This is a genomic window from Janthinobacterium sp. CG_23.3 (assembly GCF_046115965.1).
GTDB lineage: Bacteria > Pseudomonadota > Gammaproteobacteria > Burkholderiales > Burkholderiaceae_D > Janthinobacterium.
In genome coordinates, this window is sequence record NZ_JBJXIB010000027.1 from 1 (window position 1) to 48664 (window position 48664).

The 48664-nt window shown below is 64.5% G+C and carries 51 protein-coding genes; 20 read left to right on the forward strand and 31 right to left on the reverse strand.

Annotation, left to right across the window (positions count from 1 at the left end; genetic code table 11):
- Nucleotides 1-356: 356 nt before the first annotated feature.
- Entirely contained in the window at nt 357-3026 is a 2670-nt protein-coding gene (locus ACFDR9_RS09125) for a TonB-dependent receptor (protein ID WP_157406831.1), read from the reverse strand.
- A gap of 366 nt (nt 3027-3392) precedes the next feature.
- Between ACFDR9_RS09125 and ACFDR9_RS09130 the strand changes: the two genes are divergently transcribed.
- The gene (locus ACFDR9_RS09130; RefSeq protein ID WP_017878756.1) at nt 3393-4130 is read left to right on the forward strand and encodes a GntR family transcriptional regulator; all 738 of its coding nucleotides are present in this window, start codon (nt 3393-3395) and stop codon (nt 4128-4130) included.
- Between the two features lie 55 nt (nt 4131-4185).
- Here the strand turns inward: ACFDR9_RS09130 and ACFDR9_RS09135 are convergent, their stop codons facing one another.
- From ACFDR9_RS09135 to rpsP, 8 genes are all read right to left on the reverse strand, one after another.
- Nucleotides 4186-4635, reverse strand: a complete 450-nt coding sequence (locus ACFDR9_RS09135) for a CBS domain-containing protein (protein ID WP_026133362.1) — start codon at nt 4633-4635, stop codon at nt 4186-4188.
- 118 nt (nt 4636-4753) lie between these two features.
- On the reverse strand, nt 4754-5092 hold the full coding sequence (locus ACFDR9_RS09140) for a DUF3579 domain-containing protein (protein ID WP_017878754.1): 339 nt from the start codon (nt 5090-5092) through the stop codon (nt 4754-4756).
- Nucleotides 5093-5314: 222 nt separating this feature from the next.
- Nucleotides 5315-6274: a CobD/CbiB family protein gene (locus ACFDR9_RS09145; protein ID WP_026133361.1), complete on the reverse strand. Its 960-nt coding sequence runs from the start codon at nt 6272-6274 to the stop codon at nt 5315-5317.
- Between the two features lie 91 nt (nt 6275-6365).
- Nucleotides 6366-7025 carry a CoA pyrophosphatase gene (locus ACFDR9_RS09150; protein ID WP_017878752.1) on the reverse strand — a complete coding sequence of 220 codons (660 nt, stop codon included), beginning with the start codon at nt 7023-7025 and terminating at the stop codon, nt 6366-6368.
- Between the two features lie 79 nt (nt 7026-7104).
- Nucleotides 7105-7488 carry a 50S ribosomal protein L19 gene (gene rplS, locus ACFDR9_RS09155; protein WP_026133360.1) on the reverse strand — a complete coding sequence of 128 codons (384 nt, stop codon included), beginning with the start codon at nt 7486-7488 and terminating at the stop codon, nt 7105-7107.
- A gap of 121 nt (nt 7489-7609) precedes the next feature.
- Nucleotides 7610-8356 carry a tRNA (guanosine(37)-N1)-methyltransferase TrmD gene (gene trmD / locus ACFDR9_RS09160; RefSeq protein ID WP_017878750.1) on the reverse strand — a complete coding sequence of 249 codons (747 nt, stop codon included), beginning with the start codon at nt 8354-8356 and terminating at the stop codon, nt 7610-7612.
- 26 nt (nt 8357-8382) lie between these two features.
- Nucleotides 8383-8943 (reverse strand): ribosome maturation factor RimM, encoded by a 561-nt coding sequence (gene rimM, locus ACFDR9_RS09165; protein WP_035787909.1) that lies wholly within the window; start codon nt 8941-8943, stop codon nt 8383-8385.
- A gap of 14 nt (nt 8944-8957) precedes the next feature.
- Nucleotides 8958-9215, reverse strand: a complete 258-nt coding sequence (gene rpsP, locus ACFDR9_RS09170) for a 30S ribosomal protein S16 (protein WP_081611951.1) — start codon at nt 9213-9215, stop codon at nt 8958-8960.
- 233 nt (nt 9216-9448) lie between these two features.
- Between rpsP and ACFDR9_RS09175 the strand changes: the two genes are divergently transcribed.
- Nucleotides 9449-9865, forward strand: coding sequence for an NINE protein (locus tag ACFDR9_RS09175; protein WP_017878748.1), 417 nt, complete (start codon nt 9449-9451; stop codon nt 9863-9865).
- Nucleotides 9866-10165: 300 nt separating this feature from the next.
- Here the strand turns inward: ACFDR9_RS09175 and ACFDR9_RS09180 are convergent, their stop codons facing one another.
- The 6 genes from ACFDR9_RS09180 to ugpQ all read right to left on the reverse strand — a co-directional run bounded on the left by ACFDR9_RS09180 (nt 10166) and on the right by ugpQ (nt 18090).
- Entirely contained in the window at nt 10166-11956 is a 1791-nt protein-coding gene (locus ACFDR9_RS09180) for an acyl-CoA dehydrogenase (protein ID WP_026133359.1), read from the reverse strand.
- A 97-nt stretch (nt 11957-12053) separates the two neighbouring features.
- Nucleotides 12054-12986, reverse strand: a complete 933-nt coding sequence (locus ACFDR9_RS09185; RefSeq protein ID WP_026133358.1) for an electron transfer flavoprotein subunit alpha/FixB family protein — start codon at nt 12984-12986, stop codon at nt 12054-12056.
- A 233-nt stretch (nt 12987-13219) separates the two neighbouring features.
- Nucleotides 13220-13969: an electron transfer flavoprotein subunit beta/FixA family protein gene (locus tag ACFDR9_RS09190; protein ID WP_017878745.1), complete on the reverse strand. Its 750-nt coding sequence runs from the start codon at nt 13967-13969 to the stop codon at nt 13220-13222.
- A 223-nt stretch (nt 13970-14192) separates the two neighbouring features.
- Complete coding sequence (locus ACFDR9_RS09195) at nt 14193-14420, reverse strand: sulfurtransferase TusA family protein (protein ID WP_017878744.1); 228 nt, start codon at nt 14418-14420, stop codon at nt 14193-14195.
- A gap of 191 nt (nt 14421-14611) precedes the next feature.
- Nucleotides 14612-17221 (reverse strand): alanine--tRNA ligase, encoded by a 2610-nt coding sequence (gene alaS / locus ACFDR9_RS09200; RefSeq protein WP_017878743.1) that lies wholly within the window; start codon nt 17219-17221, stop codon nt 14612-14614.
- 116 nt (nt 17222-17337) lie between these two features.
- Complete coding sequence (ugpQ, locus tag ACFDR9_RS09205) at nt 17338-18090, reverse strand: glycerophosphodiester phosphodiesterase (protein WP_017878742.1); 753 nt, start codon at nt 18088-18090, stop codon at nt 17338-17340.
- A gap of 85 nt (nt 18091-18175) precedes the next feature.
- Here ugpQ and ACFDR9_RS09210 point away from each other — a divergent pair, with 85 nt between their 5' ends.
- Complete coding sequence (locus tag ACFDR9_RS09210) at nt 18176-19429, forward strand: CaiB/BaiF CoA-transferase family protein (protein WP_017878741.1); 1254 nt, start codon at nt 18176-18178, stop codon at nt 19427-19429.
- Nucleotides 19430-19635: 206 nt separating this feature from the next.
- Here the strand turns inward: ACFDR9_RS09210 and ACFDR9_RS09215 are convergent, their stop codons facing one another.
- Complete coding sequence (locus tag ACFDR9_RS09215) at nt 19636-19962, reverse strand: hypothetical protein (protein ID WP_017878740.1); 327 nt, start codon at nt 19960-19962, stop codon at nt 19636-19638.
- Nucleotides 19963-20234: 272 nt separating this feature from the next.
- Between ACFDR9_RS09215 and ACFDR9_RS09220 the strand changes: the two genes are divergently transcribed.
- Nucleotides 20235-20867 carry a hypothetical protein gene (locus tag ACFDR9_RS09220; RefSeq protein ID WP_409030813.1) on the forward strand — a complete coding sequence of 211 codons (633 nt, stop codon included), beginning with the start codon at nt 20235-20237 and terminating at the stop codon, nt 20865-20867.
- 13 nt (nt 20868-20880) lie between these two features.
- Here the strand turns inward: ACFDR9_RS09220 and ACFDR9_RS09225 are convergent, their stop codons facing one another.
- On the reverse strand, nt 20881-22164 hold the full coding sequence (locus tag ACFDR9_RS09225) for an MFS transporter (protein ID WP_017878738.1): 1284 nt from the start codon (nt 22162-22164) through the stop codon (nt 20881-20883).
- Nucleotides 22165-22232: 68 nt separating this feature from the next.
- On the opposite strand from ACFDR9_RS09225, the gene ACFDR9_RS09230 reads away from it, so the two are divergent.
- A complete protein-coding gene (locus tag ACFDR9_RS09230; protein WP_017878737.1) occupies nt 22233-23129 on the forward strand; it encodes a LysR family transcriptional regulator in 897 nt (298 codons plus the stop codon).
- A gap of 140 nt (nt 23130-23269) precedes the next feature.
- Here the strand turns inward: ACFDR9_RS09230 and ACFDR9_RS09235 are convergent, their stop codons facing one another.
- The 4 genes from ACFDR9_RS09235 to ACFDR9_RS09250 form a co-directional block, all read right to left on the reverse strand.
- Nucleotides 23270-24142, reverse strand: a complete 873-nt coding sequence (locus ACFDR9_RS09235) for a hypothetical protein (protein ID WP_017878736.1) — start codon at nt 24140-24142, stop codon at nt 23270-23272.
- A 28-nt stretch (nt 24143-24170) separates the two neighbouring features.
- On the reverse strand, nt 24171-24953 hold the full coding sequence (locus ACFDR9_RS09240) for a hypothetical protein (RefSeq protein ID WP_017878735.1): 783 nt from the start codon (nt 24951-24953) through the stop codon (nt 24171-24173).
- On the reverse strand, nt 24943-25455 hold the full coding sequence (locus ACFDR9_RS09245; RefSeq protein ID WP_026133356.1) for a hypothetical protein: 513 nt from the start codon (nt 25453-25455) through the stop codon (nt 24943-24945). Before ACFDR9_RS09245 ends, ACFDR9_RS09240 begins: the two co-directional genes overlap by 11 nt.
- A 67-nt stretch (nt 25456-25522) precedes the next feature.
- A complete protein-coding gene (locus ACFDR9_RS09250) occupies nt 25523-25813 on the reverse strand; it encodes a DnaJ domain-containing protein (RefSeq protein WP_026133355.1) in 291 nt (96 codons plus the stop codon).
- A gap of 175 nt (nt 25814-25988) precedes the next feature.
- On the opposite strand from ACFDR9_RS09250, the gene ACFDR9_RS09255 reads away from it, so the two are divergent.
- The 4 genes from ACFDR9_RS09255 to ACFDR9_RS09270 all read left to right on the forward strand — a co-directional run bounded on the left by ACFDR9_RS09255 (nt 25989) and on the right by ACFDR9_RS09270 (nt 31939).
- Complete coding sequence (locus ACFDR9_RS09255; RefSeq protein ID WP_017878732.1) at nt 25989-27761, forward strand: glutamine--tRNA ligase/YqeY domain fusion protein; 1773 nt, start codon at nt 25989-25991, stop codon at nt 27759-27761.
- 233 nt (nt 27762-27994) lie between these two features.
- Nucleotides 27995-29818: a CHASE domain-containing protein gene (locus ACFDR9_RS09260; RefSeq protein WP_409030814.1), complete on the forward strand. Its 1824-nt coding sequence runs from the start codon at nt 27995-27997 to the stop codon at nt 29816-29818.
- Nucleotides 29819-29949: 131 nt separating this feature from the next.
- The gene (locus tag ACFDR9_RS09265; protein ID WP_409030815.1) at nt 29950-30777 is read left to right on the forward strand and encodes a hypothetical protein; all 828 of its coding nucleotides are present in this window, start codon (nt 29950-29952) and stop codon (nt 30775-30777) included.
- A gap of 352 nt (nt 30778-31129) precedes the next feature.
- Nucleotides 31130-31939 carry a hypothetical protein gene (locus tag ACFDR9_RS09270; protein WP_409030816.1) on the forward strand — a complete coding sequence of 270 codons (810 nt, stop codon included), beginning with the start codon at nt 31130-31132 and terminating at the stop codon, nt 31937-31939.
- Nucleotides 31940-32244: 305 nt separating this feature from the next.
- Here the strand turns inward: ACFDR9_RS09270 and ACFDR9_RS09275 are convergent, their stop codons facing one another.
- The 5 genes from ACFDR9_RS09275 to ACFDR9_RS09295 all read right to left on the reverse strand — a co-directional run bounded on the left by ACFDR9_RS09275 (nt 32245) and on the right by ACFDR9_RS09295 (nt 34747).
- Nucleotides 32245-32424: a hypothetical protein gene (locus ACFDR9_RS09275; RefSeq protein ID WP_157406827.1), complete on the reverse strand. Its 180-nt coding sequence runs from the start codon at nt 32422-32424 to the stop codon at nt 32245-32247.
- A 120-nt stretch (nt 32425-32544) separates the two neighbouring features.
- Nucleotides 32545-32784 (reverse strand): hypothetical protein, encoded by a 240-nt coding sequence (locus ACFDR9_RS09280; RefSeq protein ID WP_026133354.1) that lies wholly within the window; start codon nt 32782-32784, stop codon nt 32545-32547.
- 245 nt (nt 32785-33029) lie between these two features.
- Complete coding sequence (locus ACFDR9_RS09285) at nt 33030-33269, reverse strand: hypothetical protein (RefSeq protein WP_409030817.1); 240 nt, start codon at nt 33267-33269, stop codon at nt 33030-33032.
- Between the two features lie 293 nt (nt 33270-33562).
- Nucleotides 33563-33832, reverse strand: coding sequence for a hypothetical protein (locus ACFDR9_RS09290; protein ID WP_017878725.1), 270 nt, complete (start codon nt 33830-33832; stop codon nt 33563-33565).
- A gap of 18 nt (nt 33833-33850) precedes the next feature.
- On the reverse strand, nt 33851-34747 hold the full coding sequence (locus ACFDR9_RS09295) for an NAD-dependent epimerase/dehydratase family protein (protein ID WP_409030818.1): 897 nt from the start codon (nt 34745-34747) through the stop codon (nt 33851-33853).
- A gap of 12 nt (nt 34748-34759) precedes the next feature.
- Between ACFDR9_RS09295 and ACFDR9_RS09300 the strand changes: the two genes are divergently transcribed.
- Nucleotides 34760-35785, forward strand: coding sequence for a CDP-6-deoxy-delta-3,4-glucoseen reductase (locus ACFDR9_RS09300; protein ID WP_017878723.1), 1026 nt, complete (start codon nt 34760-34762; stop codon nt 35783-35785).
- 68 nt (nt 35786-35853) lie between these two features.
- Here ACFDR9_RS09300 and ACFDR9_RS09305 read toward each other — a convergent pair whose 3' ends face one another.
- A complete protein-coding gene (locus ACFDR9_RS09305) occupies nt 35854-36456 on the reverse strand; it encodes a lysophospholipid acyltransferase family protein (RefSeq protein ID WP_327076022.1) in 603 nt (200 codons plus the stop codon).
- 174 nt (nt 36457-36630) lie between these two features.
- On the opposite strand from ACFDR9_RS09305, the gene ACFDR9_RS09310 reads away from it, so the two are divergent.
- From ACFDR9_RS09310 to ACFDR9_RS09320, 3 genes are all read left to right on the forward strand, one after another.
- Nucleotides 36631-37896, forward strand: coding sequence for an MFS transporter (locus tag ACFDR9_RS09310; protein ID WP_327076021.1), 1266 nt, complete (start codon nt 36631-36633; stop codon nt 37894-37896).
- A gap of 66 nt (nt 37897-37962) precedes the next feature.
- Nucleotides 37963-38625, forward strand: coding sequence for a DUF1345 domain-containing protein (locus ACFDR9_RS09315; RefSeq protein WP_017878720.1), 663 nt, complete (start codon nt 37963-37965; stop codon nt 38623-38625).
- 228 nt (nt 38626-38853) lie between these two features.
- On the forward strand, nt 38854-39231 hold the full coding sequence (locus ACFDR9_RS09320; RefSeq protein ID WP_017878719.1) for an HPF/RaiA family ribosome-associated protein: 378 nt from the start codon (nt 38854-38856) through the stop codon (nt 39229-39231).
- A 122-nt stretch (nt 39232-39353) separates the two neighbouring features.
- Here the strand turns inward: ACFDR9_RS09320 and ACFDR9_RS09325 are convergent, their stop codons facing one another.
- Nucleotides 39354-40133 carry a helical backbone metal receptor gene (locus ACFDR9_RS09325; protein WP_327076020.1) on the reverse strand — a complete coding sequence of 260 codons (780 nt, stop codon included), beginning with the start codon at nt 40131-40133 and terminating at the stop codon, nt 39354-39356.
- A gap of 166 nt (nt 40134-40299) precedes the next feature.
- On the opposite strand from ACFDR9_RS09325, the gene ACFDR9_RS09330 reads away from it, so the two are divergent.
- Nucleotides 40300-41265 (forward strand): GGDEF domain-containing protein, encoded by a 966-nt coding sequence (locus tag ACFDR9_RS09330; RefSeq protein WP_017878717.1) that lies wholly within the window; start codon nt 40300-40302, stop codon nt 41263-41265.
- A 3-nt stretch (nt 41266-41268) separates the two neighbouring features.
- Here ACFDR9_RS09330 and ACFDR9_RS09335 read toward each other — a convergent pair whose 3' ends face one another.
- Nucleotides 41269-41844 (reverse strand): DUF5610 domain-containing protein, encoded by a 576-nt coding sequence (locus ACFDR9_RS09335; protein ID WP_017878716.1) that lies wholly within the window; start codon nt 41842-41844, stop codon nt 41269-41271.
- 173 nt (nt 41845-42017) lie between these two features.
- On the opposite strand from ACFDR9_RS09335, the gene sbcB reads away from it, so the two are divergent.
- A complete protein-coding gene (gene sbcB / locus ACFDR9_RS09340; protein WP_017878715.1) occupies nt 42018-43466 on the forward strand; it encodes an exodeoxyribonuclease I in 1449 nt (482 codons plus the stop codon).
- A gap of 37 nt (nt 43467-43503) precedes the next feature.
- Here the strand turns inward: sbcB and pyrF are convergent, their stop codons facing one another.
- Nucleotides 43504-44325: an orotidine-5'-phosphate decarboxylase gene (gene pyrF / locus ACFDR9_RS09345; RefSeq protein WP_327076019.1), complete on the reverse strand. Its 822-nt coding sequence runs from the start codon at nt 44323-44325 to the stop codon at nt 43504-43506.
- 202 nt (nt 44326-44527) lie between these two features.
- Here pyrF and ACFDR9_RS09350 point away from each other — a divergent pair, with 202 nt between their 5' ends.
- The 5 genes from ACFDR9_RS09350 (at nt 44528) to ACFDR9_RS09370 (ending at nt 48256) form a co-directional block, all read left to right on the forward strand.
- Nucleotides 44528-45112: a LemA family protein gene (locus ACFDR9_RS09350; RefSeq protein WP_327076039.1), complete on the forward strand. Its 585-nt coding sequence runs from the start codon at nt 44528-44530 to the stop codon at nt 45110-45112.
- A 2-nt stretch (nt 45113-45114) separates the two neighbouring features.
- The gene (locus ACFDR9_RS09355) at nt 45115-45918 is read left to right on the forward strand and encodes a TPM domain-containing protein (protein WP_327076018.1); all 804 of its coding nucleotides are present in this window, start codon (nt 45115-45117) and stop codon (nt 45916-45918) included.
- Complete coding sequence (locus tag ACFDR9_RS09360) at nt 45918-46439, forward strand: TPM domain-containing protein (RefSeq protein WP_327076017.1); 522 nt, start codon at nt 45918-45920, stop codon at nt 46437-46439. Before ACFDR9_RS09355 ends, ACFDR9_RS09360 begins: the two co-directional genes overlap by 1 nt.
- Nucleotides 46440-46477: 38 nt before the next feature.
- Nucleotides 46478-47242 carry an SDR family oxidoreductase gene (locus ACFDR9_RS09365; RefSeq protein ID WP_327076016.1) on the forward strand — a complete coding sequence of 255 codons (765 nt, stop codon included), beginning with the start codon at nt 46478-46480 and terminating at the stop codon, nt 47240-47242.
- A 480-nt stretch (nt 47243-47722) separates the two neighbouring features.
- Entirely contained in the window at nt 47723-48256 is a 534-nt protein-coding gene (locus ACFDR9_RS09370) for a VanZ family protein (RefSeq protein WP_327076015.1), read from the forward strand.
- Nucleotides 48257-48301: 45 nt separating this feature from the next.
- On the opposite strand, the gene ACFDR9_RS09375 is transcribed toward ACFDR9_RS09370, so the two are convergent.
- Nucleotides 48302-48502, reverse strand: a complete 201-nt coding sequence (locus ACFDR9_RS09375; protein ID WP_327076014.1) for a hypothetical protein — start codon at nt 48500-48502, stop codon at nt 48302-48304.
- Nucleotides 48503-48664: the final 162 nt, after the last annotated feature.

A 48664-nucleotide genomic window follows, 5' to 3' on the forward strand; every position in this document is an offset into this window, starting at 1 on the left:
AATCTCACTGGCCGCGCCCTACCTCACTGGCATGTCAAGCTTTTTATTGTATTTCGCTCTACTTTTAAAGAAAAATTCTTAACTTGGGTGGATTGCCTTGATGATGCCCCTTCGATACGGCGGGGCTTTGCTTGTGTGGATGAACCTTAAAACATATACCAATATAAAACCAATTACGTTAAATATACATCAAATAAATACCAAATAACTACCACTTGCTATTTTTTTATCGCGTTTCCACCGTCATGCCGGGCGCGACGGACGTAAAAAAAGGCAAGTCCCGTGAAGAGACTCGCCTTGGCAAACCGAAATCTAGACCGACGCCCGCACCCCCGCGCGCGCGTCGGCCCGTACGATTACATCTTGCCGCGCAGACCGAGGTAGAACGTCCGGCCGTTCGAGTAAAACGCCCGCGGCTGGTCTTTATTCTCCGCGTACATTTTGATGGTGGTATTGGTCAGGTTCAATGCGTCGAAGGTCAGCGTGAAATTCTCGTTGATCTTGTAGTTCAACGAACCGGCCAGGCTGCTGCTGTCGTCGACGTGCTGGCTGGCGCCGCGGTCGACGCCGGCCTTGTAGGCCGAGCGGTAGTTGTAGGCCAGGCGCGCGCTGAAACGGTTGTCTTCATAGAAACCGGTGACGTTGTACGTGTTTTTCGACGCGTTCAACATTTCGCCGCCGCCGGCCAGTTCGCCGTCGGCGAAGGTGTAGTTGGCCAGTACGCCGAAGTTGCCCAGCACCGGCTGCTGGTAGCTCAGCTCGACACCCTTGTTCTTGCCGGTGGTGTTGAACGGCGACGTGATCTGGTACACCGTGCTGGCGTTTCGCTTGATGTTGAAATAACTCGCGCTGCTGGTGCCTTGGGCAACGATGGACGAGAAGTCCATGTAGAACACGCCCACCGAGACCGCCGATTTCGGCGCGAAGTACCACTCGGCGCTCACTTCGGCGTTGACCGACTTGACCGGGTTGAGCTGGGCGTTGCCGCCGGTACCGCTGAGGGCGTCGTCGTTCAGCGACACCGAACCGCCCAGCGCGCTGTAGTCGGGACGCGACATGGTCTTGGCCAGCGCGCCGCGCACCACCAGGTCCTTGCTGACGTCGAACTTGACGTTGGCGCTAGGCAGGTAGTCGGTGTAGCTGCGCTCCAACTCGAGCTGGGTGTAGGAACCGAACAGGGAACCGGTGATCGGGCCGCCGGCCTTGTTGAGCAGGGTCGTCTGTTCGGTGCGCACGGCGCGCACGCCGACGTTGCCGCTCCAGACGTCGCCGGCCAGGCTGGCCATGCCGTACAGCGCCGAGGTCTTTTCCCGCAGCTTGAATTCATGGCCCCAGTTGTGGCGCTGGACGGGGTCCAGGTTGCGGTAACCCGCCAAGCCCCACGCCGCCATCGCCGCGCCGTCGTACTTGAAGTAGTTCGACGACAGGCCGCCGCCCAGGTCCGAGGCGAAGTCGCCGGGATACATCTGGCCGTTCCAGGCAGGGCCCGGTACCGCCGTGCCGCCCGCGCCCGGGCCCGCCTCCACCGGGTGCTCGGCGGTGCGCTTGTGGTCGGTGAAGCGGGTACCGAACTTGACGGCGTCCCAGATGCCGTTGCTGATGCGCAGCTCGCCGTCGACCTGGGCGTAGCGTTCCTTGTCCACCGATTGCGCTTCGCCGCCGCCCATCCAGGCGGTGGTGCCCGGTTTGACGGTGCTGCCGCCCGGATAGGATACGCTGGCCGGGCTCATGCCGTTGAGCTGGTAGGCCATGCCGCCGCTGTCGATATTGTTTTGGAAGTACACGTCTTTGCGGTCGTAGCCGACGCCGTGGGTCGAGCCCAGTTTGCCGCTGAACGTCAGGTCGTTGGTGGCGCGGTATTTGGCGTTGAAATCGACATAATAAGCCTCGCCGCCGGCCTCGGGGCGGTAGATATTGTCGACTTCGCCCGAGTTATTGGCGAAGCTGGCGCCGACCAGCGTGCCGTTGCGCACCGTGTAGCCGGGCAGCGGCAGCTGCTTGTCGCGATGGATCGAGTTGGCCGGCGCCGCCAGCCAGTTGGTGTTTTGATGCGGCGCCTTCAGCTCCGAGTAGAAGCCGTTGAGGTCCAACGTCAGGTTCTTGGTCGGCTTGAATTCAACGTCGAAGGCGCCGCCCTTGCGGGTTTTCTCTTGCTCGAACAAGCTCGCGCCGATGAAAGTGGGCACCTGCACGCCGACCAGCGACGGGTCGCGCTGCGCGGCGGGCGAGTCGGCCAGGATCGGCGTGTAGCCGAGCACTTCCTGGCCGTCGCGGCGCACCGAGGTTTTCTGCGAGAAGGCCTGCAGCATCACGCCCAGCGTGTTGCCGTCGTTCTTCCAGTTGACCAGGCCGGAGAGTTGCGGCTCGGTTTTTTTCGACAGGTCGTTGTAGACCCCCTGCACCGAACCCTCGACCGTGACCTGCTTCTTGAACTCGAGCGGACGGCGGGTGATGACGTCGATGGCGCCGGAAACGCCACCCTCGACCAGGTCGGCGGTCGCGCTCTTCTTGACGACGACGGAGCTGACCAGCTCCGACGGCAACAGCGAGAAGCTGCTGCTGCGCCCGACGTTGCCGCCGAACTGGTTCAACACGAACCAGTCGCCGGTGCTGATGGCGTGGCCGTTGAACAGGGTTTGCTGCAGGCTCGGGCTGGTGCCGCGCAGGCTGACGCGGTCGTTTTCGCCGAAGCCGCCTTCGCCGCCGGCGGAGGACTGCGTATTCACACCTGGCAGGCGCTGGATCGCGTCGGCGACGTTACGGTCGGGCATTTTGCCGATGTCTTCGGCGGTCACCACCTCGACCACCGAGTCGGCGTTGCGTTTTTGCTTCAACGACTGCTCCAGCGACGCGCGCACGCCCGAGACGGTGACCACGGCAACCGGCGCCGCCGTCGCTTCCTGGGCTTGCGCTTGCGCGGCGAAACCGGCGCCGGCGATCAGGATCGCGACGCCAGCGGCGATCGGTGTCAGATTGCGTGACGCGGCGTTGCGCACAGCGTTACCAGGTGTCAAATTGCGTTTCATGTACTCCCCCTTGATGTCGGCTTCGGACGAAACCGTTTCATTTTTAACGTAGATCTTCTTTCCATTCCGCCGCGCGAACGGCATCGTGCAGATCCTTCGGTACAACCACCTACAAAACCAATTCAACGCCAATATACTCCTGTCCAATACCAGAATACTACCAGTTAGAATATTTTTTTTCTATCCTTGTGAGATACATACAGACCACTTTTGCGGCCCGCGCCGCGGCTTTACGCCAGCGCTGTTGGCGGCGAGAGATAAAATCCGGGAAATTGGTCTTGGGACGGCCTTTTTTGGTATTATCGGACGAGGTATTCCACAATAAGCAGGCGCGCACGCACGCGCCGCAACGGAGATTAGGACGGTATGACCACCCTGGCTGACATCATGCATAGCCTGGGGCAGAACAGCAGCCTGCCCCTGTACCAGCAATTGCAGCGCGCCTTGCGCGAGGCGATCGACCAACGCATCCTCGGCCCGGACGAAGCCCTGCCGGCCGAGCGGCAACTGGCGGCCGACCTGTCGGTGTCGCGCATTACGGTGCGCAAGGCGATCGACGGGCTGGTCGGCGAAGGCCTGCTGGTGCGCCGGCCCGGCTCGGGCAACTTCATCAATACCAGGATAGAAAAGAATTTCGCCAAGCTGACCTCGTTTTCCGAGGACATGCGGGCGCGCGGGCGCAGTCCGCGCAGCGTCTGGCTCAAGCGCTCGGCCGGCACGGTGACGCCGGAGGAGGCGCTGCGGCTGCGCCTCAGTCCGGGCGCGCCGGTGTACCGCTTCCACCGCATCCGCTACGCCGACGAGGTGCCGATGTGCCTGGAGTACGCGACCATCGTCGCGGCCTGCCTGCCGTCGCTGGAGGCGGTGGAGATTTCAATGTACGACGCGCTGGAGCGGGCCGGCAACCGGCCGGTGCGGGCGCTGCAGCGCCTGAGCGCGCTGCTGCTCAACGCCGAGCAAGCCACGCTGCTGCAGGCCAAGCCGGGCGACGCCGGCCTGTCGGTCGAGCGCCTGGGCTTTTTGCGCGATGGCCGCGCGGTGGAGTTTTGCCGCTCCTATTTCAGGGGCGACATGTACGACTTCGTGGCGGAGCTGACCACGTAGCGGGGCGCGGTGCTTGTTTTGCCGTCCGCGGCGCCTCGAGTGCGCCGCGCCGGGATTATTGCCGGGCCTGCTTCTCGTGGGCCAGTTGGCCCGAGCTGATGCGCGACAACTCGCCCATCTCCTCGGCCAGGAACTCGAGCAGGTCGTCGACACTGACAATGCCGCTCAAGCCGCCCATGCTGTTGACCACCGGCAGCCGGCGGATGTTCTTGAAACGCATGCGCTCGATGGTTTCATAAACGTCCTCGTCCTCGGTGGCGGTCATCAACTCCTCGGTCATAATGTCGCCGACCAGCAGGCTGGCCGGGTCCAGCCCGAGCGCGATGACGGAGATGACGATGTCGCGGTCGGTGATGATACCCACCGGAACCTGTTCGCCGTTGGGTTGCTCCACCACCACCAAGTCGCCGACATGGTGGGTGCGCATCAACAGCGCCGCTTCCTGCACCGTCATGTCGCGTTTGCAGTGCACGGTTTGCACAGTACAGATATCCCCGATACGCATAGCCATCCCCCTGTCGATGCGCGCGGCGCGCGCGTTGCAGCACCACGCTACGCCGGCACCGGCGCGCGGGCTTGATCTGCCTCAAAAGTGAGGGCGGCCGCGTCCGCGCCGCGCCGGCTTACGGGCGCTGGTCGTCGGGATACGGCAGGAAACAGGCGTCGACCACTTGCAGGTCGTTATCCTTGGCGAATTCGACGACGAAATGGAAAGCCATCGGCTCAAGCTGCTTGAGCTTGGCGTTGACCACCACCGCCTTCATGCCGTTGACGATGGTCGGGCGCACGTAGGGCGAGAATTGCAGGTGCGAGTGGCGCCCGCCTTCGGGATTGAAACAGGACATCACGCCGCACAGGCGTTCGGCCCAGTCGCTGGGACGGAACTGTTTGCCATCGCTGGTGGCGCCAAGGATAAAGAACTCGTTGGACAGTTCTTTGTTGGTTTGAGCGGAGTCGGCCATAGACGGTGGGCGGTGGGGCATGGATGCGTGAATGACCCCGGCAAGAGCGCCGGGCCGGTGGATCTGAACTGCCGTGTAGCGGTGCTGCCGTGCCTCTGAACTAGCAATACTTGGGTATTATATCTTATAGAAGACCTGCGCATCGAGCGCCGTTGCAGGCGGGCCGGCCGAAGTCGGCGCCGACCCCGGCCCTGCCCGCATTGTAGTCCTGTTTCCCGTCATTTAGCCGAGCCAGACCGCGCCGGACAACAACAACAGCAACAACATCCACAACAGCAAGGCGCGCCAGACCAGGCCCACCGTGCTTTGCAGCGCGCGCAGGCTCGGCTCGTCGCCGGGCACGCTCTCGCCTTCGCTGTCGCTGCTGTCGACGGTGGCGGCGTCGGCCGGCAGCACCTTGGCCGCGGTCTCCAGCGGCGTGCCCAGCCGCACGCCCATGGCGCCGCCGCCGGCCGACAGGATGATGCCGATGGCCTCGTCCTGCCAGCGGTGGGCGAAATTGCGCCAGGCGTAGATGGCGTCCTCGAAATTGCCGACCACGGCGAAGGCGATCGCCGTCAGGCGCGCCGGAATCCAGTCGATCCAGTAAAAGGCGCGCGCGGCGAACCGGCCGAAGGCCTCGTTGCGCATGTGCTCGGGTTCGTTCCAGGCGCGCGCCAGGTACTCGGCGACGCGGTACATCACGGCGCAGGCCGGCCCGAGCGGCATCAGGAACCAGAAGAACACGCCGAAGACGTTGCGGTGCGTGGTGATCAGCGACATCTCGACGGCGATGCGGGCGATCTCGTTGGCTTCCATGCCGACCGTGTCCTGCTTGGTCCATTCGGCCAGCAGCGCGCGCGCGGCGGCCTCGTCGCCGGCGCTCAGCGCCAGTTGAATCGACGTGAAGTAATGGCTGTAGTGGCGGAAACCCAGCGTCAGGTAGACGATCAGGATGTTCCAGACGAAGGCGACCAGCGGCAGGTTGTAATGGATCAGCACCCAGTAGATCAGCGCGGTGGGCACCATCAGCGCCGCCATCATCAGGAACCAGCCGATGCGGCCGTGGCCCGGGTCGCCGGCGTTGAACCAGGTTTCCATGCACATCGCGAGGCTTTTGATTTCGGCGTAGATGGGATTGTCCGCGCGCAAGGGCTTGAGTTGTTCGATCAACAGCGCGCAAAGAATGGAAAGAAATGTCATCAAACGTCCTTTTAATCAGCAATGCCGTAATGCCCGCTACGATAACGTAATGTCATGCCGGAATCAAACTTATTACTGGGGGGGGGCCGGCTCAGGCGCGCAGGAAGTGGAACAGGTTGCGCAGCATGCCGGCGGTGGCGCCCCAGATATAGAAGCGATCATACGGCATCGCGTAGAAAGAGCGTCGCCCGGCCGGCAACAGGGCCGACAGGCGCTGGTGGTTCTGGCCGTCCATCAGGAAGGCCAGCGGCACCTCGAAGATTTCATCGACCTCGCACGGGTCGGCGCGCAAGGCGAACGGCGGCGTGACCAGGCCGACCACCGGCGTGACGCAATAGCCGGTGCCGGTGTGGTAATCGGGCAAGGTGCCGAGCACGTCGACGTGGCGCCGCCGCAGGCCGACCTCTTCCTCGGTTTCGCGCAGCGCCGTGTCGACCGGCGAGCTGTCGCTTGGCTCGACGCGCCCGCCGGGAAAGCTGACCTGGCCGGCGTGGTTGTTCAGGTGCGCGGTGCGGCGCGTCAGCAGCAGCGTCAGACCGGCCTCGCGCAGCACCAGCGGCACCAACACCGCCGCCGCTTTGGCCGGCGCGGCCATCGGCCAGGGCTGCTCGGCCGCCTCCGGCGTCCAGTGCGGCGGCTCGGCGAAGCGCTGGCGCAACCAGTGCGCCGTCAGGCGCTCGGCGGCGACGGCGGCCTCGCCGGCGATCGAATCGATCGGCAGGGTTTGCGGGTCGAACAGGACGGTAGACAAGGCGTGTTTCCTTCCGGCGGCGGACAAACAAAAAAGGGGCACCTGCAGGCGCCCCTTCTTCCAGACACAGGCGCTAGAATTAAGCGCTTGCTTTCGCCACGACTTTACGTTGTGGCAATTTCTCTTTAATACGCGCCGATTTGCCCGAACGCTCACGCAGATAGTACAGCTTGGCGCGGCGAACGTCACCGCGGCGTTTCACTTCGATCGAAGCGATCAGCGGGGAGTACAACTGGAACGTACGCTCGACGCCTTCGCCGGACGAGATCTTGCGAACGATGAAGTTCGAGTTCAGGCCACGGTTACGACGGGAGATGACGACGCCTTCGTATGCCTGGGCGCGCTTGCGGGTGCCTTCGACGACGTTGACGTTGACGATAACGGTATCGCCAGGGGCGAACACAGGAATCGTTTTACCCAGACGGGCAATTTCTTCCTGCTCTAATTGCTGAATCAAGTCCATTTTTCTTACTCCAGAAACCATCTTGCCGGCGCGAAGATTTGCATCTGCCCGGTAGAGGATGGGGTTAAACATGCGGGCAAGACGCCCGCGCGGTACTGCTTGCTACCACCTGCGAAACGCATTACAGGCTTGATAAAAACTGTTCGTCGGCGCGCGTTAGCAAACCGGCGGCGCGCGACTTGGCCAGCAAGTCGGGGCGCTTGCGCGCGGTCGCCTCCAGCATGCGCTGGCGGCGCCATTTGACGATCTCGGCGTGGTTGCCGCCCATCAGCACCGGCGGCACGGCCACGCCTTCGTAACTTTCCGGACGCGTGTAGTGCGGCGAATCGAGCAAGCCGTTGACGAAGCTGTCCTCGACCGCCGAGGCGTCCGTGTTCAGCACGCCCGGCAACTGCCGTATCACCGCGTCCATCAGCGCCATCGCCGGCAGCTCGCCGCCGGACAGGACAAAGTCGCCGAGGCTGATTTCCTCGTCGACGCAGCGCTCGATCAGGCGCTGGTCGACCGCTTCGTAGCGGCCGCACAGGATCACCAGACCGGCTTCGGTTTTCAATTCCATCACGCGCTCGTGCGTCAGGGCGCGGCCTTGCGGCGACATGAACACCACCCGCGGCGCGGCCAGGCCGAGCGCGACTTGGCGCTGCTTGGCGGCGCCCAGGGTCGCCTCCAGCGGCTTGGCCAGCATTACCATGCCGGGGCCGCCGCCGTAGGGGCGGTCGTCGACGGTACGATGGTTGTCGGTGGTGAAATCACGCGGATTCCACAGCGACAGGCCGCATTTCTGCTGCTCGAACGCGCGCCGGGTCACCCCCGACTGCGTCAAGGCGGCAAACATTTCCGGAAACAGGGTGACGACATCAAATTGCATCGCAAGCCCCCTTCCCATGCCGCCGCTTAATAATCCAGACCCCAGTCGACCGTGATGGTCTTGCCGGCCTTGTCAACTTGAATGACAAACTGGCTGACAAACGGGATCAGGCGCTCGGGCGCCTTGTCGGCGGCGTCGGCGGCGGGGTCGACGACAGGGGCGACGCGCAATATCGATTGCGGACCGTTGCTCATCATGTCGGCGACCTGGCCGAGACACTCGCCTTGCAAATTCTGTACTGTCAGTCCGATCAGATCGGACCAATAAAATTCGTCAGCCGACAGCGTCGGGAAATGGCTGCGCGGAACCTGGACAGCGGCGCCTTTCAGCGCTTCTGCGGCATCCCGCCCTACCACACCCAGCAACTGGGCCACGACGTCGCCGCCGTGAAGTTTCACCTGCTTGACGTCAACGCCATGCAAGTTCGGCTTATCGAACCACCAGGTTTTGACACTCAACAAGGCATCCGCGTCGACCGAGAAAGGGGTGACCCTGACCCAGCCAGCGACGCCGTAGGCACCTGAAACATAACCTACCTGTACCAGATCGTCGGGGGCTTCCACCCCGGATGCAGTATTAACCGTCAAACCAGTGATCTAACTTAAGCTGCTACTGCTACTTTGTTGCCGGCCGCGATCAGGCGAGCGACGGTTGGCGACAATTGCGCGCCAACGCCTTGCCAGTACGACAGGCGATCTTCAGTGATACGGAATGGCACTTCGCCACCCGACGCCATCGGGTTGTAAAAACCGATGCGCTCAATGAAGCGACCATCGCGGCGATTGCGCGAATCCGTAGCGACGATGTTGAAGAACGGGCGCTTCTTGGCGCCTCCACGAGCTAAACGAATAACGACCATAATAATTCCAAATAAGTGTGCTGAGGCGGAAAAAGCCGCAAATTATAGCGCGCTTTACCGCCAGGCAGCAAGCGTTATGATGACGGGCGTGTAATTTGAGCTAATCGAACATTATGAACCATGCAGGGCCGGGCGCGCAATAGCGATCGGGGCCTTGATAGCGAATAAGGCTGGCGGCGGCGGCGGGTTTTGACCGATACTTGCGGTCTTTCCCCCTTCCCGCTCCGCACACCATGGCCGTTTCGCACAAAAACAAGACCTTCGCCAGCCTGCTGGCCTTCCTGCTGGGCGCGCTCGGCGCGCACCGCCTGTACCTGCGCGGCGCGCGCGACCGCTGGCTGTGGCTGCACCTGGCGGCGCTGCCGGCCAGCCTGCTGGTCTATACGCTGGCGCCGGCCGCCGACTGGTTCTACCAGGCCCTGCCGCTGATCGTCTCGACACTGGTCGCCTTCCTCGAATCGCTGGTGCTGGGCCTGACCCCGGACGAGAAGTGGGACGCGGCCCGCAACGCCGGCTCCGGCAAGCGGTCGGCGTCGAACTGGCCGCTGGCGCTGCTGCTGGTGGCCACGCTGATGGTCGGCGCCGGCTCGCTGATCTTCGCCATCGCCCGCCTGTTCGACCTGCTCTACACCGGCGGCGCCTACGGCTGAGCGCGACTAGCTGTTTTCCTCGACTTGAAGACGCGATAACACCCACCCCCACCCTCGCCGCCCATGGCATCGCCACGCGCGCGCGACGAGGGCAAGGGGCTGATGCGCGAGGATCGCGCCGGGGACGCTTGTTTGCGCTGGCGTAAGTGTGTCGTCGATCGGATTAGCGGGACGCGTCATCCGACAATGTTGGCCGAAGCGAGACGCGCTGCTCCGTGCCAACATTGTCGGGTTACGCCCTTTGGGCCAACCCGACCTGCAAAGCCGGGCTTGCTTAACGGTATCCGGGCGCCGCGAAGCTTAGAACTGGTCTTCGGTCAAGGCCAGCACGCCGGCGCTGCCGTCGATGATCGCCGTGCGCAGGCCCGACGCCTGCGACAGGATGTGGTCGGCGAAGAAGCGCGCGGTGCCGATCTTGGCGCGGTAGAACGAGGCGTCGCCGCCGCCCGCGTCCAGCTTCTGCTGGGCGATGATGGCGGCGCGCGCCATCTGCCAACCGCCCAGCACGATGCCGGCCAGTTTCAGGTACGGCACGCTGCCCGCGAAGACGGCTTTGATGTCGGTTTTCATGTTGGCGGCGACGTAGTCGACCACGGCGTCGAGCGCCGCGCTGCCTTCGCTCAACTGGCGGTGCATCGCCCGGAAGTCGGCGCCGGCCAGGCCGGCCAGTTGCGCCTCGGTCGCGCGGACCTGGGCGATGATGCTTTTCGCCACGGCGCCGCCGTCGCGCACGGTCTTGCGACCGACCAGGTCGTTGGCCTGGATCGCCGTGGTGCCTTCGTAGATCGTCAGGATCTTGGCGTCGCGGTAGTGCTGCGCGGCGCCGGTTTCCTCGATGAAGCCCATACCGCCGTGCACTTGCACGCCGTCGCGGGTGACGTCTTGCGACATTTCGGTCGACCAGCCCTTGATGACCGGCACCAGGTATTCATACACGGCCAGGCTGTCGGCGCGCACCGCCGCGTCCGGATGGTGGTGGGCCACGTCGCTGACGCCGGCGCCGACGTAGGCCAGCGCCCGCGCCGCCTCGATCTGCGCGCGCATCGACATCAGCATGCGCCGCACGTCCGGGTGGTGGATGATGGAAACCGGGCCGGCCGAACCGGCCAGGTCGCGCGACTGGACGCGGTCCTTGGCGAACGCCACCGCCTGCTGGTACGAGCGCTCGGCCAAGCCGATGCCCTGCAGGCCGACGCCGAAGCGGGCCGCGTTCATCATGATGAACATGTATTCCAGGCCGCGATTTTCCTCGCCGACCAGGGTGCCGATGGCGCCGCCGTGGTCGCCGAATTGCAGCACCGCGGTCGGGCTGGCCTTGATGCCCAGCTTGTGCTCGATCGAGACGCAATGGGCGTCGTTGCGCGCGCCCAGCGTACCGTCGGCGTTGACCAGGAATTTCGGCACGATGAACAGCGAGATGCCCTTGACGCCGGCCGGGGCGTCCGGCGTGCGCGCCAGCACCAGGTGGACGATGTTCTCGGCCATGTCGTGTTCGCCGTAGGTGATGAAGATTTTGGTGCCGAACACCTTGTAGGTGCCGTCGCCCTGCGGCACGGCGCGGCTGCGCACGGCGGCCAGGTCGGAGCCGGCCTGCGGCTCGGTCAGGTTCATGGTGCCGGTCCATTTGCCCGACACCAGCGGTTCCAGGTAGGTGGCCTTCTGCGCGTCGCTGCCGGCCGTCAGCAGCGCCTCGATGGCGCCGTCCGACAGCAGCGCGACCAGCGCGAACGAGACGCTGGCCGAGTTCAACATTTCAATGCACGGCGTCGCCAGCAACTTCGGCAAGCCCTGGCCGCCGAATTCGGTTGGATGTTGCACGCCCTGCCAGCCGGCCTCGGCGAACGCCTTGAAGGCGTCCTTGAAGCCCTTCGAGGTGGTGACGTTGCCGTCGTGCCAGAAGCTCGGCTCCTTGTCGCTGGGGCCGTTCAGCGGGGCCACTACGGCGCCGCAGAATTTCGCGTTCTCTTCCAGCACCGCCTCGGCGGTGTCCGGGGTCGCGTCTTCGCAGCCAGGCAGCGTGTGCACGTCGGCCAAGCCGGCCAGTTCGTTCATGACGAACAACATATCTTTCAACGGCGCTGTGTAACTCATCTCATCTCTCCAAGAAAACAAGCCACGGTGGCCCCGCACTTCGTGCGTCGGACCAGCGTGGCTTGGTAAGTATTAACTCAAGCTCTTATCAGCCGGATCAGCCCAGTTCTTTGACCAGTTCGGGAACGATATCGAACAGGTCGCCGACGATGCCGTAGTCGGCCACGGCGAAAATCGGCGCTTCCGGATCCTTATTGATCGCGACGATGGTTTTCGAATCCTTCATGCCGGCCAGATGCTGGATCGCGCCGGAAATACCGACGGCGATGTACAGCGTCGGCGCGACGATCTTGCCGGTCTGGCCCACCTGCCAGTCGTTCGGCACGAAGCCGGCGTCGACGGCGGCGCGCGAGGCGCCCATGGCCGCGCCCAGCTTGTCGGCCAGCGGCTCCAAGACCTTGAAGTTGTCGGCCGAACCGATACCGCGCCCGCCCGAAACGATGATCTTGGCGGCGGTCAACTCGGGACGGTCCGACTTGGCCACTTCGCGCCCGACGAAGACCGACTTGCCCGAGTCCGCGACGGCGGCCACGGTGTCGGTGGCGGCCGCACCGCCGGTGGCGGCGGCGGCGTCGAAGCCGGTACTGCGCACGGTGATGACTTTGACCTTGTCGCCCGACTGCACGGTGGCGATCGCGTTACCGGCGTAGATCGGGCGCTCGAAGGTGTCGGGCGAATCGACCTTGGTGATTTCCGAAATCTGCGCCACGTCCAGCTTGGCGGCCACGCGCGGCAGGATGTTCTTGCCGTAGGCGGTGGCCGGGGCCAGGATGTGGCTGTAGGCGGCGGCAACGGCGAGCACCTGCTCGGCGACGTTCTCGGCCAGGCCGTCGGCAAACGCGGGCGCGTCGGCAAGCAGCACCTTGGTCACGCCGGCGATTTGCGCGGCGGCCGCGGCGGCGGCGCCGGCATTGCTGCCGGCCACCAGAACGTGGACGTCGCCGCCGCATTGCAGCGCGGCGGTCACGGTGTGGAGGGTGCTTCCTTTTAACGAAGCGTTGTCGTGTTCAGCAATAACTAATGCGACCATGATAATTCCTAGTATGTCGGCGGCGCGGCGTTGCGCGCGCTGCCCGATTCATGTTGTGGGGACGGCGGGGCCGCAGGAACGTGTAAGAAATAAATTCCCTATTTGGACGCGTCTGGCGGGATGCGATGCAAGGCGGACGACCCGACGCAATGCGAGCATTGCTAGGGTCGGCCAACGCCGCAGCGCGCCCGCCAGACGCGCAACAAATCGGGAAGTTATTTCGCGCATGTTCCCTAGATGACTTTGGCTTCGTTGCGCAGCTTGGCGACCAGCGTCGCGACGTCCGGCACCTTGATGCCGGCCGAGCGCTTGGCCGGCTCGACGACTTTCAGGGTTTTCAGACGCGGCGTGCAGTCGACGCCCAGTTCCTCCGGCTTGACGGTGTCGAGCGGCTTCTTCTTCGCCTTCATGATGTTCGGCAGCGTCACGTAGCGCGGCTCGTTCAGGCGCAGGTCGGTGGTAATGATGGCCGGCAGAGTCAAAGTCAGCGTTTCCAGGCCGCCGTCGACTTCGCGGGTGACCGTCACTTTGCCGTCGTCGAGCAGCACTTTCGAGGCGAACGTCGCTTGCGGCCAGCCCAGCAGGGCCGCCAGCATCTGGCCGGTCTGGTTGCTGTCGTCGTCGATCGCCTGTTTGCCCAGGATGATCAGTTGCGGCTGTTCCTTGTCGGCCAGCGCCTTGACCAGCTTGGCGACGGCCAGCGGCTCCAGTTCGGCGGCCGTTTCCACCAGGATGCCGCGGTCGGCGCCGATGGCCATCGCGGTGCGCAGGGTTTCCTGGCACTGCGTCACGCCGCACGAGACGGCGATCACTTCGGTGACCTTGCCGGCTTCTTTGAGGCGCATCGCTTCTTCCAGCGCGATCTCATCGAACGGGTTCATCGACATTTTGACGTTGGCGGTATCGACGCCAGTGCCGTCACTTTTGACGCGGACTTTGACGTTGTAGTCGACCACGCGTTTGACGGGTACCAAGACTTTCATAGCTGTGCCTTTGGGAAATGATAAAAATGACGGACTAAGTAAATATGGGCTAGATTATAAGAGGAAACCCGGCGATAAACAGAATTAAAGCACGATCGTGCGATTTTTTGTTAGAAGAAGTCGTCTAATCCAACAGACGGCGTGCTTCGGAATGGCGATGAGAACGCTGCAAAGCAGCATAAACGCGTCGCGGCGGGCCGTTTCGGGGCCGCCGCGGCCTGGACTATTTGCGTTGCATCAAAAATACAAACTCGCGCCCGGTCTGCACGTGGGACAGCAGCGCGTTGCCGGTCTGCTTGGCGAACGCCTGGAAGTCGCGCACCGAACCGGGGTCGGTGGCCATAATGCGCAGTACTTCGCCGCTTTGCAGCTCGGCCAGGGCCTTCTTGGCCTTCAGAATCGGCAACGGGCAATTCAAGCCCCGCGCGTCGAGTTCTTTTTGGAATTCCATGATCTCGTTATCAAGTAGTGTGTCGCTCATCATATCCCGCTTGGTTCGTTGCACTGATTTTTGACATACTACTCCAATTACGGGCAAATGACGCGCTGCACCAAAATAGTTCGGCAAATGTTGTGAGGTCACAACGACAACTGAGGTAGTAAAACGACAACGCGGCCGTGGCCGCGCCGCCGTTTTCACTCTCAAGCGCGCTCGGCAACCCAGGCCGGGACGCCCGCCAAGGCGGCCGCCAGGTTGGTAGGATCGGTACCGCCGGCCTGCGCCATATCGGGGCGTCCGCCGCCTTTTCCGCCCACTTGTTGTGCAACGAAGTTGACCAGCTCGCCGGCCTTGACCTTGCCGGTGGCGTCGGCGGTGACGCCGGCGATCAGGCTGACCTTGCCGTCGGCGACGCTGGCGAGCACGATGGCGGCCGTCTTCAGCTTGTCCTTGAGCTTGTCCATGGTTTCACGCAGGCGCGCCACGTCGGCGCCGTCCAGCACCGCCGCCAGCACCTTGACGCCGTTGACGTCGACCGCCCGGGCGACCAGTTCGTCGCCCTGCCCGGAGGCCAGCTTCGACTTCAGCGCCGCCAATTCCTTCTCCAGCGACTTGACGTGGTCCTGTACCTGCACGATGCGGGCGGTCAGCTCGTCCGGGTTGGCCTTCAAGGCCGCCGACGCTTCCAGCAGACGCCGGTTCAAGCTTTGCACCAGCGCCAGCGCGCCTTCGCCGGTGACGGCCTCGACGCGGCGGATGCCGGCCGCGACGCCGCCCTCGCCGATGATCTTGAACAGGCCGATGTCGCCGGTGCGCTGCACGTGCACGCCGCCGCACAGCTCTTTCGAGCTGCCGATGTCGAGCACGCGCACCTCGTCGCCGTACTTCTCGCCGAACAAGGCCATGGCGCCGTGCTTGACGGCGTCGTCGAAGGACATGTTATGCGACTGGGTGGCGTGGTTTTGCAGGATCTCGCGGTTGACGAGCGCCTCCACGGCGACGATCTGCTCGGCCGTCAGCGGCGCGTTGTGCGAAAAGTCGAAACGGGTGCGGTCGGGATCGACCACCGAGCCTTTTTGCGCCACGTGGGCGCCCAGCACCTCGCGCAGCGCCTTGTGCATCAAATGCGTTGCCGAGTGGTTGCGGATGGTGCGCGCGCGGGTCGCCTCGTCGACGATCGCCTCGACCGTGTCGCCCACCGTCAGCGCGCCCTCCGCCAGCTCGCCGTGGTGGCCGAACACGTCGGCCTGGATCTTCAGCGTGTCTTCGACGTTGAACTGGCCGGAGGTGAACTGGATGACGCCCCGGTCGCCGACCTGGCCGCCCGATTCCGCGTAGAACGGCGTGGTGTCGAGCACCACGATGCCGGACTGGCCGCCCTTCAGTTCCTGCACCGACACGCCGTCGGCGTACAGCGCGACGACCTTGCTGGCGTGGACCAGCTTGTCGTAACCGACGAACTTGTTTTTCGCGCCGGCGTAGTCGACGTTTTGCAGCTTGGCGAAGCCGCCCTTCTTGCGCGCGTTTTCGCGCTGGCGCTCCATCGCCTCCTTGAAGCCGGCCTCGTCGAGCACGACGTCGCGCTCGCGGCAAATGTCGGCCGTCAAATCCAGCGGGAAGCCATAGGTGTCGTAGAGCAGGAAGGCGGTGGCGCCGTCGAGGTTCTTGCCGTCCTTGGCCAGTTGCGTTTCCAGGATCTTCATGCCGTTTTCCAGCGTCTCGCCGAAACGCTCTTCCTCCGTCTTGAGCATGTGCGCGACGCGCTCTTTCATGTCGGCCAGCTCGGGATAGGCGGCGCCCATCTGGATCGACAGGTCGTCGACCAGCCTGTAGAAGAACGGCTTGGTCTGGCCCAACTTGTGGCCGTGGCGCAGCGCGCGGCGGATGATGCGGCGCAGCACATAGCCGTGGCTTTCAGGGCCGGGAATGATGCCGTCGACGATCATGAACGCGGCCGAGCGGATGTGGTCGGCGATCACGCGCAGCGACTTGCTTTCCAGGTCGGTGGCGCCGGTTTCGCGCGCGGCGGCCTTGATCAAGGCCTGGAACAGGTCGATCTCGTAGTTCGAATGGACGTGCTGCAGCACGGCGGCCAGGCGCTCCATGCCCATGCCGGTATCGACGCAAGGCTTGGGCAGCTTGTGCATGACGCCGGCGTCGTCGCGGTTGAACTGCATGAACACCAGGTTCCAGATTTCGATGAAACGGTCGCCGTCCTCGTCGGGCGAACCCGGCGGGCCGCCCGGAATGTCGGCGCCGTGGTCGTAGAAGATCTCGGTGCACGGACCGCACGGGCCGGTGTCGGCCATCTGCCAGAAATTGTCCGAGGCGTAGCGCGCGCCCTTGTTGTCGCCGATGCGGATGATGCGCTCGACCGGCACGCCCATTTCCTTGGACCAGATGTCGTAGGCCTCGTCGTCCTCGTGGTAGACGGTGACGGTGAGCTTGTCGGCCGGCAGGCCGTAGACCTTGGTCAGCAATTCCCAGGCGTACTGGATGGCGTCGCGCTTGAAGTAGTCGCCGAAGCTGAAGTTGCCCAGCATTTCAAAGAAGGTGTGGTGGCGCGCGGTGTAGCCGACGTTTTCCAGGTCGTTGTGCTTGCCGCCGGCGCGCACGCAGCGTTGTACCGAGGTGGCGCGGGTGTACGGGCGCGTGTCGGTGCCGGTGAACACGTCCTTGAATTGCACCATGCCGCTATTGGTCAACAACAAGGTGGGATCGTTACCCGGAACGAGCGAACTGGAGCGGACAATTGTATGGCCCTTCGATTCGAAGAACTTGAGGAATTTGTCGCGGATGTCAGATGAATTCATGTTTTTTGGCAGGGGTGGCGGCAGCTTGAAAGAAAATATTATACGTGATAACCCCGCCCGGAAATACCGGGCGGCGGCGGCGGCGGGCGCCGTGGCGCCGCGGCCGGCCATGCCGTTTATGCGAAGTCCGGGCCGATCAGGTCGATGCGGTCGGTGCAGAAGCCGTCCACGCCCCAGCCGAGCAATTCGCGCGCGCGCCCGGGCTCGTTGACTGTGTAGCAGAACAGGCCCAGGCCGGCGTCCTTGACGGCCCGCGCCAGCGCCGCCGTCAGGTGGCGCTGGTTGGTGTGCACGGCAACAACGTCGAGCGCGCGCGCCCGGGCCAGCCAGTCGTGCGGCAGGCAATCGATCAGCAGCGCGCGCGGCAGGTAGGGCGCGGCCTCGCGCGCCGCCGCCAGCGCCTCGGCGCTGAACGAGGACAGCAGCGGCAGCTGGGCCGGGTCGCCGGCGGCGATCTCGGCGCCGAAGCAGGCCCGGGTAACGCCCGCCACCACCCTGCCCGTCTCGCGCTCGAAGCCCGGCACCGGCTTGATTTCAATGTTCATCCAGATGCGCTGCGCCTTGCAGTAGTCGACGAACAGGCCGAAGTTCGGCACCTTTTCGTCGGCGAACAGGGGGCTAAACCAGCTGCCGGCGTCCAGCGCCGCCAGCTCGGCCGCGCCGAGGTCGGCGACGCTGCCGGCGCCGGCCACGGTGCGCCCCAGCACGTCGTCGTGCAACACCACGCCGACGCCGTCGCGCGACAGCATGACGTCGAACTCGACGGCGTGGAAGCCGTAGGCCAGGGCGCAGCGCAGCGCGGCGAAGGTATTTTCCGGCGCCAGCGTGCCGCCGCCTCGGTGCGCAACAATTTTAGGGTAGGGCCACATGGACGATCCGCTCGGTGATTTCATCGACAAGCCTGGCGATGTGTTCTAGACTTTGTTTCCAACGTTACCATTGTTAAAGGACAAGATGTCGGATTCGACTGAAAAAACCTCGACCGCGCCAAAAGCGCTGGGCCATTTGCGCGTGCTCGACCTGAGCCGCGTGCTGGCCGGACCCTGGTGCTCGCAAAACCTGGCGGACTTGGGCGCCGACGTCATCAAGATCGAGCGGCCCGGCGCCGGCGACGACACGCGCGCCTGGGGCCCGCCCTATGCCAAGGACGCCGACGGCCGCGACACCAGCGAGGCGGCGTATTACCTGGCGGCGAACCGCGGCAAGCGCTCGGTGACGGTGGACATCGCCAGCGCCGACGGCCAGGCGCTGGTGCGCGAACTGGCGCGCCACTCCGACGTGGTGTTGGAGAACTTCAAGGTCGGCCATCTGAAACGCTACGGCCTCGACTATGAAACGCTGAAAGGGATCAAGCCGGACCTGGTGTATTGCTCGGTCACCGGTTTCGGCCAGGACGGGCCGTACGCGCACCGCCCCGGCTACGACTTCCTGATCCAAGGCATGGGCGGGCTGATGTCGGTCACCGGCGAACGCGACGACCTGCCCGGCGGCGGCCCGCAAAAGGCCGGCGTCGCGCTGACCGATTTGATGACCGGCATGTACGCGACCATCGCGGTGCTGGCCGCGCTGAGCCACCGCGACCGCACTGGCGAGGGCCAGTATATCGACATGGCGCTGCTCGACGTGCAGGTGGCGATGCTGGCGAATATGGGCAGCAATTACCTGAACAGCGGCAAGGCCCCCAAGCGCTGGGGCAACGCCCACCCGAACATCGTGCCCTACCAAACTTTCGCCTGCGCCGACGGCCACATCATCGTCGCCGCCGGCAACGACGGCCAGTACCAGAAGTTCGTCGAGGTCGGCGGGCGCGCGGACTTGGCGGCCGACGTCCGCTTCGCCAGCAATCCGGGCCGGGTCGAGCACCGCGACGCGCTGGTGCCGCTGCTGGCGGAGATGGTCAAGACGCGCACCCGGGCCGAGTGGATAGACCAGCTGGAAGCGGTCGGCGTGCCGTGCGGCCCGATCAACGACATCGCCGACGTGTTCGACAACCCGCAGGTGCGGGCGCGCGGTCTGGCCTTCGAGATGCCGCACCCCAGCGCCGGCACCGTCAAGCTGGTGCGCAGCCCGATGCGCCTGTCGGCCACGCCGCCCTGCACCGAGCTGGCGCCGCCGCTGCTGGGCCAGCACACCGACGAGGTGCTGCGCGAAATGCTCGGCCACAGCGCCGAACGCATCGCCGCGCTGCGCGACAAGGGCGTGCTCTAGTCCGTCGTGCCGCCGCGGAAGCCAATCGTCGCCCGTAAGTCGGGTTAGCCCGCAAGGGCGTAACCCGACTGGCGTACGCGTCAGCCCGGCGTTAACAACATTCAAACCACCGACAAAGGGCTGGGGTCAGACGGGGATGCCGTGTCACCTAGCCACCCACCCCGCTCCTTGAGGCCGTTGGCGGGCGTTTTACGTGCGCGGCGCTTTTAATGCAATTGGTGCTTCAGGTTGGACAGCTCGTCGTGCACCCGCAGCACGGCGTTTTTCATCTGCGGCGTCAGGTTGGCGCCGCTGCCGCACACCTGCTTGGCGCGGTCGCCCAGTTGTTCCAAGTCTTCGACCACTTTGCGGATGCGCATTTCGTCGCGCGATTCGATGGCTTCCTTGGCCAGGTCCGATTGCCGGTCCAGGCGCTCGATGCAATCCCTCAATTCGCTGGGCAGGTCGCGTTCGACGGAGCAAGCCTGGGAAGCCTGTCCGATGGCTTGCTGAATCGTAGTAAAGCGTTGTTGGATTTCGTTCGCTTGTAGCATGATTAGCCTCCAAAAAAAATCCCGGTGCGGAAAGTGCGCCGGTCTTGGTTGGATCGGCGGATGCGGCCAAAGTTGCAATCCCGGCCAGCCCGTCAGCCAGACTTTTTGCGCCGGCGCAAATAATCTATACGTCCAGAAACGAAGGTGCGCCCGCCTTGTAAGAATCTGTTACCGATTGCACAATTGTTAAATTAGTCATATACATTGCGCCATCGCTGACGCGCTTCGCCACTCGACATTCCACGATGACAAACACATTGAACACGCAGCGCATGGGGGCCGTCCTACTGACGGGGGCGGTGCATTTGGCCTTGCTGTACGCGTTTTTGCAAAGCCACCATCCGCTCCCGGCGGAGTCGGCACAGCCCGAGCGGGCGCCGATCCAGTGGTTCATCCTGCCTTTGCCGGCAACGCGCCCGAGCGGCACCAGCGCCGCGCCGCTGCCGCCGGTACCGCGGCGCCTGCCCGCCGCCGCGCGAACGCCGGCGCCACGCCGGGGCGCGCCGCGGGCGCCGACGGAAGCGGCGACTATCACGCCGGACCCGGTTACCGTCGCGCCGCCGGCGGCCGCGGCCGACCCCGCCGCGGCGCCGCTCAGCGTCGACGAGATCATGCGCATAGCCAAACGCGACATCGGCAAAATCGACAAACAATTGCGCAAGGAGCACCCGCAGCGCGGCGAACAGGCGCCGCTGGACACGCCGCAGGCCAGGCTGGAAAAAGGGTTCGCGGCGGCCCACGCGGCGGTACGGCCCAAGTTTTACGAAGCGGCAAGAACGGAGGAATTGACGATGCCGGGGAGCAGCGGCTCGCGCATCTATAAAGTCACTACCGCCGTCCTGAGCTACTGCATTCAAATCAAGCCCGACGGCGAGCGCATCTATCTGCTGACCTGCCCGAACTAGGCCGGCGGCCGGGTCAGGACGCGGCCAGGCGCGGCCCCAGCGGCGCCAGGTGACGCAAGCGCAGCGCGACTAGCAGGGCCAGCCCGAGGCCGACGCTGAGCAGCGTCACCACGCCGGACCAGCCGGCGCCGGCCCACACCAGGCCCGACAGCGAACCCACCAGGCTGGAACCGAGGTAGTAGAAGAACAGGTACAGCGCCGACGCCAGCGCCTGCGGCGCGCGCGCCCGCCGTCCCACCCAGCTGCTGGCGATCGAATGCGCGGCGAAAAAGCCAAAGGTGAACAGCGCCAGGCCGGCCAGGATCGGCGCCAGCGCGTTCGACAACGTCAGCAGCAAGCCGGCCAGCATCGTCGACAGCATGATCCACAACACGCCGCGGCGCCCGAGCCGGTCGGCCAGGCGGCCGGCCCAGACCGAACTGAAGATGCCGATCAGGTACAGGAAGGCGATCGCCCCGACGGTGCTCTGGCCCAGCGCGAACGGCGCCGCCAGCAGCCGGTAGGCGATGTAGTTGTACATGCTGACGAAACAACCCATCAGCAGGAACGCCAGCAGGAACAGCCACGGCAGGCCGGGGTCGGACAGGTGCCGGCGCAGGCCCGCCGGCAGCGCCGCCCAGCCGTCGCGGTTGGCGACGAAATTGCGCGAGCGCGGCAGGCTGCGCCAGAACTCGGCCGCCGCCAGCAAGCCCATCACGCCCATCGCCGCCAGCGCCGCCCGCCACGAGTAAAAGTCGCTGAGCACCGCCACCACCACCCTGCCGGCCATGCCGCCGAAGGCGCTGCCGGCGATGTACAAGCCCATCGACAAGCCCAGCGACGGCGCTTCGATCTCTTCGGCCAGGTAGGCCATGGCGATGGCCGGCATGCCGCCCAGGGCGACGCCGAGCGCGGCGCGCATCAGCAGCAACTGCGGATAACTGCGGGCGAAGGCGCACAGCAAAGTCATCAGTGCCGCCACGGCCAGCGCCGCCACCATCAGCGGCTTGCGCCCGAGCCGGTCGGACATGGCGCTCGTCAGCAACAGCGAGACGGCCAGCGCGGCCGTCGATATCGACAGCGACCAGCTGCTTTGCGCCGGCGTCAGCGCGAACTCGTGCGACAGCAGCGGCATCAGCGGCTGCACGCAGTACAACAGGGCGAAGGTGGAAAAACCGCCGAAAAACAGCGCGCGGTTGCTGCGTTTGAACGCCGGCGTGCCGGCGGCGATGGCCGGCTGCGCGGAGGGCGCGGCAACGAGATGGAGGGCGGGAGCGGGCATGGTGGCGGACTGGGAGGGCGGCGAGAAGTCCATCATAGGATTGCGTATTAATATCGTCCAATATATATTCGAGTCATTAATCATACTTTAAACAGATAACAAAAATGGAACTACGCCACCTGCGCTACTTCGTCGCCGTCGCCGAGGAGTTGCATTTCACGCGCGCCGCCGAACGCCTGCACATCGGCCAGCCGCCGCTGAGCCAACAAATCCAGGCGCTGGAGGCGGAGCTGGGCGCGCAGTTGTTCGAGCGCAGCAAGCGCTGGGTGCGCCTGACCGAGGCCGGCCGCCTGTTCCTCGTCGACGCCAGGCGCATCCTGGCGCTGGCCGACGAGGCCGCCGTGACGGCGCGCCGGGCCCAGCGCGGCGAGGCCGGCGAGCTGCGCATCGGCTTTACCTTCTCGACGCCGTTCACGCCGCTGTTTGCCAGCGTCATCAACGGCTACCGCCAGCGCTTCCCGCTGGTGCGCCTGACGCTGCATGAAATGGCGACGCTGCCGCAGATCGAGGCGATCGGCCAGCGCACGCTGGACCTGGGCTTCGTGCGCCCGCCGGAGGCGGCGATTCCCGACGGCGTGACGCTGAGCGTGTTGCGCCAGGACCCGCTGCTGCTGGTGCTGCCGAGCGGGCATGCGCTGGCCGGCCAGGCCGAGATCGCCATCAAGGATTTGGCCGGGCAGGCGTTCGTGATGTATCCGAAGGACGCCGGCACCGGCATTTATCCGCAAATCTTCCGTTTGTGCCGGGCCGCCGGTTTCGTGCCGCACATCGCCCAGGAGGCCGGCGAGGCGTCCACCATCATCGGCCTGGTGGCGGCCGGTTGCGGCATCTCGGTGCTGCCGGCCTCGTTCGACCGGATCAGGATGGACGGCGTGTGTTACCGGCCGATTGCCGACCCGGCCGCGACCACCAGCCTGCTGCTGGCGCGGCGCCGGGGGCCGAGCACGCCGCTGATCGACGCGTTTGTGGCGTTGGCGGGCGAGGCGGCCGGCGCGGCGTAGTGTAGGGGGGATCGAGGAAGGCCGCTGGAGCGGGAAAAAGCAACGCCAACGTGCCGGGGCCGGCCCCGGGTCAGACCCTCACGGTCTGGCCCGGGATGTGCGCCTCCGGTTTAATCGTACGACGGCGGCGCCCAGGGCGCCTAGTCGTAGTCGGCGTCGAGTTCCGAGCCGGCGTAGTTTTCCAGCTGTTCAAACAGCTTTTTCATGCTGGTGCGCGTCAGGATTTGCTGGATCACGGTGCAGTGCGTGCGATAGGCCTCGATGCGCTCGAGCAGCACCTCGTGGTGCTGCACCGGCACCTTGGCCAGCAGCTCCGTCCAGCCCGCCTCGAAGTCGGGCTTGTTCTTGCGCACCGCCCGCACCAGCCGTTCGAATTGCTTCTGGCCGGTGCGCGCGACGATGCCGCCGCCGCCCTCGATGGCGAAGATGACCGCCAGCGCAATCACGCCCTCCGCGTTGAGGTCGCTGTCGTTGACCGGGCCGCGGCTGTTGTGGCGGCGCAGCCAGTTGGCCAGGCGCACGATCGCCTGCACTTCCTTGCGCTGCTTGAGCTGGAGCGCGTATTTCTCCGGGCCGTTCCAGTTCTTGTTCGGGTCGGCGCCGCACAGGTCGACGAACAGGTCGCGCAGGCGCCGCTGCACATACACCGGGTCGACGTCGTACTCGCCGACCAGCGCGTCCTCGGGCAGTTGCGACAGCTCGCGCACCAGGCGGAAGCCGACCTGGAAGGCGTGCTCGGCGCCGTGCTCGACCAGGAAGTCGAGCGCCGCCTCGTCGCCCTCGTGCATCAGCGCGTGCTCCAGCCCCAGCGAGACGCCGCCCACCGTCAGGTACAGCGCCTTCTGGATGCCCTCGGCGGTGCGCTCGTTGGTGAACTTCTCGGCCACCATGGCGGTGATGCCGGTGAGTTCGTCGGCCAGGTTGGCGGCGGCGTCGATGCGCGCATCGGTCGCCAGCAATTTAATGGCGCGCACCAGGCGCGGCAGGTTTTCTACTACGATTGCAGGCAGCATTATGTAGGTTCCACTGACGATTGCGGCATCAAGAAAAGATGCCGGTGCCCAGGCTGCGGCGCGCGCCAGGCTTGGCCACGCTGCTGCGCGTGCTCGGCACTTGCTTGCGCAAGCGGTACAGCAACTCCTTGGTGCTGCGCTGCAGGAAGGCCGGCTCCTCCTCGTCCGGGTCGTCGGAAAATTCGGCGTCGACCAGGTCGCCGCTGTGGCGGAAGTCGGGGAACAGCTCGAACAGCGCGCGGTCCCAGCCGTCCTCGTTGGCCTGCGCCAGTTCGATCGCCAGCGGCACGACGTCGTTGTCGGACGAGGTCTGGCCGGTGATGTACGGGCCCTTGACCAGGATCTCGCCGGCCACTTCCAGGATTTCCTTCGGCGCCATCGAGAACAGGATGGCGAACGCGGTCGAGCCCCAGTCGGTGGCCGAGGCTTCGAACAGCAGCGCGCGGCGGCGCTCGGCGTCCTCGGACGAGAAGACGATGCCGTGGATGTGCGCGAACAGCGCCTCGGCGATGCGCTCCGGGTCGTCCTCGATCTGGTCGTCGCTCCAGGTGGCGGCGATGAAGGCCAGGCTGTCGGCCCAGGCCTTGGGCGGCACCAGCAGCGTCGCCAGCGACATCTTGCCGCCGTCGAAGCCGGCCAGGTGCAGCGCCGTCACCTGCGGCGGGATGCTGCCGAGCACCTCGGCCACGACCAGGTCACCGTACTGCTCGGCGGCGTCGGAAAAGGCTTGCTCGGCGTGGCCCAGCGAGCCGGCCAGCACCAGCTCGGTGACTTGCTTGCTCAGCGCCGGCAGGTTGCTGTTAGCGGCCATTGTCGTCTCCGTCCTGGTCGAACATCTGCGCGAACTCGTCGGTGACGTCGTCGTCGTCGTGCCGGTCGTCGCCGTCGTCGTTGACGCCGAGTTGCTCAAGCGACTGGTCCTCGTCGTCCCACAGGCGCGGGTTCTTGTACAGGAAGGCGGTGATAATGGCCTGGCGCGCCAGCTCCGGGAAGCTGTCGGCGATGGCCGCGTACATCTTGGCCGCCTCGGCGCCGGCGCAGGACGCCATCGCGAACACCGGGCCGGGCTCGCCCATGTCGTAGTCCTCGCTGGCGGCCAGCAAGCCCTTCGGGTTGTTGAAGACGATATGGTCGACCAGCGCAAAGCTGAGCATGTTCAAATCTTCGATGCCGCCGCCGCTGGCGTATTCGCCGACCAGCGCGCTGACCACGCTCTGGTAGTTCTTGCGGTTCGGCGGATCGCCCAGAATGCCTTCGATTTGGCCGCCCAACTCGCGCGACTGATAGGCAAATTCGGGGTGTACTCTTATCATTTTCTTCTTTCCAATGTATTCCACGGCGCCGTATGCGGCGCCGCTCTAGATGATGCGTAAACCCGGCTCAGGCCGGCAGGACGGTGCCGTGCAGACTGAACACGGAACGCCACAGCGCGTAGGCCTCGGCCTCCGGATCGATGATGATGCGGTGGTTGACGCTCTGGTCGTATTCAGCGCGCTTGACCGGGTCGGCCAGGATTTCATAGGCCTTGGTGATGCTCTTGAAACGCGCCTCCGCGCCCGGCGCCTGGTTGCGGTCGGGGTGGAAGCGCATCGCCAGCGAGCGGTAGACCTTCTTGACCTCCTCGTCGCTGGCATTCGGGGCGACGCCGAGGACGTTGTATACATTTTCCACCATATGAAGACTCCGGGACGCGTGCCGCAAACAATTAAAGACGAATTATCCTATAGAAAAGGGCCGGCGTCCGGCCCGCGCGTGAAATGCGCGCCGCAACATCGGCGGCAAACGCCGGCGCGTACGGTAAAATGCCGGCAACCCGACACTTTCACTGCATTGAACTGAAAAGCACATGAGCAACGACAAAAACAACAGCGCGCCGGCGGCCCCGGCGCTGACGTCCAACTTCCTGCGCGCCATCGTCGAAGCCGATCTGGCCGCCGGCACCCACGCGCGCCCGGGCCTGCCGCCCGTCATCACGCGCTTCCCGCCGGAGCCGAACGGCTACCTGCACGTCGGCCACGCCAAATCGATCTGCCTGAACTTCGGCCTGGCGCGCGACTACGCCGGGCGCTGCAACCTGCGCTTCGACGACACCAACCCGGCCAGGGAAGAGCAGGAATACGTCGACACCATCATCGACAGCGTCAAATGGCTCGGCTTCAACTGGGAATCCGCGGGACCGAACGGCGTCGAAAACCACCTGCACTACGCCAGCGACTACTTCGAGCAGTTGTACCTGATGGCCGAATACCTGATCCAGGCCGGCCTCGCCTACGTCGACAGCCAGAGCGCCGACGACATGGCGGCCAGCCGCGGCAACTTCAACACGCCGGGCAGCAATTCGCCGTTCCGCGACCGCCCCGCCGACGAGTCGCTGGCGCTGTTCCGGGCGATGCGCGCCGGCCAGTTCAAGGACGGCGAGCACATCCTGCGCGCCAAGGTCAGCGAGGACGCGATGGCGTCGCCGAACATGAACCTGCGCGACCCGGCCATCTACCGCATCCGCCACGCCCACCACCACCGCACCGGCGACGCCTGGTGCATCTACCCGATGTACGACTTCACGCACCCGATCTCGGATGCGCTGGAGAACATCACCCATTCGGTTTGCACGCTGGAGTTCCAGGACCACCGGCCGTTCTACGACTGGCTGCTGGCGACCCTGTCGGCCGGCAACTTCTTCCGGCTGCCGGCGCCGCGCCAGTACGAATTCTCGCGCCTGAACCTGACCTACGTCATCACCAGCAAGCGCAAGCTGCGCCAGCTGGTCGACGAGGGCATCGTCGACGGCTGGGACGATCCGCGCATGCCGACCATCGTCGGCCTGCGCCGGCGCGGCTTCACGCCGGAGGCGATCCAGCTGTTCTGCGAACGCATCGGCGTGACCAAGTCGGACGGCTGGATCGACATGAGCACCTTCGAGGGCTGCCTGCGCGAAGACCTGGACCCGAAGGCGCCGCGCGCGGCCGCCGTGCTGCGCCCGCTCAAGCTGGTGATCGACAACTTCGCCGAGGACGGCAGCGTCGAGTGCAACTCGCCGGTGCACCCGCACTTCCCCGAGCGCGGCCTGCGCACCTTCCCGCTGACGCGCCGGCTGTGGATCGAGCAGGACGACTTCATGGAGGTGCCGAGCAAGGGCTACTTCCGCCTGTATCCGCCGATCGGCGACAAGCCGGGCAGCCGGGTGCGCCTGCGCTACGGCTACGTGGTCGAATGCACCGGTTTTGACAAGGACGCCGACGGCAAGGTCGTCGCCGTGCATTGCCATTATTTCGAAGACAGCAAGTCGGGCAGCGACGGCAGCGCCACCTACAAGGTCAAGGGCAACATCCACTGGGTGAGCGAAGCGACCGCGGTGGAGGCCGAGGTACGCCTGTACGACCGCCTGTTTACCGACCCGCAGCCGGACGCCGGCGGCAAGGACTTCACACTGGCGCTGAACCCGAACGCCAAGGAAGTGGTGCGCGCCTACCTGGAGCCGGGCATGGCGGCGGCGCTGCCGGACCAGCGCTTCCAATTCGAACGGCACGGCTATTTCGTCGCCGACCGCGTCGACTCGCTGCCGGGCAAGCCGGTATTCAACCGCACCGTGACCCTGAAGGACAGCTGGGTCGCCAAGTAGGCGGGAACCGGCCGGGCCAGCGAACAACCCGCCGCGGCGGGTTTTTTTTGCGCCCGCCGCCCAGGCGGGGGCCGTTCAACCAACAGAAGTTTATTGACGCGGGAGGGCTTGATTTGTATATTAGTAACTTGTTGACCAAGTTTCAACAATGCAAAGTTTTCCGGCCAGAGGGTGCGGCAAGGCGCGGCGGACCCTGGACCCACGACCTCCTGATGCGGTTAACGATGCTTTCCATGTTAGGCAAGAAAAACCTGTTTGTCCCGAAAAAACCGTTCTGGTGGGTTGGCGTGCTGCTGTCGGCCGGCGTCGGCCTGCTGTTCTACCTGGCGACGTCGCGCTCGATCGAGGCCGATTCGAACCAACGTTTCAAGCACCTGGCCCACACCGCCCAGCACAGTATCGGCGCGCGCATTAAATCGTACGCGGACTTGCTGCGCGGCACCGCCAGCCTGTTCCAGGTGTCGGAGTCGATCACCCGCGCCCAGTTCCGCCACTATGTGGCCGGCCTGTCGCTGGCGGAGCATTTCCCGGCCATCGAAACGGTCAATTTCGCCAGGTTCATCACCGACGAGGCGCGCGCCGCCTTCGAGCTTAAGGTACGCGGGGAAGAGTCGGCCGGCGACGGCTATCCGCCCTTCGCGCTCACCCCGCCCGGGCGGCGCGCCAGTTATTCGGTGCTCACCTATATGGAACCGATCGCCAACGCGCCCGACAAGTTCGGCGTCGACATCGCCGCCGAACCCTTCCGCAACAAGGTGCTGGACGACTCCCGCGACAAAGGCACGGTCACCAATTCCGGACAAACGATCCAGATGCCGAGCAAGCCCGGCATGACGGCGCTGGCCATGCGCCTGCCGATCTACCGCGCCGGTATGTCCGTGAGCAACGTGGCGGAACGGCGCGCCGCCTATATAGGCTCGATCGGCGTCGGTTTCAACCTGCAGTCGCTGGTGCGCGGCGTGCTCGACGAAATGCCGGCGCGCAATGTGCGCGTCGAGCTGTACGATGGCGGCACCATCAGCCAACCGCGCCGGAGCGGCGACGGCGCCCTGGTCTTCGACAGCCAGGCGGCGCCGTGGCACGAGACCGCGGCACACCAAGTGTTTTCCACCATCGTTCCGATTAACTACAACGGGCGTTTGTGGCAAGCCCGCTTCAGCGTCAGCAAGGCCGAGCTGTACACCGGCTTCGACGTGTACTTCCCGTGGCTGGCGATGTTGGCCGGCTTCGTCGGCACCATGTTGATCTATGCGCTGTTCCACACCTTGACCACGTCGCGCATGCGCGCCATCCAGATGGCCAAGGCGATGACCCAGGAATTGCGCGACAGCCAGGCCAAGCTGCAGGTGTCGCACCAGAAGCTGCGCCGGTTGGCCGCGCACGCCGACCACATCAAGGAAGAGGAACGCAAGCGCATTGCCCGCGAGATCCACGACGACCTCGGCCAGAACCTGCTGGTGCTGCGCATCGACGCCGACATGCTGGCCTCGCGCACCGAACGGCGCCACCCGCGTCTGCACGCGCGCGCCCGCTCCACGCTGGGCCAGATCGACGCCACCATCAAGAGCGTGCGCCACATCATCAACGATTTGCGCCCGACCGTGCTCGACCTGGGCTTGAACGCGGCCGTCGAATGGCAGATCGCCGAGTTCCGCCGCCGCACCGGCATCTACTGCGAACTGAGCGAGAACCAGACCGACATCTGCCTCAGCGACCATTGCGCGACGGCCTTTTTCCGCATCCTGCAAGAGTCGCTCAGCAACATCTCCCAACACGCCAAGGCCAGCCTGGTCCAGGTGGAACTGAAAAAGGAGGGCGACATCCTGTCGATGACGGTGAAGGACAACGGCGTGGGCGTGCTCAACGAGGGGCGCAACAAGGCCGGCTCCTTTGGCCTGGTGGGCATCGAAGAGCGCATAAAGATACTAGGCGGAAAGTTTTCCATCAAGAGCGGCCAAGGCGCCGGCATGACGGTGCTGGTGTCGGTGCCGATCAAGGACGACCCCGTCTACCCGTATCTGCACGAGCAGAGCGAACTGGACTCCCATAGCGCCTGAGCCGACGGCGCCCCGGTTCAGCCATTCTCCTGCCGCGGCGTCGGACTTCGCCCGTCCGGCGTAGGAATTTCCTGAGTGAACATTGATATATATCAATAATGGCCTGCGCTTGAGGGGCAAAATGACTATCAATGCTTTTCATCAATATCCGATTCAAAGCAGACCTTTTTCAGGCTCTTGATTTGCGCGGCAGACGCACCCCGATCGCACACACCATTTTCCAAAGGACACTCACCATGCATGCAAACGACAATTTCAAGACAATTACAGAATTGGATCTGGACCCCATCAAAGTAAAGTTGATGCATCGGGAATCGGGGGAGGGTTGGAGCCTGGAGAAGGCCAACGCCGTCGAATTTGAATATCGCCGCTTCCTGATTTTGATGAAACAATATCCGACGGAGCAAGCCGCGCCACTGTTCGACGTCGACACATTTTGGCATTACCATATTCTCGACACGATGAAATACTCGGCCGATTGCGACGCGATCTTCGGCCATTTCATGCACCACTTCCCTTATATCGGCTTGCGCGGCGAGGCCGACGAAAAAGCGCACCAACGCCAAGGCGAGCGCATGCGCGAATTGTACGAAGGAACCTTCGGCGAGGATTATCTCCGCGCCGGCGCGCCGACTCAGGCGGCCTGGTCTGCACGCGCGACCCTCGACGGCGCCGCCGCCGCGCCGCAAACGGCCTGGTCGGCCCGCGCCACCCTCGACGGCGCCGCCGCCGCGCCGCAAACGACCTGGTCAGCCCGCGCCACGCTCGACGGCGCCGCCGCAGCGCCGCAAACGGCCTGGTCAGCCCGCGCCACGCTCGACGGCGGTGCCGCGGCGCCGCAAACGGCCTGGTCGGCCCGTGTGGCGATCGACGGGGCAGTCCAGTCGGCCCCATCGGAAGACCTGAGCGGACGCGCGCGCTTCTACTCGGAGCGCCCTAGCCTGCCAATTGCAGGCTAATAAACAACACTTCGGAGCCGCACAGGCTCCGAAGTCGCTACGCCCCCCACTGAGCCTTCAACGCGCGGCTCTCCCAGCCCGTCACCGCCCTCGCCCGTCACTGCAAATATTACCCCATCGCAACGAGTGTTGAAATTTTGATTGATTTCGCAACGACAATGCATATACTGAAAGAGTTGTCACTCAACAACTTGCAAAAAATTTTAGTTAACACAACATTTTATCCAAGTCAATTTAGCGGTATGCAGATATCGGGCATGTCGCATACAGCGCTAGATCACCGATAGCGGCAAACAGCTTCACGTTTTCATCTTTATTCCCTAACGGCCCATTATCCAAAGGATTATCACTCATGAACTCGAACGACAACTTCCAAGCCATCGCCAATCTGGATCTGGATCCGATCAAAGTAAAACTGATGCATCAGGAGTCCGGCGAGGGCTGGTCGCTAGAAAAGGTCAACGCGGTCGAGTTTGAATACCGCCGCTTTCTGCACCTGATGAAAATTTTCCCGTCCGAGGCCACCGCGCCGCTGTTCGACGTCGACACGTTCTGGCATTACCATATTTTGGACACGATGAAATACGCGGTCGATTGCGAGGAAGTCTTTGGTTATTTCCTGCACCACTTCCCGTATGTGGGATTGCGCGGCGAAGCCGATCTGGAAGCGCATCAACGCGTCGGCGAGCGGATGAAGGAACTGTACGAGCAGACGTTTGGCGAAGACTATATTCGCTCGGCAGCGGCGATGGAAGCGGCCGGCGCGCCGGAAACCGCTTTCTCCAGCGCCGCAACTACAACCGCGTTCTCCAGCCGCGCCCCGACAGTCGCCTTTTCCAGCCGTGCGCCGGCCGTCGCCTTTTCCAGCCGTGCGCCAGCAGTCGCATTCTCCAGCGCCGCCGTCGCCTCGGCGAAAACGGCATTTTCCAGCGCCGCCGTGAAAACGGCATTCTCCAGCAGAGCGCCAGCCACCGCATTCTCCAGCGCAGCGGTGCAAACGACGGCGTTTTCCAGCGCGGCGGTAAGCACCGCGTTTTCCAGCGCCTCCGTGAAAACGGCGTTCTCCAGCCGGGCGCCGGCCACGGCCTTTTCCAGCGCGGCGGTCACCGCCGAGCAAACCCGGTTTTACACGGAACGTCCGGTATTGAGCAAGCAACGCTAGCAAAGCGGGGGCAATGGCGCCATCATCGGGCAGCGGCGGATAAACGTCGCGCGCCCGGAACGCGCCCGCCTGCGCCTTGCGCCGCCGGCCGGCGGATACGCTGGGCGTACTCGGGCGCTACACAAGCGTCAACGTAGAGTTGAATTCACACGCGGAATGAATATACTAAGAAGGTTGACTTGTCTCAACCCGAGCAGATCGATTTCGCTGCACTATGACGTCTAGGAAGACGCCTGGAATTGCGGCGTCCGAAAGCGGCCTCGACTTTAAAAGGCAGCAGCACGCTTCGCCGTCGCAGTCAACCGTCACCACACCGAGGGCATCATGACAGTCAGCGTTATTTCAAGCGGCAGCACCGTACCGATCGCACCGGTTAAAGCGCCAGAAACGACGCAGCAAGTGAAACCGCCACCGCCACCGGAGCCGGCCGCGCCGAAGGCGTCGGTCAACACCAGCGGCGAGCGCATTGGCAGCACCATCAGCACGACGGCTTGAACGGCCGGGCCGAGCGAGTCAGGCGTTCGACGCAGCCGCTGCAGTGGCGCGCTGGTCCGCCTGCCCCGCAAGGATGATTGCCGCGATGGCAAGCACCCAAGAATAGCTGTTTACGCAGCCATCAATTCGCGCAGTTCACGAATGCTGAAATCGCTGATTTCGTGCATGCGGATCAAGATGGTCGCGCCAATCGGCAAGGTGTTGTGGCGGATTTTACTGATGACCGGTGGCGCCACTTCGAGTGCGCGCGACAGGGCCGCGTCGTTTTTCAACTGCAACTTTTCAATGATCGCATCCAAAACGCGATTTGGATTGTAGGTAGGCAGTGCTGTGATTTGTTTGATAGTCATGATTGAACCCGAACTTTGTTGTATTTTTGCAAAAATTTGGCGCCAGAACACCTAACCTTGCTAGAACTCATGGAAACGCGCCAAAAACCACCTGTCATTTGTACGGCTTTTAACAAGTACGCCACATAATACACGTAATTGTTAGTTTTTGCTTAACTTGCGACATTTTTGTGATTATTGAAGAGATTTGATACGCATCAGATGTGTTAGAGGATACCGCAAAAACACTAAGTGTGCCTAAACTATCAGTGTTTGGTGTGGGCGCCGCCGATGCGGAACAGCCACTCCACGGCCAACAAAGCGGCGAGTTGGGCAATTTCGGCGGGAAAAAACAGACTTTGCGTGCCGCTGGCATGCAGCGGCGCCTTGATCCAGCCGAGCTGGCGGCGGATTTCATCGGCTGTGGGCGGCGGGCGGCGGGCGGCCTCGCGTTGCTGCATGTAGGCCCGGACTTGCTCTTTGGTAGGATGAGTGATGTGACGCATCGCACGCTCCAAAAGGATGCCGCGCCACAAGACGGAGCGGCCAAACTGCCATCAACGAACTGCCATCGACTATCGCTAACTGCTGACGAGTTAACTGCTCACGAGATGATGCACGATATCGTGTCGCGAACCCAGTATGCTTGATTTGCATCAAAAATGGCGCGTCGCATCAAACGAACATCACACGCCGCCCCGGCTACGGCGGCGCCGGGCCACGGGCCGGTTTTCAGCCCTTTCCTTCTGTGCCACCGGCGGCGGTGCGCAGGGTCGGCCGCCTTGCCCGTTACACCGGTTCAGCTCGGTTTGATTTTTTTGTCGCGCACCCTCAGTTGCTGTTGTTTTTGCGTCAACTGCTTGTTTTGCTTGGCCTCGAACAAGCTTACCGCATCTTTCTTCGCCTGCTCGCGCGTGCGCATGTCTTCGCGGTTGTCATGCGCGACGAAAAAATCGGCCGCTTGCGCGTCGACCACCAACTTAATGGCAGCCTCATCCTCGACTTCGTACAGCTCGGTGATGATGGTGGTTACTTCATCCAAAAATTCTTCGTAAGTCAGGTTTGTCATGGTTTTTCCTGTTGCTGCTTAATAATTCGCTATTTTACTCTGCGGCAAGGCATCCGCCACCCGCGCGTAGCGCAAGCGCACGCCTAGCTCCTCTTTGATGCGCCGGTTCGACATGCGGCGCGACTCCGACATGAACGACAACAGCATCGGCGAGACCACCTCGCGCAGCGCGGCGCGCGGCAGGCGTGGCGGCCGCGGCAGCGCGTACGCGTCGGCCACCGCGTCGAAGTAATCGGCCATTTTCATGTCGCTGTCGTCGACCGCGTGGTAGACCCGGCCCGGCAGGCCGCGGCGCAGCGCGCAGGCGATAATGCGCGCCAGGTCGTCGGCGTGGATGTGGTTCGTATACACGTCGTCGGCCGCGTCCAGCGCCGGCGTGCCCAACCGCAGGCGCTTGAGCGGCAGCCGCTCGGCCGCGTAAATGCCCGGCACCCGCAAAATCGACAGCACCGCGTGGCTGCCCCTGGCCCAGGCGCGCAAGACCCGCTCGGCGTCGAGGCGGCGCTTGGCGCGCGCATTGTTCGGCGCCACCGTCCGGGTCTCGTTGATGACGGCGCCGCCGCAATCGCCGTACACCCCGCTGGTACTGACGTAAACGAGTCGCGCGCGCTCAGGTAAAATGGCGCATACGTTGCGCGTGCGGCGGTCCAGCAAACCGTCCGATTGCGGCGGCGCCAGATGCACGATGGTCGACGCCAGGCCGGACAGGCGCGCCAGGCTGGCGCGGTCGTCCAGATCGGCGACGATCGGCACGGCGCCGGCGGCGCGCAGTTCGGCGCACCGCTCGGGCCGGCTGGTCACGGCGAAGATGCGAAAGCGCGCGCGCAGCAACGGCAGCAGGCGCAAGCCAACGTCGCCGCAGCCCAGAATAAGCAGGCGCGGTCGATGAATGCTGTGAATTATTGTATTTTTCATTTCAAGGATTGTATGACTTTTCAAATTACTGTCCAGCCCAGCGGCCACCAATTTAGCTGCGAAGCGGACGAAACAGTGCTGGCGGCGGCGATCCGCGCCGGCGTTGGCTTGCCTTACGGCTGCAAAAACGGCGCCTGCGGCTCGTGCAAGGGCAAGGTCGTGTCGGGCCAGGTGCAGCACAAGGCGCACCAGCAGCGCGCGCTGACCCCGGAAGAGGAGGCCGCCGGCGTCTCGCTGTTCTGCTGCGCCACCACCAGCGCCGACCTGGTCATCGAAGCGCGCGAAGTGGCCGGCAGCCACGACTTTCCGATCAAAAAAATGCCCTCGCGCGTGACCAGCATCGACAAGGTGGCGCCCGACGTGGTCGTGCTGACGCTGCAACTGCCGGCCACCGAGCGCCTGCAATACCGCGCCGGCCAGTATATCGAATTTATGCTGCGCGATGGCAAGCGGCGCAGTTATAGCATGGCCAACGCGCCCGACCTGGACGGCCCGATCACCCTGCACATCCGCCACATGGCCGGAGGCCTGTTCACCGAGCAAGTGTTCGGTACGATGAAGGAGCGCGACATCCTGCGCTTCGAGGGTCCGCTGGGTACCTTCTTCCTGCGCGAGGATAGCGAGAAGCCGATCGTGTTGCTGGCCTCGGGCACCGGTTTCGCGCCGATCAAAGCCATCGTCGAGCACATGATCCACCTGAAGTCGCCACGGCCGATGGTGCTGTACTGGGGCGGACGCCGCCCGCAAGACTTGTATATGGATGCGCTGTGCCGCCAGTGGCAGGCCGCACTGCCGAACTTCCGCTACGTGCCGGTGGTGTCCCAGGCCCAGCCAGACGACCAGTGGCAGGGCCGCGGCGGCTTCGTCCACCGCGCCGTCATCGACGACCTGCCGGACCTGTCGGGCTACCAGGTGTACGCCTGCGGCGCGCCGATCGTCGTCGATTCGGCCAAGCGCGACTTCGTGCAACTATGCAAGCTGCCGGAGGAGGAGTTTTACGCCGACGCGTTTACCACCGAGGCGGACCTGGCTAAGTAAGCCTGGCCGCGCGCGTGTAATCATGTCAGCGCCGAAGCCGCCTACGCTAACGGCATTGCCTGTCAGTCCTAGCCTTTGGTGCGGATCCGCGCGGCGTCGAACTGGTCCTGGTTCTTGCCCGTGACGCCGCTGTAGAACTGCTGGATCTGCGCCATGTCGCGTTCGATGTCGCCGCTGGTGCGAAACATCTGGCCGATGCCGCCGGCCTTGCGCTTGAAGTCGAGATAGGCCAGCGCCACCGGCACGCCGGCGCCGTGGGCGATGTGGTAGAACCCGGTCTTCCAGTGGCTGACGCGCCCGCGCGTGCCCTCCGGCGCGACGATCACCGCCAGCCGCGCTTGCCGCGCGAACGCCTCGATGGTGCTTTGCACCATGTTCGTGTTGGCGCTGCGGTCGACCGCGATGCCGCCCAGCCAACGCGCCAGCGGTCCCAGCGGCCAGCGGAACAGGCTGTCCTTGCCGACCCAGTACACCCGCAGCCGCAAGGCAAAGCACAGCATCAGCGTGTACGGGAAATCCCAGTTGCTGGTATGCGGCGCGGCGATCAGCACGTACTTCGGCGCGTCGGGCCGGATGCCTTCGGTTTTCCAGCCGAGCAGGCGCAGCGTGGCCACCGATATCCAGCGCATCACGGTGTTGATAATGGGGGTGTCGAAAATTGTCTTGTGCATGGAGAACGACGGCGAAAAGCCGGTCTGGCGGGTGATGGCAGCGCGCGGTGCCGGGAACGCTGTTTTTGGCCGGGCCTCAAGCGGCGATGGGGAACATCAGGCACAATAGTGCAAAAAATTTCCGGCCGACACGTATTTTAATCCAAGCCCCGGCCCCGCCCCTTGAAAGTCTTCATGACCCCGTCCTCCGGCAGCAACGCCTTCGGCGTATTACGACACCGCAATTTCGCGTTTTACCTGTCGGCCCGGGTCCTCGGCACGCTCGCCGTGCAGATGCAGAGCGTAGCCATCGGCTGGCAAGTCTACCAGTTGACCGGCAGCCTGTTCGACCTCGGCCTGATCGGGCTGGCCCAGTTCGCCCCCTTCCTGCTGCTGATCCTGCTCGCCGGCCACGCCGCCGACCGCTACAACCGCCGCACCATCATTTCCCTGTGCCTGGGCGCGCAACTGCTGTGCGCCGGCGCGCTGCTGGCCTTCACCGTGGCCGGCCTGGGCGTGGTCTGGCCGGTGTTCGTGGTGCTGGTACTGTTCGGCGGCGCGCGCGCCTTCATGATGCCGGCCACCCAGGCGGTGCTGGTGAACATGGTGCCCACCGAGAGTTTCAGCCGGGCCGTCGCGCTCAGCTCGTCGGGTTCGCACCTGGCCGTCATCTTCGGACCGATCCTGGGCGGGCTGCTGTACCTGGCCGGGCCGGTGGCGGTGTACGTGGTGACGGCGCTGCTGCTGGCCGTCTCGGTGCTGCTGATGCGCATGACGCACGCGGCGCCGCAGGCCAGCCACCGCGAGCCGGCCACCTGGCACACGCTGCTCGAAGGCCTGCGCTTCGTCTGGTCCAAGCCGGTCGTGCTGGGCGCCATCTCGCTGGACCTGTTCGCGGTGCTGTTCGGCGGCGCCACCGCGCTGCTGCCGGCGCTGGCGCACGACGTGCTGCACGTCGGCCCGACCGGCCTGGGCCTGCTGCGCACCGCGCCCGGCGCCGGCGCCGCGCTGTGCTCGGTGGCGCTGGCGTTTTTTCCGATCACGCGCCGGGTCGGGCCGTGGATGTTCGGCGGCGTCGCGCTGTTCGGCCTGGGCACGCTGGCGCTGGGCGCCACCACAAGTTTGGCAGTGGCGCTGGTGGCGCTGTTTCTGATGGGCATGGGCGACATGGTCAGCGTCTACATCCGCCACCTGCTGGTGCAATTTGAAACGCCGGACGCCATCCGCGGCCGCGTCAGCGCCGTCAACGCCGTCTTCATCGGCGCCTCCAACGAGCTGGGCGAATTCGAGTCGGGCCTGACCGCCGGCTGGTTCGGCCTGGTGCGGGCGATCCTGTTCGGCGGCGCCGCCACCGTCGTCGTCACGGCGACCTGGGCGTTGGGCTTCCCGGTGCTGGCGCGCATGGACCGCTTCCCCCACCACGAGAAGGAGCGGGCCGCCAGTGGCGGTAAAGCGGCCTGATCTTTGCCGCCGGCGCGCGCGCAAGGGGTAAGATGGCGCCTCCGCCCCTTCTTCGAGCCGACCGCCATGCCCATATCACTGCCGTTCCGCGGCTTCATCCGCAGCCGCCCGCACCTGAGCCTGGCAATCGGGCTCGGCCTCGCCGTCAGCGTATTCCTGCCGCGCGAGTGGCAAGCGATGACGCGCGTGCTGACCTCCTGGAACGTGGCGGTCTGGTCCTACCTGCTAACGTCCGGTTGGATGATCATGCGCGCCGACCACGTGAAGGTGCGGGAAATGTCGGCGCGGCAGGACGAGCGCGCCGCGCTGGTGCTGGCGACGCTGTCGGTGGCCTCGGTGATGAGCCTGGCGGCGATCATCTCGCAACTGTCGGCGCTGCAGGCGATGCCGCCCGACGCGCGCCTGTTGCACTACGGCTTCACCGTCGTCACGCTGCTGGGCTCCTGGTTCCTGGTCGGCACGCTGTTTTGCGTCCATTACGCCCACCTGTACTACCAGGCCGCGACCGACAAGCCGCTGCGCTTCCCCGACGACGAGGACAACCCCGATTACTGGGACTTCCTGTATTTCTCGTTCACCATCGCGGTTGCCGTGCAGACGTCGGACGTCAGCGTGCAGACGCGCGCGATGCGCAAAATCGTCCTGGGCCAGTCGGTGCTGAGCTTTTTCTTCAACCTGGTGGTGCTGGGCCTGTCGATCAATCTGGCGGCCGGCCTGATCAATGGATAAGGGCCCGGCCGGAGGACGCGCCGGACGGCGGAAAACGAACGGTACTGGCAAGAAGACGGAAAAGGTGTAAGATAAATTCGTGTGCAAAACGTTATAGCCAACCTGGATTTGGCGCCGGTATCACTGGCGCCTATGCACGCAAGCAAGGCCTCTGGTCGACTATGCGTCGACTGCAGCGCCGCGCCACTGGTTGGCAGGGTTTATTTTATGAATAGCCGGAGTGAGCATATGCAAATCAATATCAATACCGACAGCACCATCGAACGCAACGTAGGATTGGACCAGCACGTGCAGTCCGTAGTTGAATCAGCCATCAGCCGTTTCCGCGAAAACATCACCCGCGTCGAAGTACACCTGAGCGACAACAACAGCCAGAAATCGGTCGACGGCGACAATCGCTGCCTGATGGAAGCGCGCATTACCGGCTACCAGCCGATCGCCGTCAGCGACCACGCCGCCACCCTGCACCAGGCCATTGCCGGTGCGGCGGAAAAACTCAAACGCGCCATCGATAGCGCGCTCGGACGACTGCACGACAGCAAGCGCCACGCCAGCGGCAAAATTCCCGCGACCGCCGACGTCGAAGCCGACGAAGTAAACGAGTAACACCCTAGCGCGCAAAGGTGCTGGCGGCCGTTCCAGGCCGCCAGTCAAGTTCCCTGCCGCATCCTATTGCGCCCGTTGCGCCCGTTGCATCGCGCGCATCCAGTACCGCCCTCCCCCCCACTTTACGTTGCGGCCAACTGGCGCAGATAGCGCAAGCCCGCCAGCGAACGGCTGCCGTACCACGACATCATTTCGCCATCGACCAACTGCACCGGCTTGCCGATCTGCCGCTCCAGCGCGTCGACATGCTCCTCGGTAAAGCGATACGGCTCGCTCGACAGCAGCACGCCGTCGATTCCCGCCAGCAGTCCGGGATGCCAGTCGAAGCGCGGATAGCGCGCCGCGCCGAGGTCGGGCACGCTCCAGCCGATCTGCGCCAGCATGTTGGCGATGTAGGTGTCGCGCGAGACGGCCATCCACGGGTCTTGCCAGATGCAGTACAACAGCGTCCGTGGCGGCCCCTTGGGCGCGGCCTGCAACAAGGCCCACTCGGCCTCGAAGGCGGCGCAGAAGGCTTCGGCCCTGTCCCCGGCGCGGAACACGCCGCCCAGCAGACGCGCCAGCGCCAAGTTGTCGCGCGGCGCGAGCGGGTGGGTGACGACGATATTCGGCACGAACTCGGCCAGCGCGGCCACGGTCGGCTTCTCGTTCTCGTCGATATTCACCACCAGATGGGTCGGCGCCAGCGCGCGGATCTTGGCCAGGTTGACATCCTTGGTGCCGCCGACCTTGGCGATGGCCGCCACCTGCGCGGCCGGATGGATGCAAAAGCCGGTGCGCCCGACGATTCGCGGCCCCAGGCCCAGCTCGCACAACAATTCGGTAATCGACGGCACCAGTGAGACTATCCGCGCGGCGCCATCGGCCGCGTGCGCCGTTCCCACCGCATCAATCCATTCCATCGCGCCTCCCGCAAAACAAAGTGGCTGCCATTGAACCACGCCGGCGCGGCAATCTGGCGTCAAGAGCAAAGTTGCACGGTGGCATATTTCAGCTGGGCATGGTTTGCGTTATGATTGCCGCAGCGGCCACGTGGTGGGCCGGCGCGGGTTTTTTGAAGGTCTTATTGTGGAACATATCTGTAGTTTTGGCGCCTCCCGCTACCAGATCGGCGATCTGCAGCTGTTTCGCGATTCGGACGACGCCGCCGTGGCCGCCTTGCTGGCGGCCTGCCCTATCGTGCGCCTGCTGCCCGGCCAGGTGATGACGGATACGCACCGTGCCCGCCTGTACATCGTGTTGCGCGGCGCGCTGACGGTGGCGGCCGACACCTCGACCGGCATGGCCGACGGCACGCTCAGCAAGGTATTGCCGGGCGAGAGCGTCGGCGAACAATCGGTGCTCGACGAGGAAAGCAACCTGTCGGCCATCGCCGCGCTGGAGGAAACCGAGTTGTTGGTCATCGACGGCAAGCTCGTCTGGCAATTGATCGACGCCTCGAACGCGCTGGCGCGCAATCTGCTGCGCCTGCTCTCCTTCCGCATCCGCGCCGCCAACGCGCAGTTGCGCCGGCGCCAGAAGGTCGGCGAGTTCTATCGCCAGTTGTCGATGGTCGACGGCCTGACCGGCTTGTACAACCGGGCCTGGTTGAACGATTTGCTGCCGGCCATGGCGGCCACCGCGCATGGCGCGAACACGCCGCTGTCGCTGATCATGATCGACCTCGACCATTTCAAGCGCTTCAACGACAGCCACGGCCACGTCGCCGGCGACCAGGCGCTGCGCACGGCGGCCCAGGTGCTCAGCGCGGCGCTGCGCCCGACCGACTGCGCGGTGCGCTACGGCGGCGAGGAAATGATGGTGATTTTGCCCGACACCAACACCAAGATGGCGCTGCTGGTGGCCGAGCGCCTGTGCGAGCGGATGCAGCAGGCGGTGGTGTTCGCCGACATGCGCAGTCCGTTGCCGCATGTTACGGCCTCGTTCGGCGTGGCCAGCCTGGCGCCGGGCCAGGACGAGCACGCGTTGATCGCCGCCGCCGACGCCGCCCTGTACCGCGCCAAGGACGGCGGCCGCAACCGCGCCGCGCTGTAGTCGTCAGGCCGGCGCGGCGGCGTCCGCCGGCGCCGGCTTGCGGGCCGCCTCGAAGGCGGCGTAACCCTGCTGGACCAGCGCGTAGGTCTTATCGATATTGCTGGCGATATTGCCGTTGAGCACCTTCAAGCCCTGCAGGATATCCTTCGCCTCCTTGAAACCCGATTCGAAGCCGCCGCGTATCGTGTCCATGAACTTGGTCAGCAGTTTGCCCTCGTCCTCGCCCGGGTGCTGTTTCTTGTAGGCGTCGAAAAAACCGGTCGACAACGATACAATGCGCTCGGCGGTCCCTTCCGCGCTGTTGTCTTGCGAGACGGCGCCCTGCAGCGCGTCGGGGCCATATTGCGTCTGCAGTTTTTCGTTGATGCTGGTGATGGCGCTCTTGTACAGCAGCGACAGCGGTTCGTTTTGCGAGCCGATGGCAACGCTGACGGACGCTTGCAGGATCGCCGCGTTCTGTTGCAGCCGGGCTTTTTCAAGCGGCGCCATGTCCGGCGTGGCGTCGGCCGACTTGGCTTTGTCGGTCGCGGCGGCGCTGGCGGCACTGCCGGCGCCGCTGACGGATAAGGGATTTGACATGATAAGTCTCCTTGGACGAGCATTCTGTGTAACATACGGGCCGACGGGCGGATTTACGCCGGCCACCAGCAGCCCCCACAGCTTATAACGACAACAACACCACAAACTATAGGCCGCCCGCGATAAAACGCCGCCGTCCGGCGCGGGCGCCACGAATTTTTTTAGCGATCACGATGACTACCCAGACCTTTCTTTGGCACGATTACGAAACCTTTGGCGTGCAGCCGCGGCGCGACCGCCCGGCCCAGTTCGCGGCGATCCGCACCGACGCCGACCTGAATGAGATCGACCAGCCTATCATGCTGTATTGCCAGCCGGCGCCCGACTTCCTACCCGACCCGCAATCGTGCCTGATCACCGGCATCACGCCGCAGCAGTGCCTGGAGCGGGGCGTGCCGGAACACCAGTTCGCCGCGACCATCGAAAAAGCCTTTTCCAAGGCCGGCACGATCGGCGTCGGCTACAACACCATCCGCTTCGACGACGAGGTCACCCGCTTCCTGTTCTGGCGCAACCTGATCGATCCCTACGCGCGCGAATGGCAACACCAGTGCGGCCGCTGGGACTTGCTCGACGTGGTGCGCATGACCTACGCGCTGCGCCCCGAGGGCATCGCGTGGCCGACGCGCGAAGACGGCAAGCCAAGCTTCCGCCTGGAACACCTGTGCGCGGCCAACGGCCTGTTGCACGAATCGGCGCATGACGCGCTGTCGGACGTGCGCGCCACCATCGCGCTGGCGCGCCTGATCAAGCAAAAGCAGCCGAAGCTGTTCGACTTTTGCTTCGCGCTGCACAAAAAGGACCGCGTCGCCGACGAAATGGGCATGGGCCTGGCGCCGGCGCTGCGCCAGCCCTTCCTGCACGTGTCGGGCATGTTCCCGACCGAGCGCGGCTGCATCGGCCTGGTGTGGCCGCTGGCCACCCACCCGAGCAACAAGAACGAGGTGATCGTCTGGGATTGCGCTTTCGACCCGGCCGAGCTGTTCACGCTGGACGCGGCGACGATCCGCACGCGCATGTTCACCCGCAGCGACGCGCTGCCCGAGGGCGTCACGCGCCTGCCGGTGAAAAGCATCCACCTGAACAAGTCGCCTATGTTGGTAGGCAACCTCAAGACCCTGTCGCCGGCCATGGCCGAGCGCTGGGGCATCGACCTGGCGGCCGGGCGCGCCCACGCCGCCACGGCGGCGGCCGGGCCGGACATGGCGGCGGTCTGGGCCGAGGTGTTCCAGCGCCCCGGCGCGACCGAGGCGCCGGACGTCGACGAGGATTTGTACGGCGGCTTCATCGGCAACGACGACCGCCGTCTGCTCGACGCGCTGCGCAAGGAAAGCCCGCAGCGCCTGGCCAGCGCGCGCCCGTCGTTTTCCGACCAGCGCCTGCAAGAGCTGCTGTTCCGCTACCGCGCGCGCAATTTCCCGGCGAGCTTGAACGAGGTCGAGCTTGAGCGTTGGGAAGAGCACCGCGCCGCGCGCCTGTACCAAGGCGCCGCCGGGGCGCGCACGGTCGATCTGCTGTTCAGCGAAATCGACCAATTGCAGGAAACCGCCGACGAGCGCGGCGAGCAGATACTGGGCGCGCTGTACGATTACGTTGAGATGGTGGCGCCGCAGCACCAGTAGAAGCCGGTCCGCGGCCCGTCCAGGGCCGCGAACCAGTTTAAGCGCGGTACACGTTGATGGCGTCGCGCGTTTCCAGCGCCACCCGGCGGGCGGCGGCGGCGAAGTCTTCGCTCTGCTCCGGCTTGGCGTAGATAATCGCGCGCGACGAGTTGATCATCATGCCCATGCCGTTCGCGGTCTGGCCGGCGGCAACCGTGGCGGCGACGTCGCCGCCCTGGGCGCCCACGCCCGGCACCAGCAGCGGCATGTCGCCGACAATCGCGCGCACCTGCGCCAGCTCCTGCGGGAAGGTGGCGCCGACCACCAGCGCGCACTGGCCGTTCTTGTTCCACTTTTCCGCCACCAGGCGCGCCACGTGCTGGTACAGCGGCTGGCCGTCGACATTCAAAAATTGCAGGTCGGAACCGCCCGGGTTCGAGGTGCGGCACAGGATGATCACGCCGCGGTCTTCCCACTCCATGTACGGCTCGACCGAATCGGCGCCCATGTACGGGTTGACGGTGACGGCGTCGGCGCCGTAGCGCTCGAACGCCTCGCGCGCGTACTGGGTCGCGGTGGCGCCGATGTCGCCGCGCTTGGCGTCGAGGATCAGCGGGATATGCGGATAGGTCTCGCGCGCGTAGCGGCAAATGTCCTCGAGCTGGCGCTCGGCGCCGAGCGCGGCGAAGTAGGCGATCTGCGGCTTGAACGAACACGCCAGGTCGGCGGTGGCGTCGATGATCCGGGTACAGAAGGTAACAATGCCATCCGGCTGGTCGCGCAGCTGCGGCGGCAGCTTGGCGAGGTCGGGGTCCAGCCCGACGCACAGCAGCGAATCGTTGGCCGTCCACGCGGCGGATAATTTATTGATGAAATTCACGGCGCGCCTTATCTATTCGGTTGCAAACCCCATATTGTACCGTCCGCCGGCCGGAAAGGCCGCCCAAGCCGCCGCGGCGCGCACGATATAACAGCGGCCGGCGGCGGGAAATTGCCCAGTTTGGGGTATATTAATCGCTCGTCCCTTACGCGCGCGCAGCGCCACCACCATGTCCACCACAGCAAACCGTTTTTCCCCTTGGATGCGCCTGATACTGATGCTGGGCGCGCTCGCCAGCCTGCTGTCGGGTTGCGGCTACAACCAGTTTCAAAGCAAGGACGAGACCACCAAGGCCGCCTGGGGCGAGGTCGTGAACCAGTACCAACGGCGCGCCGACCTGATTCCCAACCTGGTCAACACCGTCAAGGGTTACGCCGCGCACGAGCGCGAAACGCTGGAGGCGGTCACGCGCGCGCGCGCCGCCGCCACCAGCTTCCAGATCACGCCGGAGGTGCTCAACAATCCCGCCGCGTTCCAGAAGTTCCAGCAGGTGCAGGGCGAGCTGTCGTCGGCGCTGTCGCGCCTGATGGTGGTGTCGGAGAAATATCCCGACCTGAAGGCCAACGCCAACTTCCGCGACCTGCAGTCTCAGCTCGAAGGCACGGAAAACCGCATCACCGTGGCGCGCCAGCGTTATATCGCGGCGGTCCAGGATTACAACGTGCTGGCGCGCAGCTTCCCCAGCAATCTGACGGCGATGGCGTTCGGCTACCAGGTCAAGCCCTCCTTCACGGTCGAGAACGAAAAATCGATATCGACCGCGCCCACCGTCAACTTCGGCAAATAAGCATGGCGATGCTGCGCAAGCTGGCCGGCCTCGTCTGCGTGCTGGGTTTCCTGGCGCCAGGTCCGGGCGCCGCCCAGGCGTTGCTGGCGGTGCCGCCGGTGCGCGCCCACGTCACCGACAACGCCGGCATGCTCGACGCCAAGCAGCGCGCCGCGCTCGACGGCGTGCTGGCCGACTACGAGGCCAAGACCGGCAGCCAGATCGCCGTGCTGCTGGTGGCCAGCACCGCGCCGGAAGCGATCGAACAATACGGCATCCGCGTCGCCGACGCCTGGAAGCTGGGCCGCAAGGGCGTCGACGACGGCGTTCTGTTATTGGTGGCCAAGGACAATCCGCCGGCGTTGCGGCGCCTGCGCATCGAGGCCGGCCGCGGCGTCCAGGGCGTGCTGACGGATGCGCAATCGAAGCGCGTGCTGCAGGACGTTATCGCACCGCATTTCCGCCAGAACGACTACTACGGCGGTCTGGTGGCCGGGGTCGGCGCGATCGCCACGCTGCTGAACCAGGAACAATTTCCAGCCGCCGCCCAGGGCAAGCCGGCCAACAGCGTGGAAGAAGACGGTGACGCCACCTTCTGGGGCCCGCTGCTGCTGTTGGGCGCGCTGGCGCTGGCGGCGCTGCGCCGTTCGCGCGGCGGCCCGCGCCGCGGCGGCTGGGCGCGCAACGCCAGCGGCGTCCTGCTGGGCGCCGCGCTGGGCAGCCGTGGCGGCGGCATTTCCGGCGGCGGCGGGGGCTTTTCGGGCAGCGGCGGCTTTTCGGGCGGCGGCGGCAGTTTCGACGGCGGCGGCGCCTCGGGGGACTGGTAATGACTGACTCGAGCTCCTTCATCGCACGCTGCCGGCGCGCCCTGACCCATCTGCGCAGCACCGCGGCCGACGGCCGCCGCGCCTTTCCGCAGGCCACGCTGACAGCGATCGAGGACGCCATCGCCAAAGGCGAGCTGGCCCACACCGCCGAAGTGCGCCTGATCGTCGAAACCTCGCTGAATCCGGGCGAGGTGTTCAGCGGCATCAGCAACCGCGAGCGCGCGCTGGCCCTGTTCGCCCAATATGGCGTATGGGACACGGAAGACAATTGCGGCGTGCTGATCTACATTAACCTGGCCGAGCGCAAGGTCGACATCGTCGCCGACCGCAACGTCGGGCGCCGCCTCGGCCCGGCCGAATGGCAGGCGATCTGCCAGACAATGACGCGGGGCTACGCCAGCGGCGCCTTCCACGACAGCACGCTGCAAGCGCTGGCCACGCTCAACGACTTGCTGGCGCAGCACTTCCCCGCCAACGGCGCGCGTCCAAACCAGTTGCCGAACCAGGCCATCATCATCTAGGGCCACGCGGCCCCCTCCCTATCCCAGTGTAAGCAACAATGAAACTATTCCATAAAGTAGCCATCGTCACCGGTGCGACCCAAGGCATCGGCCTGGCCTGCGCCCAACGCCTGATCATCGAAGGCGCCAGCGTGATGCTGGTCGACGTCAAGCCGGAGGGCGCACAGGCGGCCGCCGCGCTGGGCGGCAAGGCCGACTTCTTCACCGCCGACGTCAGCCAAAAAGCCGACGTCGACGCCCTGCTGGCGGCAACCCTGGCGCGCTTCGGGCGCGTCGACATTTTGATCAACAACGCCGGCGTCACCCACGCGGCCGACTTCCTCGACGTCAGCGAGGACGACTTCGACCGGGTTATGCGCATCAACCTGAAATCGATGTTCCTGTGCGGCCAGGCGGCGGCGCGCGAAATGGTCAGGCAAGGCAGCGGCTGCATCATCAACATGTCCAGCGTCAACGCCGAACTGGCAATCCCGAACCAGGTGCCCTATGTGGTGTCGAAAGGCGCGATCAACCAACTGACCAAGGTGATGGCGCTCAACCTGGCGCCGCACGGCGTGCGCGTGAACGGCATCGGCCCCGGCACCATCCTGACGGAACTGGCCAAGAAGGCGGTCCTGTCGAGTCCGCAAGCGCGTCACACCATCCTGTCGCGCACGCCGCTGGGACGCTGCGGCGAACCGGAGGAAGTGGCGTCCATCGCCGCCTTCCTGGCCAGCGACGACGCCAGCTACATGACCGGCCAGACCATCTACGTCGACGGCGGCCGCCTTGCGCTCAACTACACGGTAGCGGTCAAGGACTGAGGCGTGGCGGCGCGCCTATCGATATATGAAAAAATTATAACTGATATCGCGAAATATCATTAGACATATATGTGGCGGCGCAGCATAATGCATCTGTCTCCACTATTCTCCTCCAAGAAAATAGTTTTAAGCCCGCTTTTACCAGCGGGCCTTTTTTTATCCGCTCAACGCGCGTACCCGAACGGCAGGCCACGAACGGCGCCGCCGCCCGCTTTACACCGCTTAATTCAGTTGACTGATGTATGTCATCGCCCTGTCATCCTTGTCGGTTATGCTGGTTACATCTGCAGTACACGCAAACGATATGCGTGATTTCGGATGGGTGTGCCGGCTCACAATGGCAGTCGGCACACCAAACTGCGGCGGCGTGCCGCCTTTCACACCGCGTCGCTGCCACACAGGCAGCGCGAGCAAACCCGCATTAGCGCAAGCAAGCCCGATGTAGCGCCACCAAGCCCATTTTGCACTCTTGACCCTTTCTTGGGTTTTTCGCCCGCTTTCACCAGCGGGCGCTTTTTTTCCCGGCGAACCAGCACCCGCCGTCCGATGCCGCCGACCCGAACACGGCGGCGGCATGCTATGGTTGCCCTCTTTTTTGACTTTGCCCTTCCCATGCACGCCCATCTCGTTAAGCTGCTTGTCTCCGCCGACTATCAAAAACTGCGCTACCGCGGCGCCTTCCTGCTGTATCTGATGATATTGATATGGGGATCGGTGCCCGGCGCCAGGGAAGAGATCGGCTATGTCGCGTCCGGCGTGGTGCTGCATTCGATCGCCTACGGCGGCCTGACCTTCCTGCTGTTTAGCGGCCGCACCGGCGCGCCGCTGTGGCGCGCGGCGACGGCGCTTGCGACAATTGCGCTGATGGGTGCGTTCGATGAACTGCTGCAAAGTTTTATGCCCTTCCGGCACGGTGCGCTGACAGACTGGCTGGTGGACTGCAACGCCGGCTTGATCATGTCGGCCTTGCTGTGGGCGTTCTGGGCCAAGGCGGAACGCGCCTACCAGGCCTGATCGCCGCCGCGCAACAAGGAAGGCCCGGCCTGGCCGGGCCGCCGCCTACTCCGAACTGGCGCCGTCCTCCTTATCAAACACAAATTTCCCCTGCCTGGCATTACCGTTCAAACCCATCCGGCGCAAGATCGCCTTGGTTTCGCGCCGGCTGCTGGAACACGCCACGGCCTTGCCGACATTGCTTTTCACATCCCTCATCTGCTCAGTCTTCGCCAGCCTCACCAGCCCGTACAAAGCCTGCGACAACACGTATTGCTTACGCGGTTCCGGCGTGCCGCCATATACCGCAACGATTAAGTCTTCAATAACGTTGACGTGACTGTTCAGCCGCTATGCGGCAAGCGGGATAGGATTACCGTTGAAGGCCCGGAGCAGAACCTCAAGCATGCCATGGCCTTGCTTGCGTAG

What these genes read in the sequence shown, in the direction of transcription:
- ACFDR9_RS09125 (WP_157406831.1), bottom strand. Translation starts at nt 3,026, where the DNA reads ATGAAACGCAATTTGACACCTGGTAACGCTGTGCGCAACGCCGCGTCA.
- ACFDR9_RS09130 (WP_017878756.1), top strand. Translation starts at nt 3,393, where the DNA reads ATGACCACCCTGGCTGACATCATGCATAGCCTGGGGCAGAACAGCAGC.
- ACFDR9_RS09135 (WP_026133362.1), bottom strand. Translation starts at nt 4,635, where the DNA reads ATGCGTATCGGGGATATCTGTACTGTGCAAACCGTGCACTGCAAACGC.
- ACFDR9_RS09140 (WP_017878754.1), bottom strand. Translation starts at nt 5,092, where the DNA reads ATGGCCGACTCCGCTCAAACCAACAAAGAACTGTCCAACGAGTTCTTT.
- ACFDR9_RS09145 (WP_026133361.1), bottom strand. Translation starts at nt 6,274, where the DNA reads ATGACATTTCTTTCCATTCTTTGCGCGCTGTTGATCGAACAACTCAAG.
- rplS (WP_026133360.1), bottom strand. Translation starts at nt 7,488, where the DNA reads ATGGACTTGATTCAGCAATTAGAGCAGGAAGAAATTGCCCGTCTGGGT.
- trmD (WP_017878750.1), bottom strand. Translation starts at nt 8,356, where the DNA reads ATGCAATTTGATGTCGTCACCCTGTTTCCGGAAATGTTTGCCGCCTTG.
- rpsP (WP_081611951.1), bottom strand. Translation starts at nt 9,215, where the DNA reads ATGGTCGTTATTCGTTTAGCTCGTGGAGGCGCCAAGAAGCGCCCGTTC.
- ACFDR9_RS09175 (WP_017878748.1), top strand. Translation starts at nt 9,449, where the DNA reads ATGGCCGTTTCGCACAAAAACAAGACCTTCGCCAGCCTGCTGGCCTTC.
- ACFDR9_RS09180 (WP_026133359.1), bottom strand. Translation starts at nt 11,956, where the DNA reads ATGAGTTACACAGCGCCGTTGAAAGATATGTTGTTCGTCATGAACGAA.
- ACFDR9_RS09185 (WP_026133358.1), bottom strand. Translation starts at nt 12,986, where the DNA reads ATGGTCGCATTAGTTATTGCTGAACACGACAACGCTTCGTTAAAAGGA.
- ACFDR9_RS09190 (WP_017878745.1), bottom strand. Translation starts at nt 13,969, where the DNA reads ATGAAAGTCTTGGTACCCGTCAAACGCGTGGTCGACTACAACGTCAAA.
- ACFDR9_RS09195 (WP_017878744.1), bottom strand. Translation starts at nt 14,420, where the DNA reads ATGGAATTCCAAAAAGAACTCGACGCGCGGGGCTTGAATTGCCCGTTG.
- alaS (WP_017878743.1), bottom strand. Translation starts at nt 17,221, where the DNA reads ATGAATTCATCTGACATCCGCGACAAATTCCTCAAGTTCTTCGAATCG.
- ugpQ (WP_017878742.1), bottom strand. Translation starts at nt 18,090, where the DNA reads ATGTGGCCCTACCCTAAAATTGTTGCGCACCGAGGCGGCGGCACGCTG.
- ACFDR9_RS09210 (WP_017878741.1), top strand. Translation starts at nt 18,176, where the DNA reads ATGTCGGATTCGACTGAAAAAACCTCGACCGCGCCAAAAGCGCTGGGC.
- ACFDR9_RS09215 (WP_017878740.1), bottom strand. Translation starts at nt 19,962, where the DNA reads ATGCTACAAGCGAACGAAATCCAACAACGCTTTACTACGATTCAGCAA.
- ACFDR9_RS09220 (WP_409030813.1), top strand. Translation starts at nt 20,235, where the DNA reads ATGGGGGCCGTCCTACTGACGGGGGCGGTGCATTTGGCCTTGCTGTAC.
- ACFDR9_RS09225 (WP_017878738.1), bottom strand. Translation starts at nt 22,164, where the DNA reads ATGATGGACTTCTCGCCGCCCTCCCAGTCCGCCACCATGCCCGCTCCC.
- ACFDR9_RS09230 (WP_017878737.1), top strand. Translation starts at nt 22,233, where the DNA reads ATGGAACTACGCCACCTGCGCTACTTCGTCGCCGTCGCCGAGGAGTTG.
- ACFDR9_RS09235 (WP_017878736.1), bottom strand. Translation starts at nt 24,142, where the DNA reads ATGCTGCCTGCAATCGTAGTAGAAAACCTGCCGCGCCTGGTGCGCGCC.
- ACFDR9_RS09240 (WP_017878735.1), bottom strand. Translation starts at nt 24,953, where the DNA reads ATGGCCGCTAACAGCAACCTGCCGGCGCTGAGCAAGCAAGTCACCGAG.
- ACFDR9_RS09245 (WP_026133356.1), bottom strand. Translation starts at nt 25,455, where the DNA reads ATGATAAGAGTACACCCCGAATTTGCCTATCAGTCGCGCGAGTTGGGC.
- ACFDR9_RS09255 (WP_017878732.1), top strand. Translation starts at nt 25,989, where the DNA reads ATGAGCAACGACAAAAACAACAGCGCGCCGGCGGCCCCGGCGCTGACG.
- ACFDR9_RS09260 (WP_409030814.1), top strand. Translation starts at nt 27,995, where the DNA reads ATGTTAGGCAAGAAAAACCTGTTTGTCCCGAAAAAACCGTTCTGGTGG.
- ACFDR9_RS09265 (WP_409030815.1), top strand. Translation starts at nt 29,950, where the DNA reads ATGCTTTTCATCAATATCCGATTCAAAGCAGACCTTTTTCAGGCTCTT.
- ACFDR9_RS09270 (WP_409030816.1), top strand. Translation starts at nt 31,130, where the DNA reads ATGAACTCGAACGACAACTTCCAAGCCATCGCCAATCTGGATCTGGAT.
- ACFDR9_RS09280 (WP_026133354.1), bottom strand. Translation starts at nt 32,784, where the DNA reads ATGACTATCAAACAAATCACAGCACTGCCTACCTACAATCCAAATCGC.
- ACFDR9_RS09285 (WP_409030817.1), bottom strand. Translation starts at nt 33,269, where the DNA reads ATGCGTCACATCACTCATCCTACCAAAGAGCAAGTCCGGGCCTACATG.
- ACFDR9_RS09290 (WP_017878725.1), bottom strand. Translation starts at nt 33,832, where the DNA reads ATGACAAACCTGACTTACGAAGAATTTTTGGATGAAGTAACCACCATC.
- ACFDR9_RS09295 (WP_409030818.1), bottom strand. Translation starts at nt 34,747, where the DNA reads ATGAAAAATACAATAATTCACAGCATTCATCGACCGCGCCTGCTTATT.
- ACFDR9_RS09300 (WP_017878723.1), top strand. Translation starts at nt 34,760, where the DNA reads ATGACTTTTCAAATTACTGTCCAGCCCAGCGGCCACCAATTTAGCTGC.
- ACFDR9_RS09305 (WP_327076022.1), bottom strand. Translation starts at nt 36,456, where the DNA reads ATGCACAAGACAATTTTCGACACCCCCATTATCAACACCGTGATGCGC.
- ACFDR9_RS09310 (WP_327076021.1), top strand. Translation starts at nt 36,631, where the DNA reads ATGACCCCGTCCTCCGGCAGCAACGCCTTCGGCGTATTACGACACCGC.
- ACFDR9_RS09315 (WP_017878720.1), top strand. Translation starts at nt 37,963, where the DNA reads ATGCCCATATCACTGCCGTTCCGCGGCTTCATCCGCAGCCGCCCGCAC.
- ACFDR9_RS09320 (WP_017878719.1), top strand. Translation starts at nt 38,854, where the DNA reads ATGCAAATCAATATCAATACCGACAGCACCATCGAACGCAACGTAGGA.
- ACFDR9_RS09325 (WP_327076020.1), bottom strand. Translation starts at nt 40,133, where the DNA reads ATGGAATGGATTGATGCGGTGGGAACGGCGCACGCGGCCGATGGCGCC.
- ACFDR9_RS09335 (WP_017878716.1), bottom strand. Translation starts at nt 41,844, where the DNA reads ATGTCAAATCCCTTATCCGTCAGCGGCGCCGGCAGTGCCGCCAGCGCC.
- sbcB (WP_017878715.1), top strand. Translation starts at nt 42,018, where the DNA reads ATGACTACCCAGACCTTTCTTTGGCACGATTACGAAACCTTTGGCGTG.
- ACFDR9_RS09350 (WP_327076039.1), top strand. Translation starts at nt 44,528, where the DNA reads ATGCGCCTGATACTGATGCTGGGCGCGCTCGCCAGCCTGCTGTCGGGT.
- ACFDR9_RS09355 (WP_327076018.1), top strand. Translation starts at nt 45,115, where the DNA reads ATGGCGATGCTGCGCAAGCTGGCCGGCCTCGTCTGCGTGCTGGGTTTC.
- ACFDR9_RS09360 (WP_327076017.1), top strand. Translation starts at nt 45,918, where the DNA reads ATGACTGACTCGAGCTCCTTCATCGCACGCTGCCGGCGCGCCCTGACC.
- ACFDR9_RS09365 (WP_327076016.1), top strand. Translation starts at nt 46,478, where the DNA reads ATGAAACTATTCCATAAAGTAGCCATCGTCACCGGTGCGACCCAAGGC.